Origin of the sequence: Bordetella genomosp. 5, from assembly GCF_002261315.1 — a bacterium.
In the GTDB taxonomy this organism is placed as follows: domain Bacteria; phylum Pseudomonadota; class Gammaproteobacteria; order Burkholderiales; family Burkholderiaceae_B; genus Bordetella.
Map to the genome: position 1 here is coordinate 1 of NZ_NEVP01000008.1, position 56827 is coordinate 56827.

The following is a 56827-nucleotide window of genomic DNA, read 5'->3' on the forward strand; positions in this document are numbered from 1 at the left end:
TTTTGACAACTGCCAAGCCCGAAACTATAACACAGTTTTTGCAGATCGTGCAACTCAGTGCGCACAATTTGCAGCTCACCGTGCAACGCTGGAATTCGGTAAGCCCTTTCGGACAACCTCGGAAGCACGCTTCCGTTCCTGCGCTGAAAGCCCTGTTTCGTGCCTCGCGTCCCACTCAGGTGGCAACCGCTTTGAGGCCGGCGAAACAGCACTTGCCGCTTCGGCTTCGTCGTTCACACTGTTGTGTGAGCAGCGAAGGGGGCGAACTATAGCACGGAAAAAAACGCCGTGTCATCCAAATGCCAAATTTTCTTCATTTCGATGAAAAAAAAGCGGCACGCCCTCTGATTTCATGGGGAAGAACTAATCGCTTCCCAGGGAAAAGCAGGCTTTCGTGCAATGGAAGATGCCCTGGGGGCCGGGGTTTACGCCCTGGCACACTGTCAGGCAAGCAATGTTCTCGGCGTCATCCTGAAGAACAAGGGAGTAGGACTCTCCCTGAATGCGACAGTTCCTGCGTCACAGCAAATTTTTTCTCACGGGGCGGGGACGCATCCCGGACAGGCTGTGCCAACTCGATCGGCTGCCCCGCCCTCCCCCTCTATATAGGGATCGAGTGCTTTAGGTCCGATGTCGGGCCGTGCACCGCCGGTATTGCGCAGCCGTACCGTTGCGCGTCTTTCGCCATCGGCCAAAGGTGCGCCGCCCCCCCCAGATGCGCGCGACAGGCGTGCATGCGGACGAACCCGGTCGCATGGCGGGCAACTCCTGCGCAGGGATCGCCTCGCTATATATAGGTGCGCGTTCACTGGCGGGCTGTCCGGCTACAGATGTGCCAGGCCACGCGGGCACGCGATCGCCCGCCCGACCTATCGACCTATCGACCTATCGACCTATCGACCTATCGACCTATCGACCTATCGACCTATCGACCTATCGACCTGGCGACCTAGCGACCTAGCGACCTAGGGACCCGTCGATCTATCGCCGTATCGCCGTATCGCCGTATCGCCGTATCGCCGTATCGCCGTATCGCCGTATCGCCGTATCGCCGTATCGCCGTATCGCCGGCTCGCCTGACCGCCGGATCGCCAGGAAGCCCCCCCCCCAAGACGCGCCTCCGCTATATATAGCGGATGCAGAGGCGCGGACACCGCTGCCGGCACGCGCGCGCGCCCGCACGGGCGGCGCTCACAGGGACGTCAGCGACAAGCAGCCCGTCAGCGCACGGACGGGCTGCGGGACTTACGGTACCCTACGCCATCGAGGACCGCATCTACGACACGGACAACAATGACAGAAGATATCCTGGTTAACGTCACCCCTTTCGAGACCCGTGTTGCCCTGGTGGCCCAAGGCGCCGTGCAGGAGCTGCACGTCGAACGCAGCATCCAGCGTGGCCAGGTCGGCAATATCTATCTCGGTCGTGTCGTGCGGGTATTGCCGGGCATGCAGAGTGCCTTTATCGATATCGGGCTCGAGCGCGCGGCCTTCATCCACATTGCGGACCTGCGCGAGAATCGCCTGGAGCGTAGCCAGGGGCACAATCCGACGCCCATCGAGAAGCTGCTGTTCGAGGGTCAGACCTTGATGGTGCAGGTGATCAAGGATCCGCTGGGCACCAAGGGCGCGCGCCTGTCCACGCAGATCAGCATTGCCGGCCGCATGCTGGTGTACCTGCCGCACGACCCGCACATCGGCATTTCTCAGAAGATCGACTCCGAGGTGGAGCGCGTTCAGCTGCGCGAGCGGCTGCAGAAGCTCATGCCCGAAGAAGAGAAAGGCGGTTTCATCGTGCGCACGCAGGCCGAAGGCGCAAACGACGAGGAAATCGCGGCGGATCTGGAATACCTGCGCAAACTCTGGAGCAGCGTGCAGGCCGCGGCGCGCACTCACCCCGCCCCCACCGCGCTGCATCGCGACCTGACACTCGGTCAGCGCGTGCTGCGCGACATGGTCAGCCCGCACACCGGCAGCATTCTGGTGGACTCGCGCAGCACCACGGCCGAGCTGCAGGAATGGGCCCGCGTGTACACGCCCTCGGTGGCCGACCGCATCCGTCATTACAGTGGCGAACGGCCGCTGTTCGACACCGCCAATGTCGACGAAGAAATCGCGCGCGCCCTGTCGCGCCGGGTCGATCTGAAGTCCGGCGGCTATCTGATCGTGGACCAGACCGAAGCCCTCACGACGGTGGACGTGAACACGGGCGGATTCGTGGGCGGCCGGAATTTCGACGACACCATCTTCAAGACCAATCTCGAGGCCGCGCAAGCCATCGCGCGCCAGTTGCGTCTGCGCAATCTGGGCGGCATCGTGATCCTGGACTTCATCGATATGGAGGACGCCGAGCATCGGGACACCGTGCTGAGCGAACTCAAGAAGGCGCTGTCGCGCGATCGCACGCGCATGACCGTGAATGGCTTCACGCAGCTGGGCCTGGTCGAAATGACGCGCAAGCGCACCCGCGACTCGCTCGCGCATCAGCTGTGCGAACCCTGCCCGATGTGCCAGGCGCGCGGCAACGTGCGTACCGCGAGGACGGTCTGCTACGAGATCCTGCGCGAAATCCTGCGCGAGGCACGGCAGTTCAACCCCAAGGAATTCCGCATCCTCGCGGCGCAGAGCGTGGTGGATCTCTTCCTGGAAGAAGAAAGCCAGCATCTGGCCATGCTGGGCGATTTCGTGGGCAAGCCGATCTCGCTGGAGGTCGAGGCGACCTACTCGCAAGAGAACTACGACATTATTTTGATTTAGGCGTTCCGGGTTCCGACCCTCTCGAGATGATGCAACAGTTCGCAAGAGCGCGATCAATGAGCGTCGTGACCGAGTATGGTGGAGGAGCAGGCGGAAACATTTTCCGCCTGATCGACGGAGTCGCCAGCGTGGCACCGGCAGCCAAACACACCATGGTGATGTCTGAGTACCAGGCAGGGGCAATGGGAGCCCTCTGGGCCCGCGCCAATAGTTCCGACGAATGCGCCGCAGAGGCTGCCGCGCAAGCCTGGTACGCCCGAACGCCTCCGACGCAGCGGTATCGCTCCATGCTGGAACGGTATCTCGCTGGGACGTTCTACATCCACGTCCACGGGCTCTGAGCCCTTTCTAAGCGAATTCCAGGTCACGTAACGCGACCTCACCTGCCGCCTGAGCAGAGGCGAACGTGAGGAATCGCTCCCGCGCTTCCGTGATGGAGTGAATTCGCCCGGCATCCTCGTCGATCGTGAGAATGCGCCAGAAAAAGCTGACCGTATTGGGCTGGAGGATCTCGACTGTGCTGATCAGCGAGGTCCCGGGGTGCTGCTTCATGGCTTTCCAATATAGGGACACCCCTGACCACACTCAGCGTATGCCTTTGCCGGGCTGGGGTTCCCCGGAGATCAGCAAACATCATGCCCTTGTTCAGCCTCTTGCAAGTTCCAAGCCGGGCGCGCGCCCGAACACGTCGATCTGGTCAGGTCCTGCACACCCTTGCGCCGCGGCCGCGCGCCTTGGCGATCATCGCTTCCGGGCGGGTGGCGCGGGCAGGAGGCTGCGGATGTCTTCGAATGCGGCGTCCCAATCGGTGGCGTCCATGGGCAGCAGGTTGAAGAAACGCAGCATGAAGGCGCCTTCGGTGGCCAGGAACGCGAGGCGCGCGCGGCGGCCGGCCTCGGTGGTCAGGTCCAGGCCGTCGATGCGGCTGCGATACCAGGCCTGGGTGCTGGCCAGGTGTTCGGGCGACTGGATCAGGGTGGCCATCAGGCCGGCGGCTTTGGCGTTGGAGAGCGCGTCGGAGCCGTGGGTGGCGCCCACATGCCCCGCGATGCGCTCGAGCGCGCCGGGCGACGTGCCCGCGATGTCGGCGAACAGCGTTTCGTAGCCTTTGCCGAAGCGCTCGAACAGGGCGTCGATGAGCGCGTCCTTGCTGCCGTAGCAGTACTGGATGCCGCCTTTGGTCACGCCCATTTCGCGGGCGACGGCGTCGATGGTGAGGCCGGCCGCGCCTTCGCGGGCGACGATGGCTTCCGCCGCGTCGAGCACTTTGTCGCGGTCGATGGTTCGCTTGCGCCCCATATTCGCCCTCTTTTCAATACATACGTATGGATTTATATTATAGCCCACGGACCTCTCGTCCGGTGTCCATGTTGGCCCTTCCTCGCGCTCGCGAGAAGCCGGCCCGAGGTGTTTGTTTCATGCAGTCCCTTCCGCTTTCCCCCAACCGCTGGCGCGTCCTGGCGATCGTATCGGTCGCGCTGCTCCTGATCACGGTGGATGCCACCGTCCTGTACGCCGCCCTTCCTCGCCTGACCCACGCCCTGCACGCGGACGCGTCCGCCAAGCTGTGGATCATCAACGCCTACCCGCTGGCGGTCACGGGCCTGCTGCCCGGCGCGGGCGCGCTGTCGGATCGCTTCGGCGCCAAGCGCATGTTCGTCTCGGGTCTGATCGTGTTCGGTCTGGCGTCGGCCTGCGTGGCCTTTTCGCCCACCGCCGCGTGGCTCATTGCGAATCGCGTGCTGCTGGCCCTCGGCGCGGCCATGATGATGCCGGCCACCCTATCGCTGCTGCGCCACGCCTTCACCGACGCGCGCGAACGGGCGCTCGCCATCGGCGTGTGGGCGGCCATCGCCGCGGGCGGCGCCGCGCTCGGCCCCGTCGTAGGCGGCATCCTGCTGGAATTCTTCTGGTGGGGCTCGGTGTTCCTCATCAACGTGCCGATCGTGTTGCTGCTGCTGTGGCCCGCGACGCGCATCGCCGAGGCGGACGCGGGTCATGCCATGCGTCCTTTCGATCCGGTGGGCTCCGTGCTGATCCTGATCGGCATGGTGGGCGTGGTCTACGCCATCAAGGAATTCAGCATGCCGCAGCCCTGGTACGCCGGCGCGAGCGTCGCCGCCCTGCTCGGCGTGGTGTTCTGCGGGGTGTTCGTGCGGCGCCAGCGGCGCAGCGCTCGGCCGATGATCGATTTCGGCCTGTTCCGCCTGCCTGCGTTCCGCCAAGGCGTGCTGGTGGCGCTGGTGGCGAGCTCCACGCTGGTGGGCATGGAGCTCGTGTTGAGCCAGCGCCTGCAACTGGTCATGGGCATGAGTCCGCTGCACGCCGCGCTCTATCTGTTGCCGGTGCCCGCCGCCGCCGCGGTGTCCGGTCCGCTGGCCGGCCTGATGATCGGCCGCGCGGGTCAGCAGACCGTGATGCGCGCGGCGTTGCTGACGGCCGGCCTCGGCATGGCGGGCACCGCGCTGCTGCATGCGCACTCGCCGATGACTCAGGTGATTGCCTTGTCGGTGCTGGGGCTGGGCCTGGGCGCGGCGATCACCGCCGCCTCGAACGCAGTGATGGGCAGCGCGCCGGTGGAGAGCGCCGGCATGGCGGCGTCGATCGAGGAGGTCTCTTATGAGATGGGCCATGTGCTGGGCGTGACGCTGCTGGGCAGCCTGCTGACGGCGGTGTACGCCCGCACCCTGGTGACGCCCGCCGCGCTGCAAGCCGACGCAGCCGTGCGCGACAGCCTGGACCAGGCGCTGGAGATGGCGAGCCGGCTCGATGCGGGCACCGGCGCCGAGCTGGTCCGGCTGGCGCATGGTGCCTTCGATCACGCCTATGTGATCGTGGTGGCGGTGGCCGCGGCGGTGCTGCTGCTGACGGCGCTCGGCCTGCGCGGCCGGTCGCGGGCCATGCGGCCGGGCTGAGGCCCGCGCGCCGCCGCCGAAGGGCGACACAACCGACGCGCTGCACGCGATGCGAGGGCGCGCCAAGGCGGGCCGTCAACGAAGCCGCCTCAGGCAGCCGCAGATGCAAAAACGCCCGGGACCGCGAGGTCGCCGGGCGTTTTTTTCGCGCAGCCGAGCCGGGCTCAGTCTTCGCGGAACTGCATGTTGTAGAGCGAGGCGTACAGGCCGTTGGCCGCCAGCAGTTCTTCGTGCGGGCCCTGCTCCACGATCTGGCCGTTATCCAGCACGACGATGCGATCGGCGTTCTGGACCGTGGAGAGACGGTGGGCGATCACCAGCGTGGTGCGGCCGCGCATCAGGCGCTCGAGCGAAGCCTGGACCTGGCGCTCGGATTCGTTATCCAGGGCCGACGTGGCCTCGTCCAGAATCAGGATGGGCGCGTTCTTGATGAGCGCACGCGCGATGGCCAGCCGCTGGCGTTGGCCACCCGACAGGCGCGCGGCGTTTTCGCCCACGGCGCTGTGCATGCCCTGCGGCAGGCTGTCGACGAAGTCCAGCAGGTTGGCCGCGGCCAGGGCCTCGCGCACGCGCGCGTCGTCGGCCTCGCCCAGGGCGCCGTAGCCCACGTTGGCGGCGATGGTGTCGTCGAACAGCACGACATCCTGGCTCACCAGCGAGATGTGCGAACGCAGGTTCTGCAGCGTGAGCTCGTCGACCGGCACGTCGTCGACCAGAATCTGGCCCTCGGTGGGCAGCACGAACCGCGGCAACATGTTGGCCAGCGTGGTCTTGCCGCTACCCGAGCGCCCCACCAGGGCCACGGTCTGGCCCGGCAGCACCTCGAACGACACCTGCGAGACGGTGTCGCGGCTGGCGTCGGGGAAGCGATGCGTGACGTTGCGGAACTCGACCTTGCCGCGCACCGGCTCGGCCAGCTTGCGCGTGCCGGTATCGGTTTCGGGCTCCTGGTCGACCAGCGTGAACACGCTTTCGGCGGCGACCAGCATCTTCTGCATCTTGCTGGCCAGGTTGGTCAGGCGCTTGATCGGATCGAACAGCTGCGCCAGGGCGGCCATGAACGACGCGAAGCTGCCCGCGGTGAGCGCGCCGGCATTCGCCTGGCCCAGCGCCACGGCGATGACGGCGCCCACGGCGATGGAGATGCAGACCTGCGTGAGCGGCGTCATGGCCGCGTCGGCCGTGGCCGTGCGCATCGCGTAACGGCGCAGCTTGGCGTTGACGAAGCTGAAGCGGCCGCGCTCGGACTCGTAGCCGTCGAACAGCTTGATGACGCGCTGGCCGTCGATGCCTTCGCTCACGACCCGCGTGAGCTCGGCGTTCATGTTCACGGTTTCGCGGTTGATCTTGCGCAGGCGGCGGATGAACGTGCGGGCGATCAGCACCGACACCGGCAGCATCACCAGGATGATGAGCGTGAGCATCCACGACATGTAGAGCAGCACGCAGATCAGGGCGATGACGACGAGGGTTTCGCGCACCAGCACCGTGATCACGTCGGTGGCGTAACCCGTGACGTTGCCGGCGTCGATCGTGAAGCGATTGAGCAGGCGGCCGGTATCGCCGCGCTTGAAATCCGCGTCGGGCAGACCCAGCAGACGGTTGAACATGTCGCGGCGGATGCCGAGCAACACGTTGTTGGCGACCCAGGCCAGCAGATAGTCGGAGAAGAAGTTGCAGACGCCGCGCAGCATGATCAACCCGACCACGGCCAGCGGAATGGACCACATATACGACGGCTTGGCACCGGAGAAGCCATCGTCGAGCAGCGGCTTCATGATGATCGCCAGGGTCGGCTGGGTGGCGGCGGCGCCTGCCATCAGCAGGATGGCGAGGGCCAGGCCTTTCCAGTATGAGCCCACCCGGCTGTAGATGCGTCGCCAGAGTTCGGGCCTGACCGGCTGCGACCCGGCGGACGCGTTGCGTGCGGCAGAATTCAAGGAATCACTCGCTTTAATACAATTGTGCCCGTGATTGTACTGGCCGACAGGCTGGCGGCCAGCGTCCGGGCCCCGCCCGCCCGGCGCCCGCCGCGCCGCCGAGCCTATCCGACTCTTAGCAAAACACCCCTCTATGTCCATTCCGTGTCTTTACGTGCGCATGCCCAATTGGGTGGGCGATGTCTGCATGAGCCTGCCCAGCCTGCGGCTGGCGCTCGCCACCGGCGTGCCGGTGGTGGTGTGCGCCCGGCCCTGGGCCCGCGAGCTGCTCGCCGGCCTGGATCTGGCCGGCTTCATTCCCATGCGCGGCAAGCTCGGCGCCGACCGGGCGGCCGTGCGGGCGCATCGCCTCACGCTGGGCGCGAACGCGCGCGCGGCCCGAGGCCTCGTCCTGCCGGATTCCCTCTCGAGCGCCGCCGTGTTCCGCCTGGCCGGCGTTCCGAGCGCGGGCTATCGGGACGATGGCCGCAGCCTGCTGCTGCGCTGGCCGGTACGCAAACCGGCCCGGCCGCTGCACGCCGTGCAATCCTGGTACTACCTGACCCGCCAGGCCCTCGGCGCCTGGGGTCTGCCCAACGGCCCCGAACAACCCGCGCCTGAGCTGGATCTGCCGGTGACCGCGGCTCAGGTGGCGCAGGCCGACGCCGCCCTCGCCGACGCGGGGCTGGCCGACAAGCCCTTCGTGCTGATCGCGCCCACGGCCACCGGCCTGCACAAGGGCAAGGTCAAGGTCTGGCCGGGCTTCGACGGGCTCGCCCGCCACTTGCAGGAACGGGGTCATACCGTGTTAATGTGCCCACCGGCATCCGAAGTGGACGAGGCGCGCCGCAACGCACCCACCGCCACGCTGCTGGCGCCGCTGCCCTTGGGCGCGTTCGCCGCGCTCACCCGACGGGCGGCCCTGGTGGTGTGCAATGATTCCGGGGTTTCGCACGTGGCGGCCGCGGCCGGCGCGAACGAACTCACGCTTTTTGGCGTGACGCGGCGCAGCCGCACCGGCCCCTGGTCACCGAAGGCGATCCTGCTCGGCGACGAGGACGCCTGGCCCACCCAGGACGCCGTGGAAAGTACGACCGTAGCATTGCTCGCCGGCGACCTGCCCGGGCAGAACCCGAATTGATATGCAGATCACGAGTTACCTGACCAGCCTCATCATTCCGCTCAATCTCTGTATCACCCTGGTGATACTCGGCCTCGTGCTGGGCCTCTTTCGGCTGCGCAAGACCGGCGCGACGCTGATCGCGGCCGGCGTGCTGTGGGCCGCCGCGTGGTCACTGCCGGCCACGTCGCTCTACTTCGGCGGCAAACTCGAAACCCATTATCCGCACCTGCAACCGGCCCAGGCGCCCACCGCCGATGCGATCGTGGTGTTGGGCGGCAACACGGCCAATGGCCGCGCCAACTGGTTCCTGCCCTACGACAAGGACACCGCCGTGGTGCGTGTCGATACGGCCACCGAGCTCTATCTGGCGGGCCGCGCGCCCAAGGTGGTGCTCTCGGGCGGTGCGCTCGAAGGCGACGTGAGCGAGGCCAAGGGCATGGCACATCGGATGCGCCAGCAGGGCGTGCCCGAGCAGGCCCTGATCCTCGAGAACTCCAGTCGCAACACCTATGAAAACGCGGCGCTCACCGAAGACACGCTGCGCGCGCACGAGATCAAGAAGGTGCTGCTGGTGACGTCGGCGCTGCACATGCCGCGCGCCATGGCGGCCTTCTCGAAGCAGGGTGTGGAAGCCATCGCAGCACCCGCGCCGCAGCAGATCGTGCTGCCGCCCGACGGCTCGGTCTCGGCCTGGATCCCGGATGAGCGCACGCTGGACGCCAGCCGCTCCATCATCAAGGAATACGCCGGCCTGCTGGTGTACTGGCTGCGCGGCTGGGTGTAATCATGCAATGCCGTCCGGCCTGCGGGGCCTGTTGCACCGCGCCGTCCATCTCGAGCCCGATCCCGGGCATGCCGCAGGGCAAGCCCGCGGGCGTGCGCTGCGTGCAACTGGATGCCGACGAGCGCTGCCGGATCTTCGGCGACCCGGCCCGCCCGGCCGTCTGTGGCGGGCTGAAACCCTCGGCCGCCATGTGTGGCGAGTCGCGCGCCCATGCCCTGCACTGGCTGGGCGACCTCGAGCGGGCCACGGCGCCCTGAAGCCGGCGCACGCCGGATCGCTCAGGATCCTGCGGCCTGCCGCTGCGCGACGATCTCGCGATATATCGCTTCGAACTGGGCCGTGACCGACTGCCAGCTGCGGGCGCAGGCGACCGCGTCACCTCCCGCGATCAGCTGACGGCGCAGGCCCTCGTCTTCTCCGATCAGACTGATGGCATCGGCCAGCTCGCGCGCGTCGCGCGGGTCTTTGAGGATCAGGGCATCCTGGGCGTGCGTGAGATAGCAGGCAAAGCCGCAATACCCCGAGGCGCTGATGACGACCGGCAGGTGATGCGACATGGCTTCGAGCGGCGCCATGCCGAAGCTGTCGTTGAGCGTGGGGTGGGTATAGAGATCGGCCGCTTCGTAATACTGCCCGACGTCCTGCGTGGGATCGACGAGCGAAATCCGGCTGCCCACCACGGCGCGGCGCGCGACGGCAGCCTTGGTGGGGGCATCCGCGCCCACCACCAGCAGCCGGTAGCGGGCCGGAAGCCGCTCGAGCGCGTCGAGCAGCGTGGGCAGCCCTTTGCGCATGGGATTGCGCGCCACCAGCAGACACAGCACGTCGCCGGGCTTGCAGCCCAGACGCTCGCGCATCGCCGCGCGCCGGTCGGCGTCGAACGGCTTGCACACCTGCACCCCGGGCGCGATCGTCGCGAGCGGGATATCGCCATACGCCGTGCGCATCTGCTCGACGATCAGGGCCGACACGGCGACCACGCGCTTATCGGGGCGAGGACGCACGCGTGCACGCTCGAGCAGCAGATAGGTGGCGAGGCGCGGGCTGAGCCACACGAACGGGCGCCGCCAGGCGGGCAGCGCGCAGATCCGGTTGTAGCGCACCGGGGTGACGTGCATGACCTGCACATCCCCTGCCCAACCGTTCATGTGCGAATGCACGATGTCGAAACGGCCGCCGCGCGTCAGCCGGCTGGCGCGCCAGGCAAAATTCAGTACCCGCATCCAGCTGGGCAGCTTGAAGGGCGGACACACCTTCATGTAGGGCAGCTGCAGGTCGCTGTCGTAGTCGCGCGCGATCACGGTGACATCGTGGCGCTCGGAGAGTTGGCGGACCAGCTCGACGCCGTAGGCTTCGGCGCCGCCGAAACGGTTGCCGAAGCGGTCCACCAGCAACGCAATACGCAAACGCGTGTCAACGCCGCCGGGTGTCTTCATAGCGTGTCAGGGTCTTTTGCAGGAAGCGCAGCAGATGCGTGGAGCGTGCCACCGTGACACGGGGCAAGCCGTAGGGATCGTCGCGTTCGCTGGCCAGCCCGCGGGTGGTCAGCGTGGCGTTGACGTAGCCGGCCTCGCGCGCCATGTCGCGGTGCTCGGGGTTGTTGTCGCCGTAGGGATAGCAGAACGCGGTGACGGGCGCGCCGAGCACCTGCTCGAGGGCGTCTTTCGAGTCGCGGATCTGACGCCGGGCCTCGTCGGGCGCGATGCGCGGCAGATGCACGTGGTCGAGCGTATGCGAGCCCACTTCCTGGCCGAGCGCATGCCATTGGCGCATTTCATCGGCGCTCATCAGACCGGAATAGGGAATGCCCTTCGCCGTGTCCCAGACGTTGCCACCATCGAGCTGGTTGGCCACGAAATAATTGGTCCCGGTGAATCCGCACTCCTGCAGCACGGGCGCGGCGTTCTCGAGCACATTGCGATAGCCGTCGTCGAACGTGATGCCGAATACCTTGCCCTGCTTCTCGTTGCGCAGATAGGGCATCAGGTCGCGCATCGACAGGCCGCGATAGCCGAGCCGGCGCAGCCAGGTCATCTGGCGGCGAAAGCTCGCCGGATGCACCGTCAATCCGCGAAACGGCGTGCCGCGCGGGTTGGGCTGGCCGATCTGGTGATACATCAGGATGGGGATGGAACTCATGCGCGATCGGGATCCGGAAGAACGGCGAACGCGACCCAGCGCGCGCGCCGCAGGCATGCCTGCAAAGACCCTCATTATATGAGGGGCTCACGTTTCAATATGACGAGTCAGGGGGCGAACAGGCGCTATTTGTAGCGCCGTCGCAGCATCGACGGGCCGCAACGGCGGATCGGCCGCACCCGGCGGATCCGCCACACCAGCGGTCGCCACAGGCGGGCCGCCGCGTTCAGCGCGCCAGGGCGGCGTGGTAGACCTGCATGGTCGCCGCGGCGAAGTCCGGCAGGTTGAATTCGCGCAGGGCCTTTGCCCGCGCGGTCCGGCCCATCCGCTCGGGCAGGCCGCGGTCGGCCAGCAGCGTGTGCAGCACCTCGGCGATGCGCGTCACGTCGCGCGCCGGCACGACCCAGCCGTCGACGCCAGGCTCGATGTTTTCGGGCAGGCCGCCCGCATCGCTGGCCAGCACGGGCAGGCCGATCGACATCATTTCGCGCGCGGCGAACGACAGCGCTTCGCGATAAGACAGGACGAAACCCACATCGCAGGCGGCCAGCGCGGGCCGGACGTCGTCGAGCAGACCGGGGAAGAACACCTGCCCTTTCATGCCGGCGGCGCGCACGCGCGCAAGCTTGGCCTCGTTGGGCGGATCGCCCGCGACCATGATCAGAACCTGCTCGCGCAGGGACTGGGGCAGGATGCCCGCCGCCTCGACCAGGTCGAGCCAGCCCTTGGCGAGATCGGTGCCGCCGGCGCTGCCCAACAGCAGCTTGCCGCGCCAGCCCGCGCCGAAACAGGTCTCGCGCAGACGCTCGACGTCGGCCGCGGGCGGCGGCGCGTAGTAGTCGGTGTCGATGCCGTGATGCACCGTCGAGACCGGCAGCACGCCATAGGGCGAGTCCATCACCAGTTCGCGCACGTAATTGCTCACGGCAATGACGTGGTCCGTGGCCAGCCTGGCCCGCACGGCATTGCCCAGGCTCTTGAGCGAGTGGTCGTTGTGCTTGGTGAAGACGACGCGCGGCCGCTTGCGCAGGCCCAGCATCGCCACCATGACCTGGCGGTGGTCGGAGGATCCATTGCAATGGATCACGTCGAACTGCTCGCGCTTGATCAGCGCGCGCATCTGCGCCACCGGGCCCGGCCAGCGCGACACGCGCGAGGGGTAATCCATCGGCTCGACCCGCACGCCGGGGATCTCGGCCGCGTAACGATGCAGGCGGCTCGTGCCGGGCGACGCGACGAAAATCTCGTGGTGAGGCGCCAGCGCGCGCGCGAGGTTGATCACATACGTGACGTGGCCCCCGCCATTGCGCGGGTGAAAGTTGGTATAGAGGATCTTCACTTGCGCTGGTCGGTCAGGAACATCAACTTCGCGTAGCGGTAGAAGCTGCCGGAGGCGGCGGTGACCGCGAGCACGAGACCGTGCTTGCCATCGAGAAAGCCGCGCCGGATCAGGTAGATGCGCACGAAGGTCCAGAAGCTGTGGCCCAGCGCCGAAAAAATCGTGGCGCGCTTGCCGCGCGCGTGCATCATGGCCGCCGCGTCGGACGAATAGCGGTTGACCTTGTTGATGAGGGCTTCGAAGTTGTTATAGGGGTAATGCACGAGGTGACCCTTGAGGCGCGCGGGGCCACCGTGTTGCGGCACGACGCGCTCATGGACCGCCGCGTCGTTGAAGCGGGCCGAGCCGCGCTTCCAGAGGCGCAGCACGTAATCGGGCCACCAGCCGCTGTGGCGGATGAAACGGCCGCAGAAATCCGACAGGCGCGCCACCTCGAAGGTGTCGGCCGAGGGGTTGGCCATGACCGCCTGGATTTCGGCCGCCAGTTCGGGCGGGACGCGCTCGTCGGCGTCGATCGAGAACACCCAGTCGCCGGTCGCCAGATCGAGCGCGCGGTTTTTCTGCGGACCGAAGCCGGGCCAGTCGGGTGTGATCTCGACGCGGGCGCCGAAGTCGCGCGCCAGCTCGACCGTGTTGTCGGTGCTGCCCGAATCGACCACGATGAACTCGTCGGCGAAGGCGACCGACTCCAGGCAGGCCAGGATATTCGCGGACTCGTTTTTGGTGATGATGATGACGGAGAGCGTCATTTGCGGTTCCTTGCGCGCTTGCGCCATGCCTTCCAGGCATGGAAGTACGGGCCGATCACGGGATGACGCGACAGCCAGATACGGCGGCGCAGCCAACCGCCGGCGCGATTGCGTACGGCAAAGCGGTAGATATGCCCGGGATCCGTGCCGGGGCGGTTCTGGCCGAACGGATCGGTCGTGTAGAGGTGGCGAAAGCCCGCCTCGCGCGCCGCCTCGACGTAATCGGCGTCGAAATACCCCTGCGGCCAGCACAGATGACTGCTGACCTCGCCCAGGCGTTCGGTCAGGGTGGCGCGCGACTGCGCGAGCTCTTCGTCGACATGCCGGCGCTTGGCCTGCGTGTCGCCCTTGCATTCTTTGTCCCAGCGCGTGTGGGTGTGCGTATGCGAGTGAAACTCGAAGGTGCCGGCGGCACGCATGGCGTCGATTTCGCTCCAGCGCAGCATGCACTGGTCGGCCTGGCCCGCCGCGACGAGGCGCTTCGAGGCGTCGTGGTCGGGCGTGGCGGGCAGCGTGGCGCCCTGCTGTCCGGCATGCGGACGCACCGGGCCATCGCCGATCCAGCCCGTGATAAGGAACAGTACCGCGCGCATGCCATAACGCTCGAGCACGGGATGGGCATAGACCCAGTTGTCGAGATAGCCGTCGTCGAACGTGATCAGCACCGACTTCGGCGGTACCGGCGCACCGTCGAGGTAGGCCTCGAATTCGGCACAGGACAGGGCGTGGTAGCCCGCCGCGGCCAGGCTCGCGATCTGCGCTTCGAAGACGTCGGGCGTGGCATTGATCATGCCGCCTTCGGGGGTGACGTGGTGGTACATGAGTACCGGCACGTTGGGTGCACTGTCGCGCGGCGATGCGTCAGCCATGAACGGCCTCCCCGTGACCCAGCTCGGCGAGCCAGCGCAGGTACTGCGTTTCGGTCGTCAAGGCGAGGCGCTCGGTCGAGAACACGCCTTCGTCGCGGATCATGCGGTAACCCGCCTGCCCCATCGTACGGCGCAGCTCGGGATCGTCGATCAGGCGGCGCAAGGCGGCCGTGAGCGCGGGCGCGTCCCGGGGCGGGACGAGCAGGCCCGTCTCGCCTTCACGCATCATTTCGGCCACGCCACCCACGCGCGTCCCGATGACCGGCAGGCCCATGGCCTCGGCCTCGACGTACACGGTGCCCGACGCTTCCTGCTCGGTCGCCAGGGCAAAAATATCGAAGCCGGCGAGCAGGTTGGGCACGTCGCGGCGCACGCCCATGAGGTGAATGCGCGACTGCAGCCCGAGCTCGGCGATGTAGGCCTGCGTCCGCTCGAACACCGGCGAGCCACCGCCCACGAACACCAGGTGGAGGTTGTCGTGCTCGGCGATCAGCGGAAGCATGGCGTCGATCAGGGTGCGGTGACCCTTGAGCGCGCGCATCACGGCCACGCAGCCCACCACGATATCGGTGTCGGCCAGCGACAGCTCGCCGCGCAGGGTCGATTGCTCGATGGGCGGCGGCAGAATGATCGGCGAATACGCGGTCGCGACGCGCTCGCGCGGCACGCCCCGCGTGATCAGGTATTCGCGGACGTGATCGCTCACGGTCAGCACACGGTGGGGCAGCCAGGTGTACGACCACATCGACCCGACCTTGTTGGCCAGGTGACGGGTCCGCACGATCAGCGGCGTGCGGGCAAAACGCGCCGCGGCGGCCGCGATGACCGTGTCACGCCGGCTGTGCGTGTTGAGCACGTCGTAGTTGCGCTCACGCAGCAGGCGCGTCATGCGGGCCACGCCGCGCACATAGTTGACCGGGCCGTTCATCGGCACTTCGTGCACGACGAAGTTTTCGGCCTTGAGCCGTTGGCCCAGCGGCGCGTCGGGTTGGACGATCGCCTCCATGTGGTGGCCGCGCTCACGCATGGCCAGCATTTCTTTGAAGATGCGGCCTTCCTGACCGCCGAAGCCCGTTGCGGCTTCCGAATGAACAATACGCAAAGGACGAAACATCAGTAAGTTACCTCGACGCCGTCCGGCTTGGCCCAGGCGGCCAGGTTTTCGAGCAGGGTGTCGGCCATGCGCACCCGCCACTCTTCGCCGAGGCGGACCGTGCACAGGAAGTTGTCCTTGCGGTAGACCACGTCGACGGGCACGCCAGGCACGCCATTCTCAGGCTCGGCGCGGAACGGATTGAGCATTTGACGCAGACGGGCGGCATCGGCCTGCCCGTTGAGGCTGATCCGCAGCGAGCGGGCCCGCGCTTCGCGAGCGAGCTGCAGGTCGTAGAGCTGGTCGGCCACGATGCGCATGCCGCCGGAATACTCGTCGTTGCTGACCTTGCCCTGCACGATGAGCAGCTGGTCTTCGCGCAGACGATTGCGATGCTTTTCGTAGAGCTCGTTGAAGACCGAAATCTCGACCTGGGCGGTGCCGTCGTCGAGCACGGCGAACACCATCTTGCCGCGGCGGGTCATCATGACGCGCACGGCGGCCAGCACGCCGCACATCCACTGAAGATCGCGCTGCGGTTCGACGCGCGCGAGCTGCATGGGCACGATGCGCCGGACTTCGTCGCGCCAGTGGTCGAACAGGTGACCGCTGAAGTAGTAACCCAGGGCCGACTTTTCTTCGGTGAGGCGCTGGTGCAGATTCCAGGGCGCGACCTTGGCCAGCTCGCCCGCCACCACATCGCCGCTGTCGTCGCCGAACAGCGAGGCCTGGTTGGCGCTGCGGGCGGCCTGCTCGGCCGCTTCCATGGCGGTGGGCACCGACGCCAGCATGGCGGCGCGGTTGGGCTCGATGGTGTCGAACGCCCCCGCACGGATCAAGGCTTCGACCGTGCGGCGGTTGACCGCATGTTTGCTGACGCGACGGCAGAAATCGAACAGGTTGAGGAACGGACCGCCCTCTTCGCGTGCGCGCAGGATCTCTTCGACCGCGCCCTGCCCCGTGCCCTTGACCGCACCCAGGCCGTAACGCATGGTGCGCGGCGGCTTGCCCTTGGCGGTGTAGGCGTCTTCGACCGGCGCGAAGCGATAGCCCGAGTAGTTGACGTCGGGCGGCAGCACCTCGACGCCGTTGTCCTTGGCGTCGCGGCAGAAGGTCTGGACCTTGTCGGTGTCGTCCATATCGGACGACAGGGTCGCGGCCAGGAACTCGGCCGGGTGATAGGCCTTGAGCCAGGCGGTCTGGTAGGAGATGAGCGCGTACGCGGCCGAGTGCGACTTGTTGAAGCCGTAGCCCGCGAACTTCTCCATCAGGTCGAAGAGCTTGACGGCCAGATCGGGATCGTGGCCCTTCTCCATGGCACCCTGCTGGAACAGCTCGCGGTGCTTGGCCATCTCTTCGGCCTTCTTCTTGCCCATCGCGCGGCGCAGCAGATCGGCGCCCCCGAGCGAGTAGCCGCCGAAGATCTGCGAGATCAGCATCACCTGCTCTTGGTAGACGATGACCCCGTACGTGCTCTTGAGGGTCGCCTCCAGATCGCCGTGGAAGTAGTCGACAGCGGCGCGCCCGTGCTTACGATTCACGAAGTCGTCGACCATGCCCGACTCCAGCGGGCCCGGACGATACAGCGCCAGCACGGCGATCACGTCTTCGAACGTGTTCGGCCGCAGCTTCTTGAGCAGCTCTTTCATGCCGCGCGATTCGAGCTGGAACACCGCGGTGGTGTTGGCGTCGCACAGCACCTTGTAGGCGGCGGGATCGTCAAGCTCAAGCGCCATCACGTCGAAATCGCGCTTCTCGGGGTTGAACTGGCGCACGTAGCGCACCGCCCAGTCGAGAATGGTGAGGTTGCGCAGGCCCAGAAAGTCGAACTTGACCAGGCCCGCGGCCTCGACGTCGTCTTTGTCGAACTGCGAGACCGCGCTGTTTTCCTGGCCCGGCTGGCAATACAGCGGGCAGAAGTCGGTGAGCTTGCCGGGCGCGATGAGCACGCCGCCGGCGTGCATGCCGATATTGCGGGTCAGGCCTTCGAGCGGCTGCGCCAGGTCGACCAGCGCGCGCACCTCTTCTTCCTGGTCGTAGCGTTCCTTGAAGGCGGGTTCGTCTTTCAGGGTGCGCTCGAGCGACCAGGGATCGGCCGGATTGAACGGAATGAGCTTGGACAGCCCATCGCAGAACATGTACGGCATATCGAGCACGCGGCCAGCGTCCCGCACGACGGCCTTGGCGCCCAAGGTACCGAAGGTGGCAATCTGGCTCACGGCCGCGCGGCCGTACTTTTCCTTGACGTAATCGATGACGCGTTCGCGGTTGTCCTGGCAGAAGTCGATATCGAAGTCGGGCATGGACACCCGCTCCGGATTCAGGAAGCGCTCGAACAGCAAGTCATAGCGGATGGGGTCGAGGTCGGTAATGCCCAGGGCATAGGCGACCAGCGAGCCGGCGCCCGAGCCCCGGCCAGGCCCCACGGGCACGCCGTTGTTCTTGCCCCAGTTGATGAAGTCTTGCACGATCAGGAAGTAGCCGGGGAAGCCCATCTGGATGATGGTCTTGCACTCCCAGCGCAGCCGGTCGTAATACTGCTGACGCTTGGCATCGCGCTCGGCGACGTCCGGAAACAGAAACTCGAGGCGCTTTTCGAGCCCCTCTTCCGAGAGCTGGATCAGGTAGTCGTCGAGCGTCACGCCCTCGGGCGTGGGGAAGTTGGGCAGACGCGGCTTGCCCAGCACCAGCGAGAGGTTGCAGCGGCGCGCGATCTCGACCGTATTGGCCAGGGCCGACGGCACGTCGGCGTAGCGCTCGGCCATTTCTTCGGACGTGGCGAGATATTGCTGCTGCGTGAAGCGCTTGACGCGGCGCGGGTTGGCCAGGATCTCGCCCTCGGCGATACACACCCGGGCTTCGTGCGCCTGGAACTCTTCACGGTCGAGGAACTGCACCGGGTGCGTCGCCACGACGGGCAGGCCGGCCTCGGCCGCCAGCCGCAGGGCCGCCTGCGTGTAGGCTTCGTCGCCGTCGAAACCGGCGCGCTGCAGCTCGATGTAATAGGCGTTGGGGAACATCAGCGCCCACTGGCGCGCGAGCGCCAGCGCGGTGACGGCATTCCCCGCCTCGAGCGCCTGCCCGACATCGCCCGCCCGGGCGCCGGACAGCACGATCAGACCGTCCTGGCCCTGCAGCCACTCGCGGCGCACCTCGGCGCGCCCCTTGTACTGATTCTTCAGGAACGACTGCGTGAGCAGCTCGCACAGATTCAGGTAGCCCTGGTGGTTACGCACCAGCAGCAGCACGCGAAACGGCTTCTCGCGATCGTCGTCGTTGGTGATCCACACATCGCAGCCCGCGATGGGCTTGATGCCGGCGCCGCGCGCGCCCTTGTAGAACTTGATCAGGCCAAAAATATTCGACAGATCGGTCAAGGCGACGGCGGGCTGGCCCAGCTTGGCGACGCGCTTGATGAGGTCGGAAATACGCACGATGCCGTCCACGACCGAGAACTCGGAGTGGACGCGCAGGTGTACAAATGGGGGCGGATTGGATACGGCTTCGGACATGGACGCGATTGTACCCAGTCGCACCCCGGGGGTGGGCGAGCTAAAATGGCGGCTAATTCACCGAGTAGATACGTCCCCATAATGAAATGGTTGATCCCTGGCATCTGGCTGGCCGCCATTCTGTTCGCGCACTTCCGCGGACGCGTGCGCCTGTCCCTGTCGCGTCAGTTTCTTGATCACTCCGTGCTGCTGGCCCCCATCAACGCCTTTATGGTGTTGTGCTCGCGCGTACCGACCACGCCCTACCTCACCTCGCGCGAGATCCCCGAGCTGCAGGTGCTAGACGACAACTGGGAAGTGATCCGCGCCGAAGCGCTCCAGATGGCCGAGCTGCGCCGCATCAAGGCCGCCGAGCGCCACGACGACATCGGCTTCAACTCGTTTTTCAAGTACGGCTGGAAACGCTTTTATCTGAAGTGGTACGACGCCCGCCATCCCTCGGCGGAAGAGCTGTGCCCCAAGACCGTGGCCATCCTGAAGAGCCTGCCCAAGGTCAAGGCGGCGATGTTCGCCGAGCTGCCGCCGGGCGGCAAGCTCAACGCCCACCGCGATCCGTTCGCGGGCTCGCTGCGCTACCACCTGGGTCTGGTCACGCCCAACGACGACCGGTGCTTCATCCGCGTGGACGGCGACGACTACAGCTGGCGCGACGGCGAAAGCGTGGTGTTCGACGAAACCTACGTGCACGAAGCGCACAATCGCTCCGAGGCCAACCGCATCATCCTCTTCTGCGACGTCGAGCGTCCGCTCAAGTGGCGCTGGGCCGAGGCGTTCAACCGCTGGTTCGGCCGCAAGGTGATGTCGGCCGCGAGCTCGCCCAACGATGCCGGCGACCAGACCGGTGCCATCAATAAGCTCACGCACCTGCACTGGACCATCGACCAAAAGCGCAAGAAGTTCAAGGCCTGGAACCGCACGGTCTACAAGGCGACCAAGTACCTGCTGATCGTGGCGGTGATCGCGGGCTTCATCCTGCTCTGATCCGCGCGCGGCGCCCCCATGCCCCGTCCCATTCCGCCGCTCAATCCGCTGCGCGCCTTCGAGGTCGCGGCGCGGCACCTGAGCTTCACACGCGCAGCTGAAGAGCTGTGCGTGACGCCGTCGGCGGTAAGCCATCAGATCAAGGTGCTGGAGGACAACCTCGGCATTCCCTTGTTCGTGCGGGACACCAAGTCGCTGATTCTCACGAGCGCGGGCAAGGCCTACCTGCCCGGCGTGCAGGAGGCGTTCCGGCAGCTGGTGCAGGCCACCTATCGCGTGCAGCGCGAGCGCCAGGTGCCGGCGCTCAAGCTCAACCTGCCGCCCACGTTCGCAATGAAATGGCTCATCCCGCGCATGAAACGCTTCATGACGCGGCATCCTGATATCGATCTGCGCGTGTCGACCTCGAAGCACATGTCCGATTTCGCGCGTGACGATGTCGATCTCGAGGTGCGCTACGGGCGCGGTGACTATCCCGGCCTGCATGCGGAGCCATGCCTGACGGTGGCCGTCACCCCGGTGTGCAGCCCTGCCCTGCTGACGAGCGGCACGCCGCTCGCGACCGTGGAGGACCTGCGGCATCACACGCTGCTGCACGACGACAGCACCTACGATGACGTGAGCAACCCCGACTGGGCGACCTGGCTCGAACACGCCGGCGTGAGCGATATCGACACGTCGCGCGGGCCCTCCTTCTGGCCCAGCCATCTGGTGATCGACGCGGCCATGGACGGGCTGGGCGTGGCGCTGGCCAAACGCCCCTGGGTGAGTCGCGACATCGCCGAAGGCCGCCTGATCGAGCCCTTCCCGGCGCTCACGCTGCCCGTCCAGTTTGCCTATTACCTGGTCTATCCGGAGGAGCGCGCCGCGGATCCGCGTATCCAGGCATTCGCCGCCTGGGTGCGCGAGGAGCAGGTAGCCGAGGGTCAGCCGCCGCCGCTACGGTAGAAACGCAGCGTGCTACGATCACGCAGCGCGTGGCGCTCAGCAGGCGCAGGCGGCGCGATCGCCTCGCGAAAGGCGGCGCCCAGGCGCCCCCACATCACGCCATCTCGGCCGCACGCTGCGCGCCGAACGCCCCGCTCTCACGCCAGCGCGCCACGCGTTGCGCATCGATGCCCAGCTCGCGAAACACCTCGTCGGTGTGCTGGCCCAGCAGCGGCGCCGGGCGGCGCACCTGTTGCGGCGTGCCGTGCAACTTCACCGGAAAACCCAGCGCCTTGGTCGGGCCTTCGACGGGGTGGTCGATCTCCAGCACCATCTCGCGCGCCCTGGCCTGCTCGGTATCGAGCGCCTCGGCATAGTCGAGGATGGGCGCCGCCGGCACGCCCGCGGCAAGCAGGCGCTCGACCCAGACGTCGGCCGGCGCGGCGGCGAGCGCCTGTTCGATCAACGGAATCAGGTCGGCGCGGTTGGACAGGCGCGCCACGTTATCGATGAAGCGCGGGTCGGCCGGCAGATCCGGACGGCCGATGACGCCGCAAAGCGCGGTCCAGAGCTTGTCGTTGGCCGCGCCGATCACCATGTAGCGGTCGGCCGCCCGAACGGCCTGGTACGGCGCGCTCATGCGGTTGGCGCTGCCCAGCGGCGCCGGCACGCGGCCCGTGCCCCAGAACTCCGCGCTCTCCCACACCGACAGCCCAAGCGCGGTTTCGTACAGCGACGCGTCGATGTATTGGCCCAGGCCCGAGGTGGCGCGACCGATCACCGCGCTGAGGATGGCGTACGAGGCGAAGAGCGCGGCGCCCAGGTCGGCAAACGGCACGCTGGACTTCATAGGCGCGCCGCCGGGCTCGCCCATCACGCTCATGGCGCCGCAACTTGCCTGCGCGATCAGGTCCAGGCCGGGCCGGCGCGACCAGGGCCCCGTCTGACCAAAGCCGGAGATGCTGGCGTAGACCAGCCGCGGGTTGATCGCATGCAGCGTCTCGAAATCGATCTTCAGCCGCGCGGCCACGCCCGGCCGGTTGTTCTCCACCAGGATGTCGGCCTGGCGCACCAGCTCGTAGAAGGCTTCGCGGCCCTCGGGGTGCTTGAGATCGATCTCGACGCTGCGCTTATTGCGGTTGAGCGCCAGAAAGCCGCCACTGTCATCGCCCTTGAGACGGAATCCCATGGCACGGCGAGTCTGGTCGCCCGTGCCGGGAGCCTCGACCTTGATCACATCGGCGCCCATGTCGCCGAGCAGCATGCAACAGTAGGGCCCGGCCATGATCTGACTCACGTCGAGCACGCGCAGGTTGGCAAGCGGAAGCGTCATTCTGAATTCCTTGTGTCGCGTGGTGCGGCTCAGCGGCCGACGAAGACGGGGCGCTCTTTGGCGAGAAAGGCGTGATAGCCGATGCGGAAGTCCTCGGTGTCGAAGCAGTCGTAGGCTTCTTCCAGCTCGGCATCGGTGAGCGGACGGGCTTCGCCCAGACGCTGCACGAAGCGCTTGTGCCAGCGCGCCACGAGCGGTGCTCCCTGGGCGATGCGGCGCGCGGCGGCGGCGCCTTCGGTGTCCACATCGGCGTCCGCCACCACGCGATTGACCAGGCCCTTGGCCTGCGCCTCTTCGGCACCGAACACGCGGCCTTCGAGCACGATCTCGAGGGCAACGGCGCGGCCGGCCAAGGCCACCAGACCGCCTAACTCGCCATACGACATCACCAGGCCGAGACGGTTGATGGGCGCGCCGAAGCGGCTGGAGGCCCCGCAGATGCGCATGTCGCACATCGACGCGAGCTCCAGGCCGCCCCCGATGCAGGCGCCATGAATCACCGCCAGCGTCGGGTGGCGGCTCTCGGCCACCGCCTGCATCGCGCGGTGCGTGACCTCGCCGTATGCCCGGGCGGCCGCCTTGTCGCGCCGGGTGCGCGGAAACTCCTCGATGTCGGCGCCGGCCGAGAAGGCGCGTTCGCCGGCACCGCGCAGCACCACGCAGCGCACGGTCTCGTCGGCGGAGAGTTGCTGCATGGCGTCGATCAGCCCCTGCCACATGGCGAGGTTCATGGCGTTCATGCGTTCGGGATTGTTGAGAATGACGGTGGCGATGGCGCCATCGCGTTCGACGCTGAGGGAGGGGAACATGGGGCTCTCTGCTTGGGCCGTGCCAGCGGAACGGCCGAGGTTGATTCGGGTGAGAAAAGTGTAGGAAGCCCCCCGGAACGCGCCAAGCGAGAAATACTGCGCCGCCTTTCAAGAAAATCTCGTGCACCGCTGTGAGAAAAACTCAGCGCCGATTCAAGTATTTCGACGTTGCGGCGAAGCGGCGGCGCTTCCTACACTTTCCGCCATACACCGCCTCGTCCGCTTGCGGACCGGCGCATAACACGACGGAGACAACAATGAATCGACGCCAGCTTCTGGCAGCGGCCGCGGCCGTCAGCCTGCTTCCCCTGGTGGCCCGGGCCCAGCCCGCGGCCGCCGGCAACATGCGCATCGTGGTGGGCTTCCCGCCCGGTGGCGGCACCGACATGGTGACCCGGCTGCTGGCGCAGAAGCTCGGCGCGCTGTGGAACACGCCCGTGGTGGTCGAGAACCGCGCCGGCGCGGCGGGCGTGATCGCGGCCGAACACGTGGTCAAACAGCCCGCCGACGGCAGCTGCCTGCTGATGACCAATTTCAGCAATCACGCCGTCGCGCCCAGCCTCTACCCCAAGCTCAGCTATCAGGTCGAACGCGATTTCACGCCCGTCATGCTGGCCGGGGTGTCGCCCAGCCTGCTGGTGTGCCGCGCCGACCAGCAGGCCCGCACGCTGCCCGCGCTGGTCGAACGTTGCCGCAAATCACCGGGTAGCGTGACATTCGGCTCGGCCGGTCCGGGCTCGGTGCAGCATCTTGCGCTCGAGATGTTCAAGCTGCGCGCGGGCATCGACGCGCTGCATGTGCCTTACCGCGGCTCCGGCGCCATGATGACCGATCTGCTGGGCGGCCAGATCGACTACAGCTTCGAGACCATGGCCTCGGCCTCGCCGCACGTGGCCGCCGGCAAGCTGGTGGCCATTGCCCAGACGCGCCTGCGCCGCTCGCCGGCGCAACCCAACGTGCCGACCATGGCCGAGCAGGGCTATGCGGGCTTCGACGCCAGCACCTGGTATGGCCTGGTGGGACCGGCCGGCATGGACCCTGCCTTCGTGGCGCGGCTCAACACCGATCTGAACACCATCCTGCGCCAGCCCGACGTGGTCGAGAAGATGACCTCTTATGGTGCCGAAGACGGCGGCGGCAGCGCCGAGCGCTTTGCCGCCTTCATCACGGAAGAAAAGAACAAATGGGCCAAGGTGATCCACGACGCCAAGGTCACCGTCTGAAACTGCCCGGCCCGCCCTCGCCGCACGAACCGCTATCGCCATGACCGTCATCACCTGCATCGAAGACCTGCGTGTCCTCGCGCGCCGCCGCGTGCCGAAGATGTTTTACGACTACGTGGACGTGGGATCCTGGACGGAATCCACCTACCGCGCCAACGAGGCGGACCTGCAACGCATCCTGCTGCGCCAGCGCGTGGCGGTGGACCTGAGCGAGCGCAGCGTGCGCTCGCGCCTGCTGGGCCGGGACGTGACCATGCCGGTCGCGATCGCGCCCACCGGGCTGACGGGCATGGTGCATGCCGATGGCGAAATCCTTGCCGCCCGCGCCGCCCAACGTTTTGGCGTGCCTTTCACCCTGTCGACGGTGAGCATCTGCTCGATCGAGGACGTCGCCGAGGCCACGGGCGGACACCCGTTCTGGTTTCAGCTCTACATGATGCGCGACCGCCGATTCGTCGAGCAGTTGATCCGCCGGGCCCATACGGCGAACTGCGACGCGCTCGTGCTGACGCTCGATCTGCCGATCAGCGGCCAGCGCCACAAAGACCTGAAGAACGGCCTGACCGCGCCACCGCGCCTGAGCGCGCGCAATCTGCTCAACATGATGAGCAAACCCGCGTGGTGCCTGGGCATGCTGGGCACGCGCCGGCGCACCTTCGGCAACATCGTGGGTCATGCGGAGGGCGTGGGCGACATGGCCTCGATGGCCGACTGGAGTTCGCGCCAATACGATCCCTCCATGACCTGGGACGACATCGCCTGGGTGCGCAGGCTCTGGGATCGAAAACTCATCCTCAAGGGCATCCTCGACGCCGAGGACGCCCGTCTGGCGCAGCAGGCCGGCGCCGACGCGATCATCGTGTCGAACCACGGCGGGCGCCAGCTCGACGGCGCCCCTTCGACGATTCGCGCCCTGCCCCCGATCGTGGCGGCGGTGGGCGCCCGCACCGAGGTGCATCTCGACGGCGGCATCCGCAGTGGCCAGGACGTGCTCAAGGCCCTGGCGCTCGGCGCGCATGGCGTCCACATCGGACGCGCGATGCTTTACGGACTGGGCGCGTTGGGCGAAGCCGGGGTGACCCGCGCGCTGGAGATCCTCCACAAGGAGCTCGACCTCACGATGGCGTTCTGCGGCCGCACCGCCATCGGCCAGGTCGATGCCGGCGTCCTGTTGCAGGACACGCCGGACCTGCCGCCCGTCGCGCTGGCCGCCGTCGCGTAGCGCAACGCGCCCAAGCGCTCAGCGGCGCAACGACTCCCAGGTCTTCATCAGGCGCTTGACCGACACCGGCATCGGCGTGCGCAGCTCCTGAGCGAACAAGGCCACGCGCAGCTCTTCGAGCAGCCAGCGGAACTCGTCCAGGCGCGGATCGGGCGCCCCCTTGAGCGCCGCACGGGCGCGCTGATACTGGGTGAGGAGCGGCGCCATCTCGGCCATCAGGCGCGCGTCGCGGGCGGGGTCCGCGCGCAGCTTGTCGATGCGCGCGACCGCCGCCTTGAGATAGCGCGGGAAATGCGCGAGCTGGGCGTATGCCGTCTCGCGCACGAACCACTTCGGCATCAGCGCGCCGATCTGCTGCTGCAGGTCGGCGTAGGCCGCGGCATGGGCCTTGGCCTGCGGCAGCTTGCGCTGCAATGCGCCGAACTCGGTCAGGATGGCGCCCGCCAGCCGCGCGACTTCCTGGGCCAGCAGGCCCAGGCGGCCCTTGCCTTCGGCGCGGCGCGACTCGAACTGCTGTTCGTTCACGGGCCAGGGCTCGGCCAGGCAGGCCTGCGCCAGCGCGCAATCGATGACCTGGTCGCGCAGTTCTTCCTGCGTGCCCAGGGTCATGTACAGCATGCTCATCTTGGTGAGATCGGTGAGGTTCTTCTCGAGGAACTTCACCTGTTCGCGCAACGCCAGACGGAAGAGCCGCAGCAGGCCCGCGCGATGGTGACGCCGGGCCTCTTCGGGATCGTCGAACACGTCGAGGTCGCAATGGGCGCCGCGGTCGACCAGCGCGGGATAGCCGATCACCGACTGTCCGCCGCGCTTGATCTCCATGATCTCGGGCAAGGGGCCGAACGACCAGGAAGTGAGGTTCTCGTGCGCCAGGGCCTGCGCCACCTCGGTGTCGCGGGCCGCGAGCTGCTGGAAGGTCGCCTGGGCCTGCTTGCCGAGCTCGGCCCGCAGCTGCGCCAGATTGCGCCCGGCCGCCAGCATGCGTCCGTGCTCGTCCACCACTTTGAAGTTCATGAACAGATGCGCCGGCAGCGTCTCGAGCTTGAAGTCGCTCGGCACGGGCCGCACCTGCACCTGCTTCCACATGTCCGCGATCAGCGCGTCGACCAGACCCTGCTGCGGATCGTTCATCTGCTCGAACCAGCGGTCGAAGAAGCCGCTCGCGTAGTCGGGTAGCGGCACGCAATGGCGGCGCAGCTTCTGCGGCAGCGACTTGAGCAGCAGCTGGACCTTTTCCTTGAGCATGCCCGGCACCAGCCACTCGCAGCGCTGCGCATCGAGCTGATTGAGCGCGAACAGCGGCACCGACAGCGTCACGCCGTCACGCGGCGAGCCCGGTTCGAAGTGGTAATCGAGCGGCATGACCACGCCCTGCCACTCCACCTTTTTGGGGAAGACATCGGTGGTCACGCCGGCCGCCTCGTGGCGCATCAGCTCGTCACGCGTGAGCATCAGCTGGGCGGCGCGGTCTTTGTCCAGGCCATGCACCCACTTCTCGAGCGAGGCCGTCTGCGAGATGTCGGCGGGAAGCTGACGATCGTAGAACGCGTAGATCAGCTCGTCGTCGACCAGGATGTCCGGGCGACGCGTTTGATGCTCGAGCTTTTCGATGCCCGCGATCAGCTTGCGGTTGTGTGCCACGAACGCGAGGCGCGTGTCGATCTCGCTCGGCACCAGCGCCTGCCGAATGAAGAGCTCGCGGGCATGCGCGGGATTGACGCGGCCATAGTGGATGCGCCGGCCCGAGTACACCGTCAGGCCATAGAGGGTCGCACGTTCGTTGGCCACCACCTGGCCGGCCTTCTTTTCCCAGCGCGGATCGGACCAGTTGCGTCGCAGCAGGTGGCCGGCGGCGCGCTCGAGCCAGGTGGGCTCGATGCGGGCGACGCACCGCGCATACAGGCGCGTCGTGTCGACCAGCTCGCCCGCCACGATCCAGCGACCGCCCTTCTTGGCGAGATTCGACCCGGGATGGATCAGGAAACGGATCTCGCGCGCGCCGTGGTACAGGCCGGCGTCTTCGCCCTTAAAGCCGATATTACCCAGCAGGCCGGTCAGCAGGGCGAGATGCAATTGCTCGTAGGTGGCCTCGCTGGCGTTCACGCGCCAGCCCTGCTCGCCCACGACCGCGGCCAGCTGGCCGTGCACGTCATGCCATTCGCGCAGCCGGATGGGCGACAGGAAATTCTGACGCAGCAGCGCAACCAGCTTGCGCTGCGAGCCCTTGTGCTGCACCTGCTCGCCGTACCACTTCCAGAGTTTCAGGAACGACACGAACTCGGACTTGTCATCGGCGAACTTCGCGTGCGCCGCCTCCGCCGCCTCGCGCTCGGCCATGGGGCGGTCGCGCGGGTCCTGCACCGACAGCGCGGCCGCGATGATGAGCATCTCGGCCAGACACTGGTGCTCGCGCGCGGCCAGGATCATGCGCCCGATGCGCGGGTCCACGGGCAGGCGGGCGAGGTCCTCGCCGGTGCGGGTCAGCACGAAAGCCGGGTTCGTGCCGGCTTCGGCCTCCTCGTTCATTTCGATGGCGCCGAGCTCCTGGAGCAGATGGTAGCCATCGGCCACCGCGCGCCCGGGCGGCGCCTCCACGAATGGGAAGGCCTCGATGTCGTCGAGCCGCAGCGACTTCATGCGCAGGATCACGGACGCCAGCGAGGACCGCAGCACCTCGGGATCGGTGAACGCCGCGCGATTGTTGAAGTCGAGCTCGTCGTAGAGCCGGATGCACAGGCCGGGGGCCACGCGGCCGCAGCGACCGGCGCGCTGATTGGCCGAGGCGCGGCTGATCGGCTCGATGCGCAGCTGCTCGACCTTGTTGCGCCAGGAATAACGCTTGATGCGGGCCAGACCGCTGTCGACCACGAAGCGGATGCCGGGCACGGTCAGCGAGGTCTCGGCCACGTTGGTGGCGAGCACCACCCGGCGCGCATTGCCGCGCGGGTGGAAGATCTGCTCCTGCTCGGCCTGCGACAGGCGCGCGAACAGCGGCAGGATCTCGGTGGCGGCAGGATGGTGCTTGCGCAGGGCCTCGGCCGCCTCGCGGATCTCGCGTTCGCCGGGCAGGAACACCAGCACATCGCCGGGACCATGGCGGGCGCACTCGTCGACCGCATCGACGATGGCGTCGATGAGATCGCGCTCCTCGTCGCCGCTCAGGCGTTGACCCGGGCCGGACTTGTCGCCGCCGCGCTCCCCGCCGCGCTCGCCGCCGCGCCGGTTGCCGGTGGCGGCGGCCGCGTCGTCGTCGGAGAGCGGCTGCTGCACCGGGCGATAGCGCACCTCGACCGGATAGAGCCGGCCCGACACCTCGATGACCGGCGCGAGCTGGTCCGGTGCCGGCGCAAAGTGGCGGGCAAAGCGCTCCGCGTCGATCGTGGCCGAGGTGATGATCACCTTCAGGTCGGGACGGCGCGGCAGCAGCTGCTTGAGGTAGCCGAGCAGGAAGTCGATGTTGAGGCTGCGTTCGTGCGCCTCGTCGATGATGATCGTGTCGTAGCGGCGCAGCAGCGGATCACGCTGGGACTCGGCCAGCAGGATGCCGTCGGTCATCAGCTTGATGGATGCGTTCGGGCCCGTGCGGTCGTTGAACCGCACCTGATAGCCCACGACCTCGCCCATCGGCGTGTTGAGCTCTTCGGCGATGCGCTTGGCGACCGAGGTGGCGGCCAGGCGGCGCGGCTGGGTGTGGCCGATCATGCGCTGGCGGCCGCGACCGAGCTCGAGGCAGATCTTGGGCAGCTGCGTGGTCTTGCCCGAACCGGTCTCGCCACTGACGATCACCACCTGATGCGCGGCGATGGCGCGCGCGATCTCGTCGCGCCGGGCGCTGACGGGCAGATCCTCGGGATAGGTGATGGCCGGGATGGGGCGCTCTGGCCGCTCGGTGCGCGGCGGCTGATCTGCGCGGTCTGCGCGCGGCGAACGCTCCGTGCGTTCCGGGCGGGGTGCCTGCTCCGCGCGCTCCGGCCGGCGCGCCTGCTCCGTGCGCTCCGCGCGCGGGGGCCGATCCGCGCGATCCCCGCGCGGCGAACGTTCCGTGCGCTCCGGGCGGGGTGCCTGGTCCGCGCGCTCCGCGCCTTCGGCCCGCGGCGGCCGCTGTCCACGCTCCGGACGCGGCGCGCCCTCGGCGCGCGGCGCACGCTCCCCCTGACCCGACCCGCCGGCACGCGGCGGCCGGGCAGGACGCGCGGTCTTCGGCGGGCGCGGCGCGTCCGCGCTGGCGGCACGCTCGTCGCGGGCGGGCCCACCATCGGCGGAACCACGGGGCGGGCGCTGGGTAGAGTCAGACATATGAGGCAAATTCATCCGGTCAACCGCACATTATAAATTTTTGCGGGCAACGGGCCGAACGACGGCCGGACGCTGGACCGCCCGGCTGCCCGGCCTGCCGGATAAGCGCGAATTCGGGGGGCAAATTCCTCTTGTTGCAGCGCCACGAGCCGCCCCGCGCGGTCATATAATTTCGGCAGCCGCGCGCCGCGTGGCCTGTTGCCGACCGGGCGCCGCCCGGTGGCCCTACCGGAATCCCCAACTCAAATCATCATGCCCGACCTGGAACCTGACACCGTCTCCGCCCTTGAAGCTCCCGAATTCGCCCCTGCGCAGTTCGTTCGATGGTTCCGAGAGGTGGCGCCGTACGTGCACGCGTTCCGAGGCAAGACCTTCGTGGTGGCTTTCGGTGGCGAGTTGGTGCAGGCGGGCGCGCTCAACACACTGGTGCAGGATCTCTCGCTGCTGTCGGCCCTGGGCATCCGTCTGGTGCTGGTGCACGGCTCGCGCCCGCAGGTCAATGAGCAGCTGCGCCTGAAGGGCTTCACCCAGCAGTTCGACCGGGGCATGGCGCCCACCGACGCCGCCGCGCTCGAGTGCGCCAAAGAGGCCGCCGGCGAAATCCGCCTCGACATCGAGGCCGCGTTCAGCCAGGGCCTGCCGAACACCCCGATGTCGCACTCGCACATCCGCGTGATCTCGGGCAATTTCGTGACCGCGCGCCCGGCCGGCGTGCTCGACGGCGTCGATTACAAGCACACGGGCCACGTCCGCAAGATCGACGTCGACGCGCTCAAGTTCGCCATCGAGCACGGTTCGATGGTGCTGCTGTCGCCCCTGGGCTTCTCGCCCACCGGCGACGCCTTCAATCTGGCCATGGAAGACCTCGCCACCAGCGTGGCCGTGGCGCTGCGCGCCGAGAAGCTGATCTTCCTGTCGAGTTCGCCGGGCGTGCTGAACGACGACGGCTCGGTCGACACCGAGCTGGCGCGCGCCGACGCCGACAACCTGCTGGCCGCGGGCGAGCTCGACGAAGACACCGTCTACTTCCTGCGCCACGCCTCGCTCGCCGTGAAGCGCGGCGTGGCCCGCGCCCACCTGGTGCCGTACAACCGCGACGGCAGCGTGCTGCTGGAGATCTTCACCCACGACGGCGTAGGCACGATGGTGGTCGAAGACACCCTCGACGATCTGCGTCCCGCCACGCTCGACGACGTCGGCGCGATCCTGAGCCTGATCGAGCCGCTCGAACAGGACGGCACGCTGGTGCCGCGCCCGCGCGGCGTGGTCGAGCGCGACGTCGATCGCTTCACCGTGCTCGAGCACGATGGCGTGATTTACGGCTGCGCCGCGCTGCACCCCTTCCCCGAAGACAACATGGCCGAGATGGCCTGCCTGATCGTGCACCCCGAATGGCAGGGTTCCGGCGAAGGCGAGATGCTGCTGCGCCACATGGAGTCGCGCGCGCGTGCCCAGGGCGCCAAGCGCCTGTTCGTGCTCACCACCCGCACCTCGCACTGGTTCATGAAACGCGGCTTCGTGCAGGGCGGCATCGCCGATCTGCCGCGCGAAAAGCAGAACAATTACAACCGCTCGCGCAACAGCCTCGTCTTCATCAAGAAGCTGTAAACACCGGCGTCCACGGATAGACCCTGCCGCGCGCAGGGTCTATCCGGTCGGCAAGGGCCGCCAAGACCGCTAAAATAGCGGGATCCGCAACTTTCCGGCAGCAAGCAAATGGCCCGTACCGTCAACTGTGTGAAACTCAAGCGCGAAGCCGAAGGCCTGGACTTCCCGCCCTACCCCGGCGAAGTGGGCACGCGCATCTGGCGCGAGATCTCCAAAGAAGCCTGGGAAGAATGGAAGGCCGTGCAAACGCGCCTGGTCAACGAAAACCGCCTGAACCTGGCCGATTCCCGCGCCCGCAAGTATCTGCAGCAGCAGATGGAGCGCTTCCTGTTCGAAGACGGCTCCGTCGAAGCGCAAGGCTTCGTGCCGCCCTCGGCCTGAGCCAGACAGCGCCCCTCCGACCGGCCCGCGTGGCCGGTTTTGTTTTTGGGAGTTCCCATGACCGCCGTGCCCGCCCCGCTCATCGCCCAGACCCGCCTGCGGGTCGAGACCCGCGGCAAGTCGTTTACGGAAATCACCGAGCAGGTGGCCCGCGACGTGCGCGCCAGCGGCATCCGCACGGGCCTCGCCGTGGTGTTCACCTGCCACACCAGCTGTTCGCTGATCATCAACGAGAACGCCGACCCGACGGTGCGCCATGATCTCGAACGCTATTTCGCCAGGCTGGTGCCCGAGGGCGATCCGCTCTACCGCCACGACGCGGAGGGACCGGACGACATGCCGGCCCACATCCGCACCGCGCTCACCGCCGTATCGCTCACGATCCCGGTGGCCGACGGCGCGCTGGGGCTGGGCACCTGGCAGGGCATCTACCTATGGGAGCATCGCGACCGGCCGCACCGGCGCGACCTGATCGTCACCGTGCACGGCGCGGCCTGAAGGCGGCGACTCAGGTGGCCGCGGGTGGCGCGGTCGCGGCCAGGGGGTCGAAAGCGGCATTGGCAGCGAAGCCTGATGCGGCAGCGACATGCGACTGCGCCACGGGCGCTGCTTGCGCGCAGGCCCGGATCAACGATCCAGGCCGGAGGCGTCAGGGATCAGCGCCGAATGGCTGTGATTTGGCACGAAGCGCAGTCCGCGAGCCCGACGGCGGTACGCTGGGACGCACGACTACTTTTTATCGTTCTTGAGAAACGGCGTTCCGCGAGATTCGAGCAATCGCCGCGTGCTCTCCAACTCTTTCTGCAGCAACTCGGCATCCGGCAGCACCGTCCGATAATTTGCCGCCATCACCTTGGTCGGCAAACCATCCAACGCATACCGCGCCAGGGCATGGCCTTTATCGGCACACAGGATCAAGCCCACCGGCGGATTCTCGTCCGAGTAAGCCCAATGCTCCTTGGCATAGTTACAGTACATATGCATCTGCCCCACGTCGGCATGGGTCAGGCTGCCCAGCTTCAAGTCAATGATGACCAGACAGCGCAGCTTGCGATGAAAGAACAGCAGATCCACCCGATACCAGGTCTGGTCGATGCGCAAGCGCCGCTGCCGCCCGACGAAGGTGAAGCCTTCACCCAGCTCAAGCAGGAAGTCTTCCAGCCGCTGGATCAAGGCCGCTTCCAGATCGGATTCCGAATACTCGTCCTTGAGGTCGAGGAATTCCAACACGTACGGGTCTTTGACGGCGTCATTGGGCGTGACGGCATCCTCGGGCTTGGCGACCGAGCCCTTGACCAGCATCGCCGTCTTGTCCTTGGACAAGGCGGTGCGCTCGTAGAATTGGCTGCCGATCTGCCGGTCGAGCTGGCGCACACTCCAGCCACCCCGCAGCGCCTCGGCCTCGTAGAACTGGCGGGCATGGTCATCCTTGACCGACAGCAGCCGGACATAGGCCGACCAGGGTAGGGTGAAGACCTGGGCCAGTTCGGAGAGGTCGAATTTCCGAGACACCGTCTCGGAATTCTCGATGAGCACTCCGTCTCCAGATTTCCGAGGCAGTGTCTCGGGAATTGCCTCAAGGGGGTAAGCAGCGAAGAAGCGTCGCATGTTCTCCAGGTTGTCCGGGCTGAAGCCGCGCCCAAATCGCGCCGTCAGATCGGCGGACAGCCGCTCCATCAACTGCTCGCCATAACCGGCCCGCCGCCTGCCTTTCTGCTCCGCTTCGACGATCCGGCGGCCAATCTCCCAATAGCTGGCCGTCATCAGCGCATTGACACTACGCGCGGCCGCCTGGCGCGCCGCGTCCAGCAGCTCCACGATGCCGCCGTGGATGCCGGCATAGCCAGCCGGTAAGGCGGCGCGTTTCCGCGTTGCCACGGGCGTCTTCCTTGGCATGCTGTCACCTCCGTAGAACGGGATGTCCCGGTGATCGCCAGCCGCCGACTCGCTACCAGTTCGGCCGCATCCCGCACCGGCTTGTCCTCGGTATGAACATAGTGCATAAACATCGCCACGACCTTGTGACCTGTGAGCTTCATGTCCACCTTCGTTGACGCGCCCGAGTTGCCAATATCGGTGGTCGCCCGATGGCGGATGCCGTGCGTGCCGCCGTGCGGCAGGCCGGCAGCCTTGAGCGCGCGCGTCCAGCCGCCGTTGTGCTCGCCGTGGGGTCATGTGCCGGGTCGGATCGCTGGGCGATGGCAGCACTCGCCTAAGTGATTGATAAAGCTGCTGTATCGAACCTTGGCGTAGTCCAGCGAGTTGGGGTACTGGAGTCCTCGTGAAACAAAAAAAAGGCCTCGGTGTAGACCGAGGCCGTTTCGAGCCACATGCATTTCGAGCCCCCTGCATGTCGAGCCGCATGCAGGGGCGCCGGGCGTCGCCGCTCAGCTTTCGGCGGACTCTTCTTCGCCGCGCGCCAGGCGCTCGGTGTTCTTCACACCGGTGTGACGCACGTCGGCGCCCTTGACCATGTAGATCACGCGCTCGGCCATGTTCTTGGCGTGGTCGCCGATGCGCTCGAGCGCACGGGCGATGAAGATCATGTCGATCGCGCGCGAAATCGTGCGCGGATCTTCCATCATGTAGGTGATCAGGTTGCGCAGGGCAGCCTTCCACTCTTTGTCCACTTCTTTGTCGCTGCGCACGACCTGGGCGGCCAGGATCGGATCCAGGCGGGCAAAGGCGTCGAGGGCGTTGTGCAGCATGTTGCCGACGTTCTGCGCCATGTGGCGCAGCTCGATCAGCGGGATCTGCTGCTGGCTGTATTCGTACATGCGGCGCACGGCGGTGGCGATCTTCTCGGCCTCGTCGCCCGAGCGCTCCATGTCGGTCAGCATCTTGGAGACGGCCAGCAGCGTGCGCAGGTCGATCGCGGTGGGCTGGTGGCGGGCCAGGATCAGGCTGATGCGCTCATCGATCTCGACCTCGTGACGGTTGACCTCTTTCTCGCGCTCGCGCACCTTTTCCACGAGGGTCATGTCGCCCGCGGGAATGGCTTCGATGGCTTCGTGGATCATGGCCTCGACCACGCCCCCCATCTGGAGGAACTGCGATCGAACGTGCTCGAGATCGGCATCGAACTGTTTGTTGGTGTGCTCCGTCATCCGGACTCCCTGCGAGGTTGGTCTCATGGTTGCGTCCCCTGTACGCGAAAGGCGCGGGGGACCTGCCGACCCGCAAGGTTATGACTTGGATGTGACAGGATTATGAATGCGCCGGGAGGTGCCGGCAAGCGCCCGCGGAGCCGCTCGCACGGGGGGCGACACTGCGGGCGGCGAGGCGCCGACGCCCGGCGCCGGATTCGGCGAGGCGCCGCGATCCGGAGGCGGTGGAGCCGGGTGCCGCGGCAAGATCGGCGCGGTGCCGCGGCCAACGTCCTCGGCGAAATCGGCACGGTGCCGCGGCCAGCGGCCGCGGCGCGCGCGGCCTCAGGCCTTGCGCTCGAGCCGGCGGATGCCGTCCTGCGTGGCCAGCAGCGCCACGTCGGCGCCGGCGATGGCGAACAAACCGACCGTCACCACGCCGGGCAGGTCGTTGATGCGGGTTTCGAGCCCGCGCGCATCGGTGATCGACAGACCGGCCACGTCCAGGATGACGTTGCCGTTGTCCGTCACGAAGCCCTCGCGCAGGCGCGGCGTGCCGCCCAGCTCGGCCAGGGCACGCGCCACGCTGGCACGCGCCATCGGGATCACCTCGACCGGCAGCGGGAAGGCGCCCAGGGTCTGCACCAGCTTGGACTCGTCGGCGATGCAGATGAAGCGGTCGGCCACCGAGGCCACGATCTTCTCGCGGGTGAGCGCCCCGCCGCCGCCCTTGATCATGGCCAGGTCGCCATCGAGCTCGTCGGCGCCGTCGACGTAGATCGGCATGGACTCGACTTCGTTGAGATCGAGCACCGGCAAACCATGGCCGGCCAGACGCGCAGCGCTGCGCTCGGAGCTGGCGACCGTGGCGCGGATGCGACCCTTGAAACGCGCCAGACCGTCGATGAAGAGGTCGGCCGTGGAACCGGTGCCCACGCCGATGACGACATCGGGGCCGGCGACCTGTTCGACCAGTTCGAGCGCCGCGTCGGCGGCCTGTTGCTTGAGTTGTTGCTGAGTGAGCATATGCGGAAGTCACGCGCGGATGAACGCGCAAAAGTCGAGTGCAAGGCCTGCAATTTAGCAGATGCCCGGCCAGGCCCGCGAAAGCACGGCGGCGGCATCGACGCCGGCGCCGCCCTCGCCCCACAGGCCCGCCCCGCCCGCCAGACGCGTGCTCACAAAGCCCTCGGCGACCGGCGCCGGCGCATGGCATAACAGCAGCGCGCCCTGCCACAGCCGGGCGAGCTCGGCCGCCAGCCAGCGCGCGGACGCCGGGTCCGCCGCCGCGTGGTCGTCGTGCCCCGCACCGGCACGCCGTGCGGCGTCGAGCCAGGCCGCGAGCCGCGCGTCGTAGCGGGCATCGCGGCCCCGGGCCAGGCCCAGCTCGGTCTCGATCGCCTCGGTGACGTCGGGCTCGCGCGCCAGCGCGCGCAGCACGTCGAGCGCCATGACGTTGCCCGAACCCTCCCAGATCGAGTTCACGGGGGCCTCGCGGTAGAGCCGGGCCAACGGCGATTCTTCGACGTAGCCGTTGCCGCCCAGCACCTCCAGGCATTCGCCCAGGGCCTGCACCGCGCGCTTGCACACCCAGAGCTTGGCCGCCGGCGTGCCCACCCGCAGCAGCGCTCGGGCCACGGGCGAGTCACGCTCGTCCATGGCGCGCGCCAGCCGCAACGCCAGCACGGTGGCGGCCTCGGACTCGAGGGCCAGGTCGGCGAGCAGCGCGCGCATGAGCGGCTGCGACAGCAGCGGCGCGCCGAACGCCTGACGATGCCGGGCGTGGTGCAGGGCCTGCACCACGCCCTGGCGCAGCAACGCGGCGCTGCCCAGCACGCAGTCCAGCCGGGTGGTGGACGCCATCTCGAGCAGCAGCGCGAGGCCGCGGTCGGGCTCGCCCATCATCACACCCCAGGCGTCCTCGAACTCGACCTCCGCGCTGGCGTTGCTGCGGTTGCCGAGCTTGTCCTTGAGCCGCCGCACCCGGACCGCATTGCGCGGTCCATCGGGCACCCAGCGCGGCACGAAGAAGCACCCCAGGCCCGCGTCGGTGCGGGCAAGCACCAGATGCGCGTCGGCCTGCGGCACCGAGAAAAACCACTTATGGCCGGTCAGCCGATACGGCCGGCCGCGTCCGGCCGCGCCCTCGGGCTCGGCCCGCGTCGTGATGGCGCGCAGGTCGGACCCGCCCTGCTTCTCGGTGAGGCCCATGCCGATCAGGGCGCCGCTCTTGGCGCCGACGGGCGCGTCGGCCGGATCGAATTCGCGCGACGCCAGACGGGGCATCCAGGTCTGCGCGAAGTCGATCGCGCCCGCCGGCTCGCGTGCGATGAGCGGCAGGGCCGCGAAGGTCATCGTGGTGGGGCACAGGGTGCCGGCCTCGACCTGCCCCTGCATGAGAAACGCGGCGGCGCGCGCCACATGGGCCCCGGCTCCCGGCTGCAGCCAGGCCCGGTTATGCAGGCCGCGCGCGGCGATGCCGCGCATGAGCTGGGTCCAGGCGGAATGGAATTCGATCCGGTCGATGCGGTGGCCGCCGCGATCGTAGCCGTGCAGCGCGGGCGGATGACGGTTGGCCTCGTCGCCGGCGGCGAGGGTCTGGGCCCGGCCCAGCCAGGCCCCGTGCTCGCGCAGCTCGGCCGCATGGGCGTGCGCGCCTTCGCGCGCCACCGCCTCGGCCAGCACCGGATCGGTGTCGTAGAGCGAGTAATCGTCCAGGGGCGGCACCTGATTGGTCACCGCGTGCGTGAAGAACGGCTGCATGGCGTCTCCTTGCGGACTTGCGGACCCGCCCTGAGACGCGGCGGGCTACGAACCTAGTGTATCGGGTTCGTTGGAGGACGGCGCGGGGCTACCCGGCGCGCGGCTACCCGGCGCGGGGCGGCGCGGCGCGGGGCAACCCGGCGCGGGGCGGCGCGGCTCAGGCCGGTCCGGGGCTACCCTGCGCGACAGCGGCCGCCGCGGCATCGGCCGCCGCGGCGCTGTCCAGCGTGGCATCTGCCGCCGCCACACCAAAGAGCTGCCGCGTTTCGTCTTCGGGCAGGGCCTCGACCGTCTTGAGGCTGCGCAACATCACGCGGGTGCGGGTTTCGGTGGCGCCGATCTTGCTGCTGGCGTTGTCGAGCGACTTCTTGACCGTGGCGAGCGCGTCACCGAACTTCGAGAACTCGGTCTTGACCGCGCGCAGCACCTGCCAGACTTCGGACGAGCGCTGCTCGATGGCGAGCGTGCGAAAGCCCATCTGCAGGCTGTTGAGCAGCGCGGCCAGGTTGGTGGGACCGGCCACGTTCACGCGCAGGCCGTGCAGCTTGTCGATCAGGCCGGGCTGACGCAGCACCTCGGCATACAGCCCTTCGGTGGGCAGGAACATGATGGCGAAATCGGTGGTGTGCGGCGGGGCCACGTACTTATCGGCGATGAGACGCGCCTGGGTCTCGACCGCGCGGGCCAGCGCGGTGCCCGCCTGACGCGCGCCGTCGGCGTCCGCGGCTTCCTGGGCGTTGAGCAGGCGCTCGTATTCTTCCTTGGGAAACTTGGCGTCCACCGGCAGCCAGACCGGTTCGCCCCCGGCATCGCGGCCCGGCAGCCGGATCGCGAACTCGACGATCGCGTCGCTGCCCGGCACCGGCCGCACATTGCGCGCGTACTGGTCCGCGGTCATGGTGTCTTCGATCAGGCGGGCGAGCTGGACCTCGCCCCAGGTGCCGCGCGACTTCACGTTGGTGAGCACCCGGCGCAGATCGCCCACGCCGGCCGCCAGCGTCTGCATCTCGCCCAGGCCCTTGTGCACGGCCTCGAGCCGTTCGGATACCAGTTTGAACGACTCGCCCAGCCGCTGCTCGAGGGTGGCGTGCAGCTTCTCGTCCACCGTGCGCCGCATCTCTTCGAGACGGGCGCCGTTATCGGCCTGCAGCGCCTGCAGGCGCGCATCGACCGTCTGGCGCACTTCGGCCATGCGCCGGTCGTTGAGCTCGACCAGCCCCTGCAGCCGCTCGCCGAACTGGGCCGAGAAGCGCGCCAGCGAGGCGGCGTATTCCTCGCGCGCCTCGCGCTGGTCACGTGCCAGCGCGCCCCGCAGGTCTTCCTGGGTTTGCGCGAGCTCGGTGCGCAGCGCGCGGGACGACTCCGACAGCTCGCCGCGCAGCCCGCGCTGGCCCTCGGCCAGATCCGCGCGCAGCAGGCGCTCGAGCCGTTCGATGTCGGCGCGCAGGGCATCGACGCCCGCGCCGCCGCCCGCCCGCAAGAACGCGCCGAGCGCGAACAACGCGGCCAGCACCGCGGCCCCCGCCATGACCCACGACAGCATTGGCTCCAAATCCCTCTCCTTGCAATTCCGACGACAACATCAAGACGCGATTCTGCCTGAAGCCGGGATCGCCAGCCGCGCGGGCCCCGCGCCCTGCCCCATATCGCAGTAAGATTGCGCCTTCCATCAGACTAGTCCTATTTTTCCCTTGGCCGCCTTGCCTCCGCAGACGCCGTTTTCCGGCGCTTCCCTTCCGCCCGACGGCCGCACCGCGCCTGGCGTGCGCGCCATGTTCGGCCCGCTCGATCTGTCGGGCGCCGCGCCGCTCGCGCAGGGCGGAGACCGGTATGTGTTCCAGCATCCGCACGAACCCGGACTGCTGGTCAAGGTGATGGACATGCAGGCCCGCGCCGTCTTTCTGCAGGCGCGGCCCTTCAAGCGCTGGTACAAGCAGTTCCAGCGCGAGAGCGCCTATCGCGTCTACCTGAACGAGTTCTCGGAGTACGTCTGTACCACCACCCGCCCCTCCGGCGTGTGGCAGGTGCCGATGGCGCGCATTCTGGGCGTGGCGCAGACCAGCCTGGGGCTGGGCCTGCTGGTGGAAAAGATCACCGACGGCAACGGCCTGCTCGCGCCCACCGTGAAGGACCTGGCGGCGCAGGGCAAGTTCACCGTCACGCTGGCCGCCAAGCTGGATGCCTTCTTCGCCGATCTGGCCGACGCTCACCTGGTGATCCACGACATGTCGGCCAGCAACGTGGCCTGCGGCTACAACGCCGACGGCAAGCCCGGTCTGTATCTGGTGGATGGCTTCGGCGTGCTGCCGCTGATTCCGTTCTATGCCTGGAGCCGCCGGCTCAACCGCCGCCGCATCGAGCGCAAATACGCGGAGATGCGCGCGCGCATGCCGGCGCCGGTGCCGGATCCGGACTGATCAGGCCAGCGTCGCGCCGCTGCGATCCATCCAGACGTAGTCCCGCCCCGCCTCCTGACCGCGGCGTAGCGGACTGCGCGTACAGAATGCGGCGTAGGCCGGGTCCACGAACCGGTACGGCAGATGCTCGTCGCGGCCTGCGGGAATCCCGAGACGCGTCGTGTTGATCAGGCGCGGCACCTCCTGCCCCACGTCTTCGACAAAGAAGCGTTGCGGGTCGAATCCCTTGCCGTCCCAGTCGGGCACCTTGAGCCCGAGCGCCCGGCACAGCAGTGTCTGGCCCGCGCACAGACGCGTCGGCGCGCGCGGTCGACCCTGTGCGTCGGGATTGAGGCGCTGCATGCAGGCCAGCGCGCGGGCGTCGCTCACGGCGTCGAGCCAGGGATGCGCGGACTTGATCAGCACCGCGTTGCCGGGACCGTGCGCGCTGAAGTTCAGCGAGTCGCCCCCGCGGGCGTAATACATGTAGATCGTGCCGCCGTTCATGAACAGCGCGCGGCGCTTCTCGGTGTAGCCGAGCGAGGCGTGACTGCCGCGATCGGTGAGGTAATACGCCTCGGTTTCGATGATGCGGGCCGACAGCCACAGCCCGCGCCAGCGGCGCCGGATCACCTTGCCGAGCAGATCGCGGGCCAGTTGGGCGGCATCGCGGTCGAAGAAGGCATCGGGCAGTGCCGGCCCCGGCACGCCGGCGGGCGCCTCGCCGGTCATGTCAGGCGAAGCGCTCGCCGTAGCGCTTTTCGGAGAAGCCGACCGTCACCACGCCGTCGGATGTGACGGTAACGGGCCGGCGCACCAGTGCCGGGTACTCGGCGATGAGGCGGGTCCATTGGGCCGCGGTGCTCGCCGCCTTCTGCTCGTCGGACAGGGCACGCCAGGTCATGGAGGTGCGATTGACCAGCTTCTCCCAGCCGCCCAGCTGCTCGGCCCATTCTTTGAGCGTGGCAGCCGGCACCGGATGGTCGCGGTAGTCGATGAAGGTGTGCGCCACGCCGTTTTCATTGAGCCAGTCGCGCGCCTTCACGCAGGTGCTGCATTTGTTCAGGCCGTACAGGGTGGTGGTTTGGGTCATGAGGATTCCTTGCGCACTTGCAGGCGGTTGGCAAGGATCACGCAGGTGCCGACCGCCAGAATGAACAACGTGGCCAGGGCATTGACCTCGGGCTTGAGGCCCAGGCGCACGCGCGAAAACACTTCCATGGGCAAGGTGGTGAAACCCGGCCCGGACAGGAACGACGCCAGCACGACGTCGTCGAGCGAGAGCGTGAACGACAGCAGCCAGGCCGACGCCAGGGCCGGTGCGATCAGCGGCAGCGTGATCGAGAAGAACACGCGCAGCGGCGTGGCGCCGAGATCCAGCGCGGCCTCTTCCAGCGAGCGGTCCATGTCGCGGATGCGCGACTGGATCACCACCGCCACGAAAGCCATGCACAGCGTGACGTGGCCGACCCAGATCGTGAACATGCCGTTTTGTTCGGGCCAGCCCAGCAGGCCGCGCATCTCGACGAACATGAGCAGCAGCGAGATGCCCAGCACCACCTCGGGAATCACCAGAGGCGCGCTCAGCATGCCCAGGTAGAGGCCGAAGCCGCGGAAGCGGCCCATGCGCGCCAGCACGTAGCCGGCCCAGGTGCCGATGATGGTGGCCGCGGTCGCGGTGAGCGCCGCCACCTTGAACGACAGCCAGGCGGCCCGCAGCAGCGCGTCGTCGGCGAACAGCGCCGAGTACCAGCGCAGCGAAAAGCCGGTCCAGGAGGTGACGACGGGCGAATCGTTGAACGAAAACGCCATCAGGCTCAGGATGGGCACATACAGAAAGAAATAGCCCAGGCCGAGGGCCAGCCCGCGCAGGGACTTGTTGGGTCCTTTCATCGGCGGCCCCCGCGATCGAGCTGCTGCTGCTTGATCTGGTTGTACTGGAACAGCGCCAGCGGCACGAGCAACAGCAGCACCATGACGCACGTCACCGCCGAGGCCATCGGCCAGTCGGTGTTGTTGAAGAACTCATTCCACATCACGCGGCCCATCATCAGCGTGTCGGCGCCGCCGAGCATCTCGGGAATCACGTATTCGCCCACCGCCGGGATGAACACCAGCATCGCCCCGGCGATCACGCCCGGCCGCGACAGCGGCACGGTGATGCGCCAGAACGCCTGCCAGGGCTTGGCGCCCAGATCGTAGGCGGCCTCGAGCAGACGCAGGTCCATCTTCACGAGATTGGCGTAGAGCGGCAGGATGAAAAACGGCAGATAGGCATAGACCATGCCGATGTACACGGCCAGATCGGTGCGGTAGATCTCGAGCGGGCTCGCGGTGATGCCGAGGGTCATCAGCACCTTGTTGAGCAGGCCGTCGTTGCGCAGGATGCCGACCCAGGCATACACGCGCAGTAGCAGCGAACTCCAGAAGGGCAGGATCACGGCCAGCAGCAGCACGTTGCGAATCGCGGGCGACGAGCGCGCGATGTAGTACGCCATCGGATAACCGATCAGGATGCAGACCAGCGTCGTGATCGCGGCCATCTTGACCGAGTTCAGGTAGGTGGCGAAGTACAGGTTGTCGGTGAACAGCAGGACGTAGCTGCGCAGGTGCAGGCTGAGCTGCACCGCCTCGTCCTTGAACTCGGCCAGCGGCGTGTACGGCGGGATGCCGAACTCGAGCTCCGCGAAGCTGATCTTGAACACCAGCAGGAACGGCACCAGCAGGAACACCACCAGCCACAGAAACGGCGGCACCACCGCCAGGGCACGCCCCGACGGCAGCCACTCGCGCACGGACGGCAGCCTCATGATGCCAGCACCGTGGCGCTATCGGCGTCCCAGCTGACGTAGACCTCTTCGTCGATGCCGGGCGCGTCGATCGAGCCCAGCAGCAGGCTGGGCATGCTGGCCTCGATCACCATGCCGGAGTCGAGCCGGATCTGAAAGAGACCGTAGCTGCCCATCCAGGCCATGTGACTGACCATGCCATGGGCCCAGTTGTAGTCGCCATCGGGTTGATTGCGCGACACGACCAGACGCTCGGGGCGGATCGAGACGTGCACGTCCATGCCCAGCGGCTCGCTCACGCCGTGATTGACGTACAGCGGACGCGACAGCTCCTCGGACTCGATCACGACGTGGTCGGGCGCGTCTTCGGTGATGGTGCCGGTGAAGAGATTCGTGCTGCCGATGAAGCCCGCCACGAAGCGCGAGTTGGGGAAGTTGTAGACGTCTTGGGGCGAGCCGCACTGCACGATCTGGCCGTCGGTCATGACGGCCAGCCGGTGCGCCATGGTCATGGCTTCTTCCTGGTCGTGGGTGACCATGATGCAGGTCACGCCGACCTGCTCCAGGATCTTGACCAGCTCGATCTGCGTTTTCTGGCGGATCTGCTTGTCGAGCGCCGACATGGGCTCGTCGAGCAGCAGCAGCTTGGGCCGCTTGACCAGGCTGCGCGCCAGCGCCACGCGCTGTTGCTGGCCGCCCGACAACTGATGCGGCTTGCGGCGCGAATAACCCGCCATCTGCATCAGGTCGAGCGCCTCGAACACGCGGTCGTGGATCTCCGCGCGGTCGACCCCCTCCTGCTTGAGGCCGAAGGCGACGTTGGCCTCGACGGTCATGTGGGGAAACAGCGCGTACGACTGGAACATCATGTTGACCGGCCGCCGGTAAGGCGGCACGGCCGTGATGTCTTCGCCATCGAGCATGATCTGCCCCGACGTCGCGTCTTCGAAGCCCGCCAGCATGCGCAGCAGCGTGGACTTGCCACTGCCCGAGCTGCCCAGGAGGGCGAAGATCTCGTTGCGCTTGACCGAAAGGTTGACCGATCGGACGGCGACGGTGTCGCCGAAAATCTTGACCACGTCGACGATCTTGACGAACTCGTCCGGATCGGTGGAGTGCTGTGCCGTGTAACGGCTATCGCTCATGATGACTTATCTTCCGGACTTCAGTTCGGCCCACATGCGGGTCTGCAGGCGCTGGACGGGCAGCGGCTGCGCCTTGATGACGTACAGCGTCTTGGCGACATCCGGACCCGGGTAGATCATCGGATTGTCGGCGACGTCCTTCACCACGTACTTGCGCGCCTCTTTGTTGGCGTTGGGGTAGAACATGGTGTTGGTGATCGCGGCGTGCACCTGCGGCGTTTCGATGTAGTTGATGAACGCGTGCGCCTCTTCGGGATGCGGCGCATCCTTGGGGATCACCATCAGATCGAACCAGGCCGGCGCGCCACCCTTCGGAATGAAGTAGTTGATGTCGTAGGTCTTTTTGGCCTGCTGGGCGCGGTTGCGCGAGATCATCACGTCGCCCGAGAAGCCATAGACCATGCACAGATCGCCCACGGCGAGCTCGTCGATATAGCCCGACGAGCTGAACTGGCGGATGTACGGGCGGATCTTCTTGAGCAGCTCGAGCGCTTCTTTATAGTCTTCGGGCTTGTCGGAGTTGGGATCCTTGCCGAGGTACTTGAGCGCGGCCGGGAACACCTGCGCGGCTTCGTCGAGCACCGAAATGCCGCAATCCTTGAGCTTGGCGGCGTTCTCGGGCTTGAACAGCATGTCCCAGCTTCCGAGATCGGCGTTCTCGCCCATGATCTCTTTGACCTTGGTGACGTTGTAGCCCAGGCCGTTGGTGCCATAGCCCCACGGCACGGCGTACTCGTTGCCGGGATCGACGGTGGCGACCAGCGCCATGATGTCCGGGTCGAGATACTTCAGGTTCGGGATCTTCGACTTGTCGAGCTTCTGAAACAGGCCACCCTGGATCTGGCGCGAGGCGTAATGCGTCGAGGGCACGACGATGTCGTAGCCCGACTTGCCCGTCAGCAGCTTGGCCTGCAGGGTGTCGTTGTTGTCGTAGACGTCGTAGCGGACCCTGATGCCGGTCTCTTTCTCGAAGCCTGGAATGGTATCGGGCGCCGTGTATTCGGCCCAGTTGTAGACGTTGACGACCTTGTTCTGTGCCAACGCGGGTGTAACCGCCGCGGCGACTGCCGTGAGACCCAGCGCAAAGCGCATTCCCGTCATGAATTTCATCGCGACCCCTTGCCTAATTTCGCGTGTTGGAGAAATGCCAAAAGGCAAAATGATAAAGCCTTTTAGAGGGTGGTTGTTGTCGCCCGCCCTCCGAATCGGCGATTTTCGCGGGGGGATGGCGACGCGACCGACACCGCGCGTTCGCCCACCCTTGCCCGCGGGGCTGCTCAGGCAGCCATGGCGTTCATGCCGCAGCCTTCATGCCTGGGCCGCTCGGTAGGCGGCGACGATCCGGTCCCAGGCCGCCGCGCCCGGTTCGCCCGCCACTTTGACGAGCGAGCGCTTGAGGCGGTCGAGATTGGCCTGGCGCGCCGACGCGGAGACGCCGCCGCCCGTGCCGCGGTCGAAGTCGATCAGCCAGGCGTCGCCCGCCGCGTCGAGCAGAATGTTGAAGGCGTTGAGATCGGCATGCCAGACGCCGGCCGCGTGCAGGGCCGCGATGGCGCGTCCAGCGGCTTCGCAGGCCGCGGGCGCGAGCACGTGGGCCAGCGGCCGCACCTCGGGAATGCGCTCGATCAGGATCGCCGCGCGATAGATGAGCCCGCTGCGCCAGTAGCCGGCGGCCAGCGGCGCCGGCACGCGCAGGCCCTGGGCCCGCATCGCGGCCAGCAGCCTGAACTCTCGGAACGCGCGGGTCCGCTCTTCGCCCTGCCAGAGATAGGCCGCGCGCGAAATCCTGGCGACGAGCCCGCCGCGCCGGTAACCGCGCAGCACGCCCTGCCACCCCGCCCCCGCCACGAACCAGGCCGCCGCCCGGCCGCCGGCCTGCACCGGCTCGGCCGAGGCGCCGTAGGCCTCGGGTCGCAACAATGTGGGATCGGGGCTCGCGATACGGCCCGGATCGAACAGCATGGCGCCGTCGTTCCAGGCGTGACGCGCGACCGGCTGCGCGCGGGCGTCAGCCGGCACGATTGCGCATCCAGTCGGCCACGCCGAAGAACGAATGCACCAGACGCTCGACCAGCGCCGGCTCGATCTGCTGGTCTTGCATGGCGCGGCCCATGCAGGCCACCCACTGATCCCGCTCGATCTCGCCGATGGAAAACGGCAGATGGCGCGCGCGCAGGCGCGGATGGCCGAAGCGCTGAATGTAGTGATCGGGGCCGCCGAAGTAACCACAGAGAAACCAGAACAGCTTGTCGCGGGCGTCGTCCAGGCTCGGGCCGTGCGCGGCGCGCAGCTCGCGGAAGTCGGGCTCGAGGTCCATCAGATCGTAGAAGCGGTCGACGAGCGCACGCACGGCGGGCTCGCCGCCGAGCAGTTCGAAAATGGTCTTGGTGGTGTCGAGCGGCTCGAAAATCGGCTCGACGCGGGTGGTGGTCATCAGGCTTCTCGCAAGGTCACTAGGGGCGGCGTGCGCAGCACGCCGCGCAGGGCCAGCGCACCGCCGGCCCAGGCGCCGGCCATGCCGGCGGCCATCCCGGCCAGCCACGGCCAGACGCGCATGGTAATCGTGAAATCGAAGACCTGGGTCGACAGCACCCAGGCGATCGCCGTCGCGCCGCCCGCGCCGAGCAGGCCGGCCAGGGCGCCCACGGCGAGCAGCTCGATGCGCTGGGCGCGCGCCAGCTGGGCCCGGGTGGCGCCCAGCGCGCGCAGCACGGCCGCCTCGCGCACGCGCTCGTCGCGCGTGGCGGTGAGCGCCGCCGCCAGCACCAGCACGCCCGCCGTCAGGGTGAAGGCGAACAGCAGTTGCACCGCCTTGGTCACTTCCTGCAGCACCGACTGCAGCTGCGACAGGATCGCGCCCACGTCGAACACCGTCAGGTTGGGAAAGTCACGCACCAGGCTGCGCAAGACCGGCACCTTGTCGGGCGGCAGATGGAACGAGGTGATCCAGCTCTGCGGCATGTCGGCCAGCGCCGGCGGCGACAGGATGGCGAAGAAATTGACGCGCATGGTATCCCAGTCGACCCGGCGCACGCCGGCCACGGTCACCTCGGTGGTCTGCCCCGCCACGTCGAAGCGCAGCCGGTCGCCCAGCTGCAGGCCCAGCGACTGGGCCAGGCCCGATTCCAGCGAGACTTCGTGGGCCGCCGGATCGATCCAGCGGCCGGTGACCAGCCGGTTGCCTTCCGGCGGCGTGTCGGCGAAGGACAGGTTGAACTCGCGGTCGACCAGCCGCTTGGCGCGCGGCTCTTCGTAATGGTCGGGGCTGACCGGTTTGTCGTTGATCGAGACCAGCCGGCCCCGCACCATAGGCCACAGCCGCACCTGCGACAGCCCCTCGGCCTGCAGGCGGGCCAGCACTTCCGTGCGCTGGTCGGGCTGGATATTGATCAGGAAACGATTGGGCGCGTCGACCGGCAGCGTGCGCTGCCAGCCCGCGATGAGGTCGGTGCGCGTCATGGTGAGCAGAATCAGCGCCATCAGCCCGACGGCCAGCGCGCAGACCTGCGTGATCGTCGCGGCCCGCCGGCGCACCACGCCGGCCAGCGCGAAGCGCAGGGCCGGCAGGCCGCCGACCGCGCCGCGCAGGCGCGCCAGCAGCAGCACGGCCAGCCAGGCCACCAGCGCGAAGATCAGGAAGGCGGCCAGGAAGCCGCCGGCCACGACGGCCCCCAGCTTGAGATCGCCCGCGAACCACCAGATCAGCAGCGAGAGGCCCACCGCGCCGATCGCGTAGCCGCCGGCGCTGCGCGCCCGGCCGGTGCCGGCGTCACGCCGCAGCACACGCGCCGGAGGCACGTGCCGCAACTGCGCCAGCGAGGGCAAGGCGAAGCCCAGCAGCATCAGCAGGCCGGTGACCAGCCCCTGCAGCGCGGGCATCAGCGAGGGCAAGGGCAAGGTCGTGTCGATCAGGCCCGCCAGCGCCATCACCAGCAACTGATGCACGCCGAATCCCACCAGGCATCCGCCCAGCGCGGCCGCCAGCCCCACCAGGGCGAACTCGGCGCAGAGCATGGCGCTCACCTGCGCCTGCGACGCCCCCAGACAGCGCATGACGGCGATGCCATTGCGATGCCGCTGCATGAAGCGGCCCGCGGCCAGCGCCACCGCCACCGCCGAGATCAGCACGGCCAGCAGGGCCACCAGCGACAGGAAGCGCTGCGCGCGGTCGAGCGTGCGGCGCACCTCGGGCCGGCCCGACTCGAGCGTGGCGATCTTCTGACCGCGCTGCAGGTGGTCTTTGAGCCAGGTTTGATAGCCGGCGACCGCGGCGGGCTCGCCGGCCGCGAGCAGGCCGTAGCCGATGCGGCTGCCCGGCGCGACGAGGCCGGTGGCTTCGAGGTCGGACACGCGCAACATGACGCGCGGCGCCACGTTGACGAATTGCATGCCGCGATCCGGCTCGTAGGTCAGCACGCGCTCGACCTTGAGGCGGGTGTCGCCCAGGCCGATGGTCTGGCCCACCGACACATTCAGCAGCGCCAGCAACTGCGGGTCGGCCCACACCGTGCCCGGCGACGGAACGTCGGTGGTGGGCGCATCGGGCGCGAACGGCGCCTCGGCCACGCGCAACCGGCCGCGCAGCGGATACCCCGGCTCGACCGCCTTGATCGACACCAGTTGCGCGCTGTCGCCGGCGCTGGCCATCGACGGAAACTGCAGCGTGGACGATACGCGCAGGCCGCGCTCGCGCGCCGCGTCGAGAAAGGCCGCGGGCACCGGCTCGTCGGCGTCGAGCAGCAGGTCGGCGCCCAGCATCTGGCCGGCGTCGCGCTCGAGGGCACGCGAGACCCGGTCGGACAGGAAGCCCACGCTCGTGACCGCGGCCACCGCCACGATGAGCGCCAGCACCAGCAGGCGCAGTTCGCCCGACCGGGCGTCGCGCACCATCATGCGCACGCCCAGCGCGAGCGAGGCCAAAAAGCCGGGACGGGCGCCGCGGCGCGCGGCGGAATCAGGGAAATCCATCATCGTTGAACCATGAACCATCGGGGTTTACCGCAGGGAATCCCGCTATCATGCAGCAGGGCGAAAACTCGGGTTTTCGTCAGCATACCTAATACAAAAGACCCCTGGAGAAGACATCATGCGTAAGACGTGGCTAGCCGCCGCCCTGTTTGCCGCCGGCGCATTCGGCGTGACCGCCCCGGCCCAAGCCCAGACCACCCTCAAGATGGCCTATGCCCTGTCCGCTACGTCGCACTACGGCGCGGGTGGCGAGGCCTTCGCCAAGTCGATCGAAGCCAGCACCGGCGGCAAGTACAAAGTCCAGCAATTCGCCAACAGCGCGCTGGGCGGCGAACGCGAAGTGATCGAAGGGCTGCAGATCGGCACGATCGATCTCGCCATCGTCTCGACCGGCGCCACGCTCAACTTCGTGCCCGAAACCGGCGTCTTCGACATCCCCTTCCTGCTGCGCGACCTGTCCCACGCCCGTGCCGTGCTCGACAGCAAGATAGGCCAGGATATGCTCGCCAAGTTCCCTGATCGGGGCATCGTGGCGCTGGCCTGGGGCGAACAGGGCTTTCGTCACCTGACCAATAACGTCCGCCCCGTGGCCACCCCGGCCGACGCCAAGGGCCTGAAGATCCGCACCACCGAGAACCCGGTCCACATCACCGCGTTCCGTCAGATCGGCATCCTGCCGACGCCGATGGCCTGGCCCGAAGTGGCTACCGCCCTGCAACAGGGCACGATCGACGGTCAGGAAAATCCGCTGTCGGTCATCACCTCGGCCAAGCTGTCGCAGATGCAAAAGTACCTGTCGCTGACCGGCCACGTGTACGGCCCCGCGCTGGTCCTGATGTCTGCCTCCACCTATGGCAATCTGTCTGCCGACCAGAAAAAGGCGTTCGATCAGGCCGGCAAGGACTCGGCGATGGCGATGCGCGGCTACGTCGACAACATCGAAAAGACCGGCGTCGAGCAGCTCAAGAAAGAAGGCATGCAGGTGACCGAGGTCGATCGCGCTGCGTTCGCGGCCGCCGTCGAGCCGGCCTACCCGCAGTATTACAAGAAGTTCGACCAGAAGCTGATCGAAGCGATCCGCGATACCAAGTAAACGCGCCTGCGTTGCGTGCACAGCCGTTCGCCCCGTGCGAACGGCTGTGTCCGTTCATCTGCACTGGATGTTCCCATGCGCCTGCTGTGCCTTGCCGAAACCTATTTGTTCAAACTCGCGTCCGCGCTCGCCCAGATTCTGCTGGTTGGCTCGGCCTGCGCCGCCTTCTGGCAGGTGATCGCGCGCTTCGTGCTGCATTCGCCGGCCGACTGGAGCGAAGTCGCCACCCGCGCCCTGCTGATCTGGACCGTGCTGCTCGGCGTGGCGCTGGCCTTCCGTCACGGCGCCATGATCAGCGTCGAGATGCTGCGTAACGCCCTTCAGGGGCGCGCCCGCCGGGCGCTGGAGATCGCCATCGGCGCGATCTGCGTGCTGTTCCTGGGCACCCTCGCCTGGATCGGCGGCCAGATGACCTGGCGCGTGCGCTTCCAGAACGTACCCAGCCTCGACATCTCGATCTCCTGGATCTACCTGGCCATCCCGGTGGGCGCCACGCTCGCGGTGATCGCCGTGATCGCCCGGCTCGCGCGCGCCGAAGAAGACGACGTTCCCGTGCGCAACGACGCACAGGGCTGAGCCTCACGGCCCCGCCCCCTCTCTCTGAATTCCTGAAGGCGAAAATCTTATGTCGCAGTTGATGATCGTCACGATGCTGATCTTCTTCGGCCTGTCGGTGCCCGTGGCCGTGTCCATCGGGCTGGCGAGCCTGGCGGGCGTGGCGTCGAGTGGCCTGCCCTCGCTGGTGGTGGCGCAGCAGCTCTTCGCCGCGCTCGACAAGTACCCCCTCGTGGCCATTCCGTTCTTCATCCTCGCCGGCAACCTGATGGAGGCCGGCGGCATTTCCGAACGCATGGTCGACTTCGCCAAGAGCCTCGTGGGCGGCGTGCAGGGCGGCCTGGCCTGCACCTGCGTGCTGACCTGCATGATCTTCGCGGCGGTGGCGGGTTCGAGCGTGGCCACGACCTTTGCGGTGGGCGCCATCCTGATTCCCGCCATGATCCGGCACGGCTACCCTGCGCCGTTCGCGGCCTCGCTGCAGGCCTCGGCCGCCGAGCTCGGCGTGATCATCCCGCCCTCGATTCCGATGATTCTGTTCGCCGTGTCCACCGACACCTCGACCGGCGAGCTCTTCATCGCGGGCGTGGTGCCGGGCATCCTGATCGGCGTCGCCCTGATGTTCTACGTGTGGATGTATGCACGCCGCAACAAGCTCGGCCTGCGCGACGGCGAAGGCCGGCTGCCGATCTGGCCCGCGTTCAAGCGGGCGTGGCTGGCGCTGCTGATGCCGGTGATCATTCTGGGCGGTATTTACGGTGGCGTGTTCACGCCGACCGAGGCCTCGGTGGTGGCGGTGGTCTACGCCGTCGTGGTGGGCAAGTTCATCTACCGCCGCCTGTCGTTCCGCGCGATGTCCACGACGCTGCACAAGTCGGTCGTCTCCACCGCGGTGATCATGTTCGTGATCGCCAACGCGGGCCTTTTCAGCTTCCTGCTCAATCGTGCCGGCATTCCGGACATGCTGGGTCAATGGCTGTCGGGCCTGTTCGACACCAAGTTCGGCTTCCTGATGGGCGTGAATGCCGCGCTGTTCGTGATCGGCATGTTCATCGAGACCTCGGCCTCGATCGTGGTGCTGGCCCCGCTGCTGCTGCCGGTGGCGCTGTCGTTCGGGGTCGACCCGGTGCACTTCGGCATCATCATGGTCGTCAACCTGGCGCTCGGCATGATCACGCCGCCCTTCGGCGTGAACCTGTTCGCGGCCTGCGCGGTGGCGAAGCTGCCGCTCGAACGCCTGATCAAGCCGCTGATTCCGTTCGTGCTGGTGGTGATCGCCTGCCTGTTGGTGATTACCTACTGGCCCGGCCTGTCGCTCGGCCTGCGCGATCTGGTCTACGGCCGCTGAGGCCGAAAGCGCGCGGGCCCGCCGGCCGGCGCGCGCGGGCCCCGCTTCAGTGGCCCTGCTGCAAAAATTCGGACAGCGCCGGTACCGTGTTGAGCACGTGCCGGCGCATCGCCGCCTCGCATCGATCGGGGTCGCGCGTGGCCAGCGCGTCGATCAATTCCTGGTGCGATTCGCGGGCGCGCAGCGCGCGGCCCGGCTGACTCGACCACAGCCGCATGTACGGCTCGACCACGGCGTGCAGCTCGGCGATCTGCCGCAACAGGCGCGGCTGACCACAGAAGCTGCACAGATATTCGTGAAACTCGCGATGCGCGGTGGTCCAGTCCAGGTAATCGCCTGAGCCCTGCTCGAGCTGGTCCAGCATGCTGATCAGGCGGCGCAGATGCTCGGGGCCCATGTTGAGCACGGCATTGCGCATGGCCAGCCCCTCGAGCACCGAACGGATCTCGAACACCTCCAGCATCTCTTTCTGATCGAGGCCGCGCACGACGGCGCCGCGATTCGGCCGGATCTGCACCAGGCCTTCGGAGGCCAGGCGCCGCAGCGCGCCGCGCACGGGCATGCGGCTCGTGCCGATCCGCCCCGCGATCACTTCGGGCACGAGCCGCTCGCCGGGCGCGTAGCGGCCCAGGCGTATCTCGTGCTGAATGTGCTGGTAGGCCTCTTCTTCAGCGGTCAGTGCCGTCTTCTGCAGTTGCAGCATTGCTGATTTCCATAGGGAGGGATGCCGCACGGCAGTGCGTGTGCCGGGCGTGCGAGCGCCAGAGTTTAAGGCTATGGCAAAATAGCACAAATTGGATCCAATGATCCATAGATGCAATTCCCGATAGGCATGCCCGCCCCTGGCCGCTCTAATCGCCTTGGCGCGGCAACGCCGTCCTGTCAGGCGGGCCGCGCCATTTTTTGTCGACGAATCAATCAGATATACAGGGGAACCCTATGAAACTCCGTCTCGCCCGGACGCTGCTCGTGGCCGCCGGCCTCGTGGCTGGCGCACAAGCCGCCGCGCAGGCCACCGACTGGCCGCAGCATCCCGTGAAGATCGTGGTGCCCTTCCAGGCCGGCTCCGCCACCGACCTGATCTCGCGCCAGCTGGGCGCAGCGCTGGCCCAGGAATTGGGCCAGCCCTTCGTGATCGAGGCCCGCCCGGGCGCCGCCGCCGCGATCGGCAGCGCCGCCGTCGCGCGCGCCGAGCCGGACGGCTACACCCTGCTGATGGGTGGCCCCGCCGCCATCGTCACCAACCGCTTCCTGCAGAAGCGCCTGGCCTACGATCCCGACAAGTTCGAGCTGGTGTCGATGGTGGCCTACACGCCCAACATCCTGCTGGCCAACACGAAGCAGCCGTTCAAGACGCTGCCGGAGATGGTGGCCTATGCCAAGGCCAATCCGGGCAAACTGACCTACGCCTCGTTCGGCACCGGCACGACCTCGCACATGGCGGGCGAAATGCTGAAGTCCGTGGCGGGCATCGACATCCTGCACGTGCCGTACAAGGGCGCGGGCGAGGCCATCCCGGCCCTGCTCTCGGGCCAGGTCTCGATGTACTTCGACACCATCATGACCGGTCTGCCGCAAGCCAAGGCCGGCGCGCTGGTGCCGCTGGGCATGTCCAACGCCAAGCGTTCGGCGCTGGCGCCCGAGATCCCCACCATCGCCGAGCAGGGTTTCGCCGGCTATGACATCGCACCGTGGTACGGTCTCGTCGCGCCTCCGGGCACGCCCGCGCCGGTGCTGGACAAGCTGAACCAGGCCGTCAACAAGGTGTTGGCACAGCCCGCGTTGCGTGACAAGCTTGCCGAAGCCGGTGCCGAGCCCCAGGGCGGCAGCCGCGCCGAGTTCTCCGCCTTCATCAAGGCCGAGATCCCGCGCACGCAGAAGCTGATCGAGCAAGCCGGCATCACGCCCCAGTAATTTTTATTTCCACGACTCATTCCACCTCCAGCCTCATGTCATCTTCTTTCGATTGGACCTTCCCTTACGCCTCCCGGAAAATGCCCGTGCTGGCCTCCAACGCGGTGGCGACCAGCCAGCCGCTGGCCGCACAGGCAGGGCTGCGCATGTTGCTGGCCGGTGGCAATGCCGTCGATAGCGCGATCGCCACGGCGATCGCGCTCACCGTCGTCGAACCCGTGATGAACGGGATCGGCGGCGATATGTTCGCCCTGATCTGGCACGACGGCGAGCTGCACGGCCTGAGCTCGTGTGGCGCGGCGCCCGCCGCCTGGACCCCCGAGTACTTCAATGGCCGCGACGCGATGCCGCCCACCGGCTGGGGCACCGTCACCGTGCCCGGCCAGATCGCCGGCTGGAAGGCGCTGTCCGAGCGTTTCGGCAAGCTGCCGTTCGCGCAGCTCTTCGAACCCGCCATCGCCTACGCCGAAGACGGCTTCCCGATCTCGCCGACGATCGCCCGGCAATGGGCCAACCAGGCGCCCAAGCTCGCGCACGAGCCCGGCTTTGCCGAAGCCTTCATGATCGACGGCAAAACGCCCGAAGCCGGTCAATGGTGGCGCTTCCCGGCGCAGGCGCGCACGTTGCGCGACATCGCGCAGACCGGCGGCGAGAGCTTCTACCGCGGTGACCTCGCGCGCCGCATCACCGATTTCGCCCGTGCCACCGGCGGCGCGCTCACGATGCAGGATCTGGCCGAGCACCAGGCCGAGTGGGTCAAGCCGATCGGCCAGAACTTCCGCGACTACACGCTGCACGAGATCCCGCCGAACGGCCAGGGCATCGCCGCCCTGATGGCGCTGGGCATGCTCGAGCGTTTCGACCTCGAAGGCATGGGCCGCGACAGCGCCGACTACTACCACGTCAGCATCGAGGCCATGAAGCTGGCCTTCGCCGATCTGCATCACCACGTGGCCGATCCGCGCCACATGCGGGTGAGCGCGGCCGATCTGCTCGACGGCGACTACCTCGCCGCGCGCTCGCGCCTGATCGCCATGGACCGCGCCACCACGCCGTCGGCCGGCAGCCCGCCGTCGGGCGGCACGGTGTACCTCACCGCCGCCGACGCGAACGGCACGATGGTGTCGTTCATCCAGTCCAACTATCACGGCTTCGGCTCCGGCGTCGTCGTGCCCGACACCGGCATCGGCCTGCACAACCGTGGCCTGAACTTCGTGCTGAAGGACGGTCACGCCAATCAGGTGGCGCCGCGCAAGAAGCCCATGCACACCATCATCCCGGCCTTCGTCACCCGCAGGGGCGAACCCGTGATGTCGTTCGGCGTGATGGGCGGCTCGATGCAGGCCCAGGGCCATCTGCAGATGGTGACGCGCCTGGCCGCCTTCGGCCAGAACCCGCAGGCCATGAGCGACGCGCCGCGCTTCCGCGTCGAGAACGGCCCGGTGGTCAACGTCGAAGCCCACCTGCCCGCCGACGTGGTGCAGGTGCTGCGCGACCGCGGCCACAACGTGGCGGTGGCGCCCGCCGACAGCCTCGAGTTCGGCTCGGCCCAGCTGATCCATCGCCTGCCGCAAGGTGGCTATCTCGCCGCCTCGGACTCGCGCCGCGACGGCCAGGCCGTGGGCTTCTGAGCCCTGCCACGACAGGTGAGAACAACGCCGCCCTCGGGCGGCGTTTTTTTTTGCGCGTCAATCGACCCGGATGTTCACGGTGCGCACCACCTCGGCCCACTTCACCAGCTCGCCATCGATGAAGGTCGCGAGTTCGGCGGGCGTGCTGGTCGTGGGCACCGCCCCTTCCTTCTCGAACAGCTGACGCAGCTTGGGCGAGTTCATCGCCGTCTTGAGCGCGGCGTTGAACGTCTCCACGGCTTCGGGCGGCGTGCCCTTGGGCGCCAGGATCGCGTTCCAGGTGTTGATTTCATAGCCCTTGAAGCCCTCGGTCTCGGCCACGGTCGGCACGTCGGGCAGCTGGGTCGAGCGCTGCTGCGTGGTGACGGCGAGCGGGCGCAGATTGTCGGCCTTCACCTGCGGCATCGCGCCGGGCAGCGTGGCAAAGCTGAATTGCGCCTCGCCCGTCATCACGGCCGTGTTGGCCAACGATCCGCCGCGATACGGCACGTGCACCAGCTCGAGCTTGGCCTGCTGCGCGAACATGGCGCCCGCCAGATGCACGGGCGAGCCGTTGCCGCTGGACGAATAGTTGAGCTCTCCGGGTTTGCTGCGTGCCAGCGTCACCAGCTCGGGCACCGACTTCACCGGCAGCTTGGGATTGGCCACCAGCACCAGCGGAATCGATGCCACCATGCCGACCGGCGTGAAACCGCCCACGGGATCGTAGCCCAGCGACTTTTTGTAGAGCGCCGGATTGATGCCATGGCTGGACACCGTGGCCATCAGCACCGTGTAGCCATCGGGCTTGGCCTGCTGCACGGCGGCGGCGGCAATGTTGCCGGCGGCACCGGCTTTGTTCTCCACGATGATGGACTGCTTGAGCGTGCGACTGAGCTCTTCGCCCAGCGCGCGCGCCAGGATATCGGTGGTGCCGCCCGCGGCATAACCCACGACGATGCGGATCGGCTGCTCGGGCCAGGCGGCGAAGGTGGACGGCGCGGCGCAGGCCAGGCCCGCGGCGAGCGCGGTGGCTGCCAGGTTGCGTTTCATGGTTGTCTCCGTTGTTTTATGAAGTTCTGTTCTTGAAGCAGTGCATGGCCTCGCACGCCCGGCCCCGGCGGCCCGCTTGCGGACGGCGGCCGCCGTCCCCGCGCGGCGGGCGCGCGCGGTCCTGCCGG

The 56827-nt window shown here is 67.5% G+C and carries 48 protein-coding genes and 1 pseudogene; 19 read left to right on the forward strand and 30 right to left on the reverse strand.

Annotated elements, in window-relative coordinates; all coding sequences use genetic code 11:
* Window positions 1–1293 precede the first annotated feature (1293 nt).
* Together rng and CAL25_RS13560 are read left to right on the forward strand one after the other, a co-directional pair.
* Entirely contained in the window at window positions 1294–2757 is a 1464-nt protein-coding gene (gene rng / locus CAL25_RS13555) for a ribonuclease G (RefSeq protein ID WP_094800819.1), read from the forward strand.
* Between the two features lie 56 nt (window positions 2758–2813).
* Window positions 2814–3098: a hypothetical protein gene (locus tag CAL25_RS13560; RefSeq protein WP_141217934.1), complete on the forward strand. Its 285-nt coding sequence runs from the start codon at window positions 2814–2816 to the stop codon at window positions 3096–3098.
* Window positions 3099–3105: 7 nt separating this feature from the next.
* Here the strand turns inward: CAL25_RS13560 and CAL25_RS13565 are convergent, their stop codons facing one another.
* A complete protein-coding gene (locus tag CAL25_RS13565; RefSeq protein ID WP_094800823.1) occupies window positions 3106–3309 on the reverse strand; it encodes a hypothetical protein in 204 nt (67 codons plus the stop codon).
* 189 nt (window positions 3310–3498) lie between these two features.
* Window positions 3499–4056 carry a TetR/AcrR family transcriptional regulator gene (locus CAL25_RS13570; RefSeq protein ID WP_094800825.1) on the reverse strand — a complete coding sequence of 186 codons (558 nt, stop codon included), beginning with the start codon at window positions 4054–4056 and terminating at the stop codon, window positions 3499–3501.
* Window positions 4057–4175: 119 nt separating this feature from the next.
* Here CAL25_RS13570 and CAL25_RS13575 point away from each other — a divergent pair, with 119 nt between their 5' ends.
* Window positions 4176–5672 carry an MFS transporter gene (locus tag CAL25_RS13575; protein ID WP_094800827.1) on the forward strand — a complete coding sequence of 499 codons (1497 nt, stop codon included), beginning with the start codon at window positions 4176–4178 and terminating at the stop codon, window positions 5670–5672.
* Between the two features lie 164 nt (window positions 5673–5836).
* Here the strand turns inward: CAL25_RS13575 and msbA are convergent, their stop codons facing one another.
* Window positions 5837–7612 (reverse strand): lipid A export permease/ATP-binding protein MsbA, encoded by a 1776-nt coding sequence (gene msbA, locus CAL25_RS13580; RefSeq protein WP_094800829.1) that lies wholly within the window; start codon window positions 7610–7612, stop codon window positions 5837–5839.
* 133 nt (window positions 7613–7745) lie between these two features.
* Between msbA and CAL25_RS13585 the strand changes: the two genes are divergently transcribed.
* Genes CAL25_RS13585 through CAL25_RS13595 form a run of 3 tightly spaced genes read left to right on the forward strand, consistent with a single transcriptional unit; the run spans window position 7746 to window position 9755 of the window.
* Window positions 7746–8732 (forward strand): glycosyltransferase family 9 protein, encoded by a 987-nt coding sequence (locus CAL25_RS13585; RefSeq protein ID WP_249279073.1) that lies wholly within the window; start codon window positions 7746–7748, stop codon window positions 8730–8732.
* Window position 8733: 1 nt separating this feature from the next.
* A complete protein-coding gene (locus tag CAL25_RS13590) occupies window positions 8734–9498 on the forward strand; it encodes a YdcF family protein (protein WP_094800831.1) in 765 nt (254 codons plus the stop codon).
* Window positions 9499–9500: 2 nt separating this feature from the next.
* Complete coding sequence (locus CAL25_RS13595) at window positions 9501–9755, forward strand: YkgJ family cysteine cluster protein (protein ID WP_094800833.1); 255 nt, start codon at window positions 9501–9503, stop codon at window positions 9753–9755.
* Between the two features lie 21 nt (window positions 9756–9776).
* Here the strand turns inward: CAL25_RS13595 and CAL25_RS13600 are convergent, their stop codons facing one another.
* From CAL25_RS13600 to dnaE, 7 genes are all read right to left on the reverse strand, one after another.
* Window positions 9777–10934, reverse strand: a complete 1158-nt coding sequence (locus CAL25_RS13600) for a glycosyltransferase family 4 protein (RefSeq protein WP_170948493.1) — start codon at window positions 10932–10934, stop codon at window positions 9777–9779.
* Window positions 10912–11637 (reverse strand): polysaccharide deacetylase family protein, encoded by a 726-nt coding sequence (locus tag CAL25_RS13605; RefSeq protein ID WP_249279074.1) that lies wholly within the window; start codon window positions 11635–11637, stop codon window positions 10912–10914. Before CAL25_RS13605 ends, CAL25_RS13600 begins: the two co-directional genes overlap by 23 nt.
* A gap of 226 nt (window positions 11638–11863) precedes the next feature.
* Complete coding sequence (locus CAL25_RS13610) at window positions 11864–12976, reverse strand: glycosyltransferase family 4 protein (RefSeq protein ID WP_094800835.1); 1113 nt, start codon at window positions 12974–12976, stop codon at window positions 11864–11866.
* Window positions 12973–13725: a glycosyltransferase family 2 protein gene (locus CAL25_RS13615; RefSeq protein WP_094800837.1), complete on the reverse strand. Its 753-nt coding sequence runs from the start codon at window positions 13723–13725 to the stop codon at window positions 12973–12975. The genes CAL25_RS13610 and CAL25_RS13615 overlap by 4 nt, the downstream gene beginning before the upstream one ends.
* Window positions 13722–14594, reverse strand: coding sequence for a polysaccharide deacetylase family protein (locus tag CAL25_RS13620; RefSeq protein WP_094800839.1), 873 nt, complete (start codon window positions 14592–14594; stop codon window positions 13722–13724). Before CAL25_RS13620 ends, CAL25_RS13615 begins: the two co-directional genes overlap by 4 nt.
* A complete protein-coding gene (locus tag CAL25_RS13625) occupies window positions 14587–15708 on the reverse strand; it encodes a glycosyltransferase family 4 protein (RefSeq protein ID WP_094800841.1) in 1122 nt (373 codons plus the stop codon). The genes CAL25_RS13620 and CAL25_RS13625 overlap by 8 nt, the downstream gene beginning before the upstream one ends.
* Entirely contained in the window at window positions 15708–19199 is a 3492-nt protein-coding gene (dnaE, locus tag CAL25_RS13630; RefSeq protein ID WP_094800843.1) for a DNA polymerase III subunit alpha, read from the reverse strand. Before dnaE ends, CAL25_RS13625 begins: the two co-directional genes overlap by 1 nt.
* Before the next feature lie 81 nt (window positions 19200–19280).
* Between dnaE and lpxO the strand changes: the two genes are divergently transcribed.
* A complete protein-coding gene (gene lpxO / locus CAL25_RS13635; RefSeq protein WP_094800845.1) occupies window positions 19281–20180 on the forward strand; it encodes a lipid A hydroxylase LpxO in 900 nt (299 codons plus the stop codon).
* Window positions 20181–20198: 18 nt separating this feature from the next.
* Window positions 20199–21128: a transcriptional regulator GcvA gene (locus CAL25_RS13640; RefSeq protein WP_094800847.1), complete on the forward strand. Its 930-nt coding sequence runs from the start codon at window positions 20199–20201 to the stop codon at window positions 21126–21128.
* A 94-nt stretch (window positions 21129–21222) separates the two neighbouring features.
* Here CAL25_RS13640 and CAL25_RS13645 read toward each other — a convergent pair whose 3' ends face one another.
* Window positions 21223–22440, reverse strand: a complete 1218-nt coding sequence (locus CAL25_RS13645) for a CaiB/BaiF CoA transferase family protein (protein ID WP_094800849.1) — start codon at window positions 22438–22440, stop codon at window positions 21223–21225.
* Between the two features lie 29 nt (window positions 22441–22469).
* On the reverse strand, window positions 22470–23249 hold the full coding sequence (locus CAL25_RS13650; protein WP_094800851.1) for an enoyl-CoA hydratase/isomerase family protein: 780 nt from the start codon (window positions 23247–23249) through the stop codon (window positions 22470–22472).
* Between the two features lie 257 nt (window positions 23250–23506).
* On the opposite strand from CAL25_RS13650, the gene CAL25_RS13655 reads away from it, so the two are divergent.
* Window positions 23507–24472 (forward strand): Bug family tripartite tricarboxylate transporter substrate binding protein, encoded by a 966-nt coding sequence (locus CAL25_RS13655; protein WP_094800853.1) that lies wholly within the window; start codon window positions 23507–23509, stop codon window positions 24470–24472.
* Window positions 24473–24512: 40 nt separating this feature from the next.
* Window positions 24513–25694, forward strand: coding sequence for an alpha-hydroxy acid oxidase (locus CAL25_RS13660; RefSeq protein ID WP_094800855.1), 1182 nt, complete (start codon window positions 24513–24515; stop codon window positions 25692–25694).
* Between the two features lie 18 nt (window positions 25695–25712).
* On the opposite strand, the gene hrpA is transcribed toward CAL25_RS13660, so the two are convergent.
* A complete protein-coding gene (gene hrpA / locus CAL25_RS13665; RefSeq protein WP_094800857.1) occupies window positions 25713–29990 on the reverse strand; it encodes an ATP-dependent RNA helicase HrpA in 4278 nt (1425 codons plus the stop codon).
* Window positions 29991–30242: 252 nt separating this feature from the next.
* On the opposite strand from hrpA, the gene argA reads away from it, so the two are divergent.
* The 3 genes from argA to CAL25_RS13680 all read left to right on the forward strand — a co-directional run bounded on the left by argA (window position 30243) and on the right by CAL25_RS13680 (window position 32477).
* The gene (gene argA, locus CAL25_RS13670; RefSeq protein ID WP_094800859.1) at window positions 30243–31598 is read left to right on the forward strand and encodes an amino-acid N-acetyltransferase; all 1356 of its coding nucleotides are present in this window, start codon (window positions 30243–30245) and stop codon (window positions 31596–31598) included.
* A gap of 108 nt (window positions 31599–31706) precedes the next feature.
* A complete protein-coding gene (locus CAL25_RS13675; protein ID WP_094800861.1) occupies window positions 31707–31979 on the forward strand; it encodes an oxidative damage protection protein in 273 nt (90 codons plus the stop codon).
* Between the two features lie 57 nt (window positions 31980–32036).
* On the forward strand, window positions 32037–32477 hold the full coding sequence (locus CAL25_RS13680; RefSeq protein WP_094800863.1) for a secondary thiamine-phosphate synthase enzyme YjbQ: 441 nt from the start codon (window positions 32037–32039) through the stop codon (window positions 32475–32477).
* 231 nt (window positions 32478–32708) lie between these two features.
* Here the strand turns inward: CAL25_RS13680 and CAL25_RS13685 are convergent, their stop codons facing one another.
* From CAL25_RS13685 to rmuC, 6 genes and pseudogenes are all read right to left on the reverse strand, one after another.
* Entirely contained in the window at window positions 32709–33875 is a 1167-nt protein-coding gene (locus CAL25_RS13685) for a PDDEXK nuclease domain-containing protein (protein ID WP_094800865.1), read from the reverse strand.
* Window positions 33875–34187 (reverse strand): annotated as a pseudogene (locus tag CAL25_RS13690) (tyrosine-type recombinase/integrase); the annotation flags it as partial. The gene CAL25_RS13685 and the pseudogene CAL25_RS13690, both read right to left, overlap by 1 nt.
* 179 nt (window positions 34188–34366) lie before the next feature.
* Window positions 34367–35086 (reverse strand): phosphate signaling complex protein PhoU, encoded by a 720-nt coding sequence (phoU, locus tag CAL25_RS13695; protein ID WP_094800867.1) that lies wholly within the window; start codon window positions 35084–35086, stop codon window positions 34367–34369.
* A 324-nt stretch (window positions 35087–35410) separates the two neighbouring features.
* The gene (gene rpiA / locus CAL25_RS13700; protein ID WP_094800869.1) at window positions 35411–36091 is read right to left on the reverse strand and encodes a ribose-5-phosphate isomerase RpiA; all 681 of its coding nucleotides are present in this window, start codon (window positions 36089–36091) and stop codon (window positions 35411–35413) included.
* Between the two features lie 54 nt (window positions 36092–36145).
* Window positions 36146–37828, reverse strand: coding sequence for an isovaleryl-CoA dehydrogenase (locus tag CAL25_RS13705; RefSeq protein ID WP_094800871.1), 1683 nt, complete (start codon window positions 37826–37828; stop codon window positions 36146–36148).
* Between the two features lie 157 nt (window positions 37829–37985).
* Window positions 37986–39371 (reverse strand): DNA recombination protein RmuC, encoded by a 1386-nt coding sequence (gene rmuC / locus CAL25_RS13710; RefSeq protein ID WP_094800873.1) that lies wholly within the window; start codon window positions 39369–39371, stop codon window positions 37986–37988.
* A 229-nt stretch (window positions 39372–39600) separates the two neighbouring features.
* On the opposite strand from rmuC, the gene CAL25_RS13715 reads away from it, so the two are divergent.
* On the forward strand, window positions 39601–40245 hold the full coding sequence (locus CAL25_RS13715) for a YrbL family protein (RefSeq protein ID WP_094800875.1): 645 nt from the start codon (window positions 39601–39603) through the stop codon (window positions 40243–40245).
* On the opposite strand, the gene CAL25_RS13720 is transcribed toward CAL25_RS13715, so the two are convergent.
* The 9 genes from CAL25_RS13720 to CAL25_RS13760 form a co-directional block, all read right to left on the reverse strand.
* Window positions 40246–40956, reverse strand: a complete 711-nt coding sequence (locus tag CAL25_RS13720) for a DNA-3-methyladenine glycosylase (RefSeq protein WP_094800877.1) — start codon at window positions 40954–40956, stop codon at window positions 40246–40248.
* A 1-nt stretch (window position 40957) separates the two neighbouring features.
* Complete coding sequence (locus CAL25_RS13725; RefSeq protein WP_094800879.1) at window positions 40958–41317, reverse strand: arsenate reductase; 360 nt, start codon at window positions 41315–41317, stop codon at window positions 40958–40960.
* A complete protein-coding gene (locus tag CAL25_RS13730; RefSeq protein WP_094800881.1) occupies window positions 41314–42117 on the reverse strand; it encodes an ABC transporter permease subunit in 804 nt (267 codons plus the stop codon). The genes CAL25_RS13725 and CAL25_RS13730 overlap by 4 nt, the downstream gene beginning before the upstream one ends.
* The gene (locus CAL25_RS13735; RefSeq protein WP_094800883.1) at window positions 42114–43034 is read right to left on the reverse strand and encodes an ABC transporter permease subunit; all 921 of its coding nucleotides are present in this window, start codon (window positions 43032–43034) and stop codon (window positions 42114–42116) included. Before CAL25_RS13735 ends, CAL25_RS13730 begins: the two co-directional genes overlap by 4 nt.
* Window positions 43031–44158, reverse strand: coding sequence for an ABC transporter ATP-binding protein (locus CAL25_RS13740; RefSeq protein ID WP_094800885.1), 1128 nt, complete (start codon window positions 44156–44158; stop codon window positions 43031–43033). Before CAL25_RS13740 ends, CAL25_RS13735 begins: the two co-directional genes overlap by 4 nt.
* 6 nt (window positions 44159–44164) lie before the next feature.
* Window positions 44165–45268, reverse strand: coding sequence for a polyamine ABC transporter substrate-binding protein (locus CAL25_RS13745; RefSeq protein WP_094800887.1), 1104 nt, complete (start codon window positions 45266–45268; stop codon window positions 44165–44167).
* A 198-nt stretch (window positions 45269–45466) separates the two neighbouring features.
* A complete protein-coding gene (locus tag CAL25_RS13750; protein ID WP_094800889.1) occupies window positions 45467–46177 on the reverse strand; it encodes a 3-deoxy-D-manno-octulosonic acid kinase in 711 nt (236 codons plus the stop codon).
* The gene (locus tag CAL25_RS13755) at window positions 46167–46592 is read right to left on the reverse strand and encodes a group II truncated hemoglobin (RefSeq protein WP_094800891.1); all 426 of its coding nucleotides are present in this window, start codon (window positions 46590–46592) and stop codon (window positions 46167–46169) included. The genes CAL25_RS13750 and CAL25_RS13755 overlap by 11 nt, the downstream gene beginning before the upstream one ends.
* Entirely contained in the window at window positions 46592–49129 is a 2538-nt protein-coding gene (locus CAL25_RS13760; protein WP_094800893.1) for an ABC transporter permease, read from the reverse strand. Before CAL25_RS13760 ends, CAL25_RS13755 begins: the two co-directional genes overlap by 1 nt.
* A 115-nt stretch (window positions 49130–49244) precedes the next feature.
* Here CAL25_RS13760 and CAL25_RS13765 point away from each other — a divergent pair, with 115 nt between their 5' ends.
* The 3 genes from CAL25_RS13765 to CAL25_RS13775 all read left to right on the forward strand — a co-directional run bounded on the left by CAL25_RS13765 (window position 49245) and on the right by CAL25_RS13775 (window position 52122).
* Window positions 49245–50219, forward strand: a complete 975-nt coding sequence (locus CAL25_RS13765) for a TRAP transporter substrate-binding protein (RefSeq protein WP_094800895.1) — start codon at window positions 49245–49247, stop codon at window positions 50217–50219.
* A gap of 75 nt (window positions 50220–50294) precedes the next feature.
* Window positions 50295–50795, forward strand: coding sequence for a TRAP transporter small permease (locus CAL25_RS13770; protein ID WP_094800897.1), 501 nt, complete (start codon window positions 50295–50297; stop codon window positions 50793–50795).
* A 49-nt stretch (window positions 50796–50844) separates the two neighbouring features.
* Window positions 50845–52122, forward strand: a complete 1278-nt coding sequence (locus CAL25_RS13775; RefSeq protein WP_094800899.1) for a TRAP transporter large permease — start codon at window positions 50845–50847, stop codon at window positions 52120–52122.
* 46 nt (window positions 52123–52168) lie between these two features.
* On the opposite strand, the gene CAL25_RS13780 is transcribed toward CAL25_RS13775, so the two are convergent.
* A complete protein-coding gene (locus tag CAL25_RS13780; protein ID WP_094800901.1) occupies window positions 52169–52825 on the reverse strand; it encodes a GntR family transcriptional regulator in 657 nt (218 codons plus the stop codon).
* 236 nt (window positions 52826–53061) lie between these two features.
* On the opposite strand from CAL25_RS13780, the gene CAL25_RS13785 reads away from it, so the two are divergent.
* Together CAL25_RS13785 and ggt are read left to right on the forward strand one after the other, a co-directional pair.
* Window positions 53062–54036 carry a Bug family tripartite tricarboxylate transporter substrate binding protein gene (locus CAL25_RS13785; RefSeq protein WP_094800903.1) on the forward strand — a complete coding sequence of 325 codons (975 nt, stop codon included), beginning with the start codon at window positions 53062–53064 and terminating at the stop codon, window positions 54034–54036.
* Window positions 54037–54071: 35 nt separating this feature from the next.
* Window positions 54072–55667 (forward strand): gamma-glutamyltransferase, encoded by a 1596-nt coding sequence (gene ggt, locus CAL25_RS13790; RefSeq protein ID WP_094800905.1) that lies wholly within the window; start codon window positions 54072–54074, stop codon window positions 55665–55667.
* Between the two features lie 57 nt (window positions 55668–55724).
* Here the strand turns inward: ggt and CAL25_RS13795 are convergent, their stop codons facing one another.
* Complete coding sequence (locus CAL25_RS13795) at window positions 55725–56699, reverse strand: Bug family tripartite tricarboxylate transporter substrate binding protein (RefSeq protein WP_094800907.1); 975 nt, start codon at window positions 56697–56699, stop codon at window positions 55725–55727.
* Between the last annotated feature and the right edge of the window lie 128 nt (window positions 56700–56827).

Coding starts and splice junctions, on each gene's coding strand:
- rng (WP_094800819.1), top strand. CDS start 1,294: ATGACAGAAGATATCCTGGTTAACGTCACCCCTTTCGAGACCCGTGTT.
- CAL25_RS13560 (WP_141217934.1), top strand. CDS start 2,814: ATGAGCGTCGTGACCGAGTATGGTGGAGGAGCAGGCGGAAACATTTTC.
- CAL25_RS13565 (WP_094800823.1), bottom strand. CDS start 3,309: ATGAAGCAGCACCCCGGGACCTCGCTGATCAGCACAGTCGAGATCCTC.
- CAL25_RS13570 (WP_094800825.1), bottom strand. CDS start 4,056: ATGGGGCGCAAGCGAACCATCGACCGCGACAAAGTGCTCGACGCGGCG.
- CAL25_RS13575 (WP_094800827.1), top strand. CDS start 4,176: ATGCAGTCCCTTCCGCTTTCCCCCAACCGCTGGCGCGTCCTGGCGATC.
- CAL25_RS13585 (WP_249279073.1), top strand. CDS start 7,746: ATGTCCATTCCGTGTCTTTACGTGCGCATGCCCAATTGGGTGGGCGAT.
- CAL25_RS13590 (WP_094800831.1), top strand. CDS start 8,734: ATGCAGATCACGAGTTACCTGACCAGCCTCATCATTCCGCTCAATCTC.
- CAL25_RS13595 (WP_094800833.1), top strand. CDS start 9,501: ATGCAATGCCGTCCGGCCTGCGGGGCCTGTTGCACCGCGCCGTCCATC.
- CAL25_RS13600 (WP_170948493.1), bottom strand. CDS start 10,934: ATGAAGACACCCGGCGGCGTTGACACGCGTTTGCGTATTGCGTTGCTG.
- CAL25_RS13605 (WP_249279074.1), bottom strand. CDS start 11,637: ATGAGTTCCATCCCCATCCTGATGTATCACCAGATCGGCCAGCCCAAC.
- CAL25_RS13615 (WP_094800837.1), bottom strand. CDS start 13,725: ATGACGCTCTCCGTCATCATCATCACCAAAAACGAGTCCGCGAATATC.
- CAL25_RS13620 (WP_094800839.1), bottom strand. CDS start 14,594: ATGGCTGACGCATCGCCGCGCGACAGTGCACCCAACGTGCCGGTACTC.
- CAL25_RS13625 (WP_094800841.1), bottom strand. CDS start 15,708: ATGTTTCGTCCTTTGCGTATTGTTCATTCGGAAGCCGCAACGGGCTTC.
- dnaE (WP_094800843.1), bottom strand. CDS start 19,199: ATGTCCGAAGCCGTATCCAATCCGCCCCCATTTGTACACCTGCGCGTC.
- lpxO (WP_094800845.1), top strand. CDS start 19,281: ATGAAATGGTTGATCCCTGGCATCTGGCTGGCCGCCATTCTGTTCGCG.
- CAL25_RS13640 (WP_094800847.1), top strand. CDS start 20,199: ATGCCCCGTCCCATTCCGCCGCTCAATCCGCTGCGCGCCTTCGAGGTC.
- CAL25_RS13645 (WP_094800849.1), bottom strand. CDS start 22,440: ATGACGCTTCCGCTTGCCAACCTGCGCGTGCTCGACGTGAGTCAGATC.
- CAL25_RS13650 (WP_094800851.1), bottom strand. CDS start 23,249: ATGTTCCCCTCCCTCAGCGTCGAACGCGATGGCGCCATCGCCACCGTC.
- CAL25_RS13655 (WP_094800853.1), top strand. CDS start 23,507: ATGAATCGACGCCAGCTTCTGGCAGCGGCCGCGGCCGTCAGCCTGCTT.
- CAL25_RS13660 (WP_094800855.1), top strand. CDS start 24,513: ATGACCGTCATCACCTGCATCGAAGACCTGCGTGTCCTCGCGCGCCGC.
- hrpA (WP_094800857.1), bottom strand. CDS start 29,990: ATGTCTGACTCTACCCAGCGCCCGCCCCGTGGTTCCGCCGATGGTGGG.
- argA (WP_094800859.1), top strand. CDS start 30,243: ATGCCCGACCTGGAACCTGACACCGTCTCCGCCCTTGAAGCTCCCGAA.
- CAL25_RS13675 (WP_094800861.1), top strand. CDS start 31,707: ATGGCCCGTACCGTCAACTGTGTGAAACTCAAGCGCGAAGCCGAAGGC.
- CAL25_RS13680 (WP_094800863.1), top strand. CDS start 32,037: ATGACCGCCGTGCCCGCCCCGCTCATCGCCCAGACCCGCCTGCGGGTC.
- CAL25_RS13685 (WP_094800865.1), bottom strand. CDS start 33,875: ATGCCAAGGAAGACGCCCGTGGCAACGCGGAAACGCGCCGCCTTACCG.
- phoU (WP_094800867.1), bottom strand. CDS start 35,086: ATGACGGAGCACACCAACAAACAGTTCGATGCCGATCTCGAGCACGTT.
- rpiA (WP_094800869.1), bottom strand. CDS start 36,091: ATGCTCACTCAGCAACAACTCAAGCAACAGGCCGCCGACGCGGCGCTC.
- CAL25_RS13705 (WP_094800871.1), bottom strand. CDS start 37,828: ATGCAGCCGTTCTTCACGCACGCGGTGACCAATCAGGTGCCGCCCCTG.
- rmuC (WP_094800873.1), bottom strand. CDS start 39,371: ATGCTGTCGTGGGTCATGGCGGGGGCCGCGGTGCTGGCCGCGTTGTTC.
- CAL25_RS13715 (WP_094800875.1), top strand. CDS start 39,601: ATGTTCGGCCCGCTCGATCTGTCGGGCGCCGCGCCGCTCGCGCAGGGC.
- CAL25_RS13720 (WP_094800877.1), bottom strand. CDS start 40,956: ATGACCGGCGAGGCGCCCGCCGGCGTGCCGGGGCCGGCACTGCCCGAT.
- CAL25_RS13725 (WP_094800879.1), bottom strand. CDS start 41,317: ATGACCCAAACCACCACCCTGTACGGCCTGAACAAATGCAGCACCTGC.
- CAL25_RS13730 (WP_094800881.1), bottom strand. CDS start 42,117: ATGAAAGGACCCAACAAGTCCCTGCGCGGGCTGGCCCTCGGCCTGGGC.
- CAL25_RS13735 (WP_094800883.1), bottom strand. CDS start 43,034: ATGAGGCTGCCGTCCGTGCGCGAGTGGCTGCCGTCGGGGCGTGCCCTG.
- CAL25_RS13740 (WP_094800885.1), bottom strand. CDS start 44,158: ATGAGCGATAGCCGTTACACGGCACAGCACTCCACCGATCCGGACGAG.
- CAL25_RS13745 (WP_094800887.1), bottom strand. CDS start 45,268: ATGAAATTCATGACGGGAATGCGCTTTGCGCTGGGTCTCACGGCAGTC.
- CAL25_RS13755 (WP_094800891.1), bottom strand. CDS start 46,592: ATGACCACCACCCGCGTCGAGCCGATTTTCGAGCCGCTCGACACCACC.
- CAL25_RS13760 (WP_094800893.1), bottom strand. CDS start 49,129: ATGATGGATTTCCCTGATTCCGCCGCGCGCCGCGGCGCCCGTCCCGGC.
- CAL25_RS13765 (WP_094800895.1), top strand. CDS start 49,245: ATGCGTAAGACGTGGCTAGCCGCCGCCCTGTTTGCCGCCGGCGCATTC.
- CAL25_RS13770 (WP_094800897.1), top strand. CDS start 50,295: ATGCGCCTGCTGTGCCTTGCCGAAACCTATTTGTTCAAACTCGCGTCC.
- CAL25_RS13775 (WP_094800899.1), top strand. CDS start 50,845: ATGTCGCAGTTGATGATCGTCACGATGCTGATCTTCTTCGGCCTGTCG.
- CAL25_RS13780 (WP_094800901.1), bottom strand. CDS start 52,825: ATGCTGCAACTGCAGAAGACGGCACTGACCGCTGAAGAAGAGGCCTAC.
- CAL25_RS13785 (WP_094800903.1), top strand. CDS start 53,062: ATGAAACTCCGTCTCGCCCGGACGCTGCTCGTGGCCGCCGGCCTCGTG.
- ggt (WP_094800905.1), top strand. CDS start 54,072: ATGTCATCTTCTTTCGATTGGACCTTCCCTTACGCCTCCCGGAAAATG.
- CAL25_RS13795 (WP_094800907.1), bottom strand. CDS start 56,699: ATGAAACGCAACCTGGCAGCCACCGCGCTCGCCGCGGGCCTGGCCTGC.